This window comes from Streptomyces sp. NBC_01320, from assembly GCF_035974375.1.
GTDB classification, from domain to species: domain Bacteria; phylum Actinomycetota; class Actinomycetes; order Streptomycetales; family Streptomycetaceae; genus Streptomyces; species Streptomyces yanii.
In genome coordinates this window covers 11,334,067-11,390,722 of record NZ_CP108390.1, presented here as the reverse complement: position 1 = coordinate 11,390,722, position 56,656 = coordinate 11,334,067, and the positions used below count along the sequence as shown (strand labels likewise).

The window sequence follows — 56,656 nt, the reverse complement described above, 5'->3', positions numbered from 1 at the left end:
TCGACAAGCTCATGCGTCGCATGCGGCTGCCCTATATGCGTAAAGCGGCCCCGACGTTCTGGCCACCGCCCGTGCCCAACGCTGGGACCCCGCCGAGGTCCTACCGCTGCTGATAGCCGAGGAGGTCACCAGCCGCGCCGAGAACTTGGTGATCGCCGACCCGAGCGGCACAGGGAAAAGTCACTTCACCGAAGGACTCGCCCAGGCCGCGATTGCCGATCTGGCTGTGCCCGAGGATCTCCATCACGACACGGGGAGACACTCCGGCGGCGGTCAGCCCTAAGATCGGCTCGGGGCGATGGTACTCAGGTCCTGAGCGACGGTGTCCCATTCGCCTGCGTGCCCTGCCAATCCCTACACCAGGAGGACGGGCGGTCCTGCTCCCGGTGCGAGCCATTCTCGGCAGGAAATTCAGACGCCGTCACGTACCACGGTGCACTCGGTCCAGGTCAAGCCGGGTTCTCCAGTCGGTGGGCGCGATCGGTGAGATGGCGGTGCTCGGGGGCGCTGGTGGTGCGGCGAGCGGCCTCACGATAGGAACCTACAGCGGCCTCCCGTTCGCCCAGCAGCTCCAGCAGGTGGGCACGTGTGGCGAGCAGCCGGTGGTGACGAGACAGGCGTTTGTCGGTCTCCAGCTCCGCCAGCAGGTCGAGGCCGGCGGTCGGACCGTGGACCATGGCCACGGCGACGGCGCGGTTGAGGCTGACCATCGGGTTCGGCCCGAACTGCTGCAGGAGGTCGTACAGGGCAAGAATCTGGGGCCAGTCGGTGGCGTCGGTGTTCCCGGCCTCGTCGTGCACGGCCGCGATGGCCGCCTGCAGTTGGTAAGGGCCGACCTGGCCACAGGGCAAGGTCCGGCTGATCAGACCGACGCCCTCGGCGATGAGCTGGCGGTCCCACCGGCTCCGATCCTGTTCGGCAAGCGGCACCAGTTCCCCGGACAGGCCGGTGCAGGCTGGGCGGCGAGCGTCGGTCAGCAGCATCAGCGCGAGGAGGCCGGCAGTCTCTGTGTCGTTGGGCACCAGGCGGTGCAGCAGCCGGGTGATGCGGATTGCCTCGGTGGACAGTTCCGGCGCGGTCAGGTCGGCGCTGCCGGTGGTGGTGTAGCCCTCGTTGAAGACGAGGTAGAGCACATGCCGCACCTCCGCCAGCCGCTCGGCGAAGTCGGCCCCTTCCGGCATGGCCAGTAAGGTGCCGGACGCCTTGATGGTCTGCTTGGCGCGACTGATGCGTTGGGCCATGGTCGCCTCGGGGACCAGGAAGGCCACGGCGATCTGCGTTGTGGTCAGGCCGCCGACCGCGCGCAGAGTCAGCGCGATCCGGCTGGCCGGGGACAGCGCGGGGTGGCAGCACAGCAACAGCAGAGCCAGCGAGTCGTCCCGGTCCGTGGCGGGCACGGCGTTGGCGGCATGGCTCAGCAGCTCGGCTTGCGGGGTGGCCAGGGCGAGGGTGTCCTCGCGGCGGCGCCGCGCGCTCTCGCTGCGGATCTGGTCGACCAGCTTGCGGGCGGCGACGGTGACCAGCCAGCCCCGGGGGTTGTCCGGCACTCCCGTCTCCGGCCACTGCAGCACGGCGGCCAGCAGCGCTTCCTGGACCGCGTCCTCGCACGCGTCGAACATGCCGTAGCGGCGTACGAGCGTGCCGAGGACCTGCGGCGCATGCTCGCGCAGCAGGTCCTCGGCGGCATGGCGCACGGCGGTCACATGTCCGCCGCGGACTCGTGCAGCACCGGCCACAGCTCTACCGGCTCCACATCGGCGAACGGCATGTCCGCGGCGATCTCCTGCGCCCGCTCCAGACTGTCGCAGTCCAGCATGTAGAAGCTGGCGATGTACTCCTTGGTCTCCAGGTACGGGCCGTCGGTGACCGCCGGGGCGCCGTCCTTGCGGCGCACGAGCTGGGCGTTGGCCGCGTCCGCCAGGCCGTAGGCACCCAGCAGTTCACCGCTTTCCCGGTACTTCTTGTTGAACGCCTCCTGCTTGGCGATCGCCTCCGGCCACGCCTCGGCCGGGAAGGAGTCCCACTTGGCCTGGTTGCCGTAGATCATCGCGACGTACTTCATCTCGGGTGTCCTCCCCATACCGCGCGCCCCGCTGGCGCGCTGTCACCCCTCGGTCGGAGCGGGAAACGGGCCCTCGACATCCGACGACAACTTTCTTCGAGATTTTTCACGCCGCTGTTGACCAACCCATACACAGGAGCGACGCAAGCGATCAACCTACAACCTGGCTCTGCGCTGCCGCTGACCGTCCCGCCCGAAAGGCGCACGAAGCCAGCTCAGACCGTCGTGCCGGGACGGCTGGCGTCGGCGTCGGCCGCGCGCCGCGGACCAGACCGCGACACAGCGGTGTAGATGACGAGGCCCACCACGGCGTACGCAATGAGCCCGACCGCGACCGTCGGCACCCGGTACCACCTCGGCTCCCATGGCGTGCCGCCTGTTCCCCCCAGCTGATTCATGAACGGAGTATCCCAGCAGAGCTGGTGACCGCTGAAGGCCAGCTCTAGCCTCGCTGTTTCGCTTGGGGTGACGAGGTGATGCTGTGGGGTCGATCGAGGCGGTATCGGACGGTGGGCATGGTGGGGACCCGGCGCGTTGGTCGGGTTCTCCAAGGGTCTCTCGTGTCGTAGGTGGCCGAGGCGGTTGGTCAGTTGGCGGGGCGAGGTAGGGCGGCCAGACGGTGGAAGGAAGCGGCGAGTTGGTGTCGCCAGGGCCAGGTTGCTGCGATCCGCAGGTGGAGGCGACGGCCGCCACGGGTGAGACGGGCGGCGACGTGCAGGATCCGGTAGCGGAGTTTCTTGGGTTCGGCGGTAGCCAGCTCACCGTCCAGCAGCAGGACGCGGGTCCAGGTCAGAAGGTCGATGGCCGCGAGGCTGAGCTCGAGCCAGGCGGCGTTGACGGACAACAGGCGGGCTGGAAAGCGTCCGAAGCCGGTGGTCTTGCCGCACCGGATGTGGCCCTCGACGGTGGCGGACCTCCAGGAACTGGGCCGAGCCACCGCCGGAGTACGGGGTGTCGGTGAGGAAGACCTGGTGCCGCAGGCCCTCGTCACTGTCGAACAAGGAGAGCTGGGCGCCGGGGTGCGGGCGTTCGCGGCGCACGATGATGCGAGTGCCGGCCGGGTAGCCGTTCAGGTCGACCATGCCGGTCAGCTCGGCGACCTCGGCGGACTCACGCAGGATCCCGTCGGCGTCCAGGCCCGGGCTGCGGCGCGGGCCGACCGCAGGCGGTCCAGTATGCGTTCGTCGACGGCGGCCAGCAGCCGCCAAGCCGTCGGCGTGGAGGCCACCGGCCCGAACACCTCGCGCTGGTCCCGCAGAACGGCCAGATCCACGATCGCCTCGCCGCCGTCGGCGAGCATCACCGCGAAATCGGTGGCCATCCGGCCCGGGTCATGGCCGGTGCCGCGCGGCCGAAGCGGCCGGAGCAAGGTGGAATACGCCGCCGTCAGCCCGGTCGCTTCGGTGAGGTCCGCCGGCAAACGTGCTCCGGCGTGCCCGACCACCCCCGACCCGTCAGTGGACACCACAAGCCGGGACCGCGCACCGATATCCTTCACGCAGAAAGTGCCTTCCTCTGGCGACGACAGAACGCCTAGACAAGGTCCATCGTCCCAGCCCAGGAGGGCACTTTCGCGTTCCGGCCAGCATCCCGACCAGCCCCAACCGAAACGGCGAGGCTAGGCCTGGCCGATCCGGCCATGGTCGACGCCAGTCAATCCTTGCCGGGTCACACCCCGGTGAGAGCTTCCTGTGGCTGCAACTCCTCTGCGGCAAGCGCCTTGTTGCGCCGAAGCGATGACCAGAACGACCAGCCGATCAGCACCACGCCGACCAGGCCGGTGATGATCTCGTTGATCTGGTACTGGATGGTGACGAGCAGGATCACGGCGAGCGCGCCGATCGCGTAGTGCGCGCCGTGCTCCAGGTAGACGTAGTTGTCCAGAGTGCCTTGGCGGACGAGGTAGACCGTGAGAGAGCGGACGTACATGGCGCCGATGCCGAGACCGAGCGCCATCGGAACGATGTCGTTGGTGATGGCGAAGGCGCCGATGACGCCGTCGAAGGAGAAGGACGCGTCGAGGACCTCGAGGTAGAGGAACAGGAAGAACGCGGCCTTTCCGACCATCACGACGGCCGGGACGGGCTTGCCCGCCTTCTTCGCCTTTTCCTCGGCCTCGTGCTCTCGCTCCTCTTCCTCCTCGAGCCTGTTTTCGAAGAAGCCGGAGAGGCCCCCGACGACCAGATACGTGATCAGACCGGCGATACCGGAGATCAGCACGGTCTGTGCCTTGTCCGCGTGCCCGGCGTGCTGGTGCGCGTTGACCGCGAAGGTCATCGAGCTGATGAGCAGCACGATCAGGGCGATGCAGACCGACAGCATGTCGATCTTGCCGAGTTTGGCCAGCGGCCGCTCCAGCCAGGCCAGCCACCTGATGTCACGCTCCTCGAAGACGAAGTCGAGGAAGATCATAAACAGGAACATCCCGCCGAAGGCCGCGATCGACGGGTGCGCGTCGGTGACCAACTGCTCGTAGCGCTCGGCATCGTTCAATGCCAGATCGACCGCCTCGATGGGCCCCATCTTCGCGCTGACGGCGACGATCACGACGGGGAAGACCAGCCGCATGCCGAACACAGCGATGAGCACACCAACCGTGAGGAAGATCTTCTGCCAGAAGGCACTCATCTTCTTCAGGATTCCGGCGTTGACCACCGCGTTGTCGAAGGACAGCGAGATCTCGAGGATGGACAGGATCAAGACGACCCCGAACGCGGTCCACCCGCCGTAGAGCATCGCTGCGACCAGACCGAGTGCGGTGACGGCGAACGACCAGCCGAAGGTTTTCAGAACCACTGGTACCCAATCGTGTAAAAGGGGGCGCCGACGAACTCGTGCATGGTTGGCCAGGACGCACCCCGAGGCGACGGAATGTCAGGAATCTGCTTTCACCGCGAGGACCGGACACGGCGAATCCAGGAGGATCCGCTGCGCTGAGGATCCCAGGAGGAGCTTGCCGACCGCGCTGCGGTGCCTCAGCCCGATCACCACCAGGGAGACCTCGGACGACCCCGCCAGCTCGACGATCTCCTCGGCGGCATCGCGCCCGCCGACCACCTGGCGTATGTCGAAGTCGACACCCAGCTCGGTCAGGTCCCGTCGGACATGGTCGAGGTCTTTCTGCTGTGCGAAACCGCGATCGACGTACGCGTCGCCTCGCGAGGCATTCATCACCAGCAGGGTCTCGCCCCGGGTGCGGGCCTCGTCGGCTCCCGCGCGCAGGGCCGCCTCTCCTTCCGGCGAGGGCACATATCCAACCAGTACCGTCATGACTGCCCCTTTCAGGCCCGTTGCTCAACGAGCGGACGCACGATGTGCCGGCGGACCAGTGGCCACGCCAGTACGAGCACGATCACCGCGTAGATCACATAGGACACCGGTCCGCCCAGCAGACCGGACAGTTCGCCGCCCGACAGCTGAAGCGATCGCCGGCCCTGCAGTTCCGCGCGGGGGCCGAGGATGACGCCGACAATCAGCGGCAGCACCGGCAGCCCGAATCTCCGCATCCCGAAACCGATCAGCCCCAGCGTCAGGAGGAGGAACAGGTCCAAGGGCTGGGCGTTGACCGCGTAGGCACCCATCGACGCGAAGAACACAATCCCCGCGTACAGATAGGGGCGCGGTATCCGCAGCAGCCTGGCCCAGGCCGGCGCAAGCGGCAGATTCAGCAGGAGCAGCAGCAGATTGCCGATGAACAGGCTGGCAATCAGCGCCCAGACAAGCTCCGACTCGCGCTCGAACAGCAGAGGGCCGGGCTGGATGCCGTACGACTGGAATGCCGCGAGCATCACCGCGGCGGTCGCGTTCGTCGGCAGCCCGATGGCGAGCATCGGCACCAGGGTGCCCGCCGCGGAGGCGTTGTTCGCTGCCTCCGGGCCGGCAACTCCCTCGATCGCCCCCTTGCCGAACTGCTCTGGGTGCTTGGTCAGCTTTTTCTCTGTGGCGTACGACAGGAACGTCGGGATCTCCGCGCCACCGGCCGGCATGGCCCCGAAGGGAAAGCCGAAGGCCGTGCCGCGAAGCCATGGCTTCCAGGACCGTTTCCAGTCCTCCCGGCCCATCCACGGCACGCCGACGGGAATCACCCCTGCGGGCTTACGCCGCAGATGCGCCGCCACCCAGAGGGCTTCGCCGACGGCGAAGATGCCGACGGCGACCACCACCACATCAATGCCGTCGGCGAGCTGAGGGACGCCGAAGGTGAGCCGCTGCTGCCCGGAGACCGAGTCGATTCCGACAATCCCGATCACTAGGCCGACGAGCAGCGAGGCGAACCCGCGGATGCGCGACGAGCCGAGTACTGCGGTGACCGCGACGAAGGACAGCAGCATGATCGCGAAGTAGTCCGGTGCGCCGAGGCCGACCGCGAAATCCACCACGAGCGGGGCAACGAGCACCAGCAGCAGAGTGCCGATCGTTCCGGCGACGAAGGATCCGATCGCTGCGGTGGCGAGGGCCTGCGCCGCCCGGCCGGCCTTGGCCATCTTGTTGCCCTCGATGGCCGTGACGACCGAGGACGATTCGCCGGGCGTATTCAACAGGATCGAGGTGGTCGAACCGCCGTACATGCCGCCGTAGAAGATGCCGGCGAACATGATGAATGCCTGGGTCGGCTCCATTCCGTACGTCACTGGCAGCAGCAGGGCCACGGTCATGGCCGGGCCGATGCCGGGCAGGACGCCGACCGCCGTGCCGATCGTGACGCCGATCAGCGCCAGCAGAAGGTTCATCGGGGTGACGACGTGCGCGAACCCCTCGAGCAGATGATTCAGGTTGTCCATCAAAGGATTCCTTGCAGCACGCCGGCCGGGAGATTGACGCCGAGTCCGATCGCGAAGGCGTAGAAGGTGATCAGCGACAGCGCCACCGCGATCGCCAGGTTGCGCAGGTAGTGCCGGTTGCCCAGGGCGAAGGCTGTTCCCCAGAACAGGAGGGATCCGCTGATCACCCAGCCGAGGGGTTCGATCAACACCGCGTTGACGACGAACGCGCCGATCAACAGCAGCACGGTGCGCCAGTCGATCGGATTCGTCAGGTCGACGTCCTCGCCGGCCTCCGGTTCGGCGCGGCCGCCCCGCGCGACGTCGACGACGTACACCAGGGCGATCAGAAGGAGCAGTACGCCGAGGACGACCGGTACCGTGCGCGGCCCGATCGGGTCGGTGCTGCTCGTCGCGTGCGCGATCCCGGTGGCGTCGACGATCACCAGCACGCCCAACAGGGCGAGGAACGCGCACACACCGTACTGTGCGCGGTCCCCGCCCGGGGATGGGCGGGGGTCCGAGTCGGTGCGCTCAGTGGCGTCCAGGCTCATGCCAGGCCCAGCTCTGTGAGGATGTCGGCGACAGCCTTGTCCTGTTCCGTCAGGTAGGTGGCGAACTCGTCGCCTGTCGTGAACGCGTCGGTCCAGCCGTGCTTGGTCAGCTCGGCCTTCCACTCCTTGGAGTCGTGCATCGCGGTCAGCGAGTCGATCCAGACCTTCTTGTCGGCGTCTGTGATGCCGGGCGGGGCGACGATTCCGCGCCAGTTGGTGAAGACCAGGTCGATGCCCGAAGACTTCAGCGTCGGGGCATCCTTGAGGGCGTCGACCGGCTTCTCGCTGGTCACCGCGAGCACCCGCACCTGACCCGCCTCGATCTGGTCGAGGAACTCACCGAAACCGCTGGCACCGAAGGCGATCTTGTTGCCGAGGATTGCCGGGAGCAGCTCACCACCGCCGTCGTAGCCGATGTAGTTGACCTTCTTCGGGTCGATGCCGACCGTCTTGGCGAGCTGCATCGGAAGCAGGTGGTCCGGTCCGCCGAGCGACGAGCCGCCCCCGACTGCGATGCTCTTGGGGTTCTTCTTCCAGGCGGTGACGAGATCGTCGATCGTCTTGTACGGAGAGTTCTTGGGCACGACGATCGCGCCCGCCTCCTCCATCAGCTTGGCGATCGGTGTGGTCTGGGAGAGCGTCGCCTTCGACTTCGAGGCGTACGAAGCACCGACGACTCCCAGTCCCATCTGCATGGTGAGCTTGCCGTTGCCCTTTTCGTTCACGGTGCGCTGCAGTCCGACCGTGCCGCCGGCGCCCGGAAGATTGAACACCTGAATTCCGGACGCGATCTTGGTGTCCTCCATCACCTTGGCCGCCGTCCGCGCCGTGGTGTCGTACCCGCCGCCCGGGGTGTTGGGGACCATGATCCGCAGGCCGGTGACGGGCTCGTCGCTCTTGCCCGTCCCCTCCTTCTCCGCGGTGGCGCCGCAGGCGCCTACCGCGAGCACGGACATGGTGGCCAGGGCGCTGACGACAGCGGCTCTGCGAGTTCTCATGGCTTGTCTCTTTCACTTCCGGCAGTCGGACGCCATGATTGTGCGACTCAGCAGACGCCACGTCTGTGTTGTGTCAGCATTGAAGATTGAGTTAATTGTGGTCGTAACTTTTCGCCGCCATACCCTCGCGGGCGAGCTGTTGGTACTCCAGCTCGCCATCGTCGTGGTAGTGCTGCTGGCGGTCGCCGCCGTCTCGCTGGCCCAGTCGGAAGCGACCTTCAACCGGGTCGAAGGACGCCGGGTCACCGCGCTGGCCGAGCAGCTGGCCGGCAACCCCTTGATGTCCAGCCAGCTCGGCCGGCCGGCGCCGGGTGAGACGCTCGCCCCGCTCGTCCAGACCACGCTGACCCAGTCGGGCGTCACCTCCGTGACGGTCGCCGACAGCAGCGGCAGGATTGTCAGCTCCACGAATCCCACAGCGATCGGTACAAGGTTGCCGCTCGGCCCCGGCGTCGCCCAGGCCCGCGGCTGGTCAGGCAAGCTGGTCCTGGACGGTGCCCACGAGCTGGTGGCCCAGGTGCCGGTGCTCAATGCGGCTCAACCCAACCTCGGCCGACATCTCGGCACGGTGATGATCGGTGAGGCGTCACCGACGATCTGGCAGCGGCTGAATGGCGCGTCATCGTATCTGCTCGCCTACCTCGGCATTGCGAGCGGGCTCGGCCTGATCGGATCGTGGCTGCTGGCCCGGCGTACCAAACGCCAGACCCTCGGGTTGGAGCCACGCGAGATCGCGGGGCTCGCCGAGCACCGTGAGGCAATGCTGTATGGGATCGCGGAAGGCGTGATCGCCCTCGACCCGCAGTTGCGGCTCACACTGGTGAACGAGGTCGGCAGGCGGTTGCTCGATCTGCCCGAGCACTGTGTGGGGATGAGCCTGACCGACCTCCGGATTGAGGGCCGACTGCATGACGTACTCGCCGGATCCCCCAGTGACACGGCCGAGCGTCGCGACGAAGTCGTCATACGCCGGAGTCGGGTTCTGGTGATGAACCGGATGACCGTCACCAAGGACGGCCGCCAACTCGGCTCGGTCACGACCTTGCGAGACCGTACCGAACTGGCTCAGCTGGAACGCGAGATCGGATCGTTCCGCAGCTCCGCCGAACTGCTGCGCGCGCAGGCCCACGAGTTCGCCAATCAGCTCCACACGATTTCCGGGCTGATCCAGATCGGTAAGCACGACGAGGTGGTGCAGTACGTCCGCGCGCTGAACCGACACCGCCAGTCGCTGGACACGACCCTGACCAGACGGGTCCGCGACATGGCCGTCGGCGCTCTGCTGATGGCGAAGTCCTCGCTCGCGGCCGAACGGAAGGTAGTGCTGCGCGTGTCGGAGCATACGGCGCTCGACCGGCTGGCTCCGGAGGACTCGGTGGACGTGGCGACGGTGCTCGGCAACCTCGTCGACAACGCCGTCGACGCCGCGACGGCAGGCGACGACGGTCACGATGCCTGGGTGGAGGTCGAATTGCGGCAGGACGCATCCAGCGTGGAGATCGTGGTGCGCGACTCAGGCCCCGGCGTGGCGCCCGAACTCGCCCAGGAAGTCTTCTTGCACGGCTTCACCACGAAGGCCGCCCAAGAGGGGGATCGCGGCATCGGGCTGGCGCTCACCCGACTCGTCTGCGAGCGCCGCGGCGGCGAGGTCGCGGTGACCAACACGCCCGACGGCGCCATGTTCACCGCGAGAATGTCCGTCGGCAACCTGGCCGGCGCGGTACCGGAAGGAGCCTCCCGATGATCGACGTACTGGTCGTCGACGACGACTTCATGGTGGCAAGTGTCCACCAGAACTTCGTCGACCGCGTCGAGCCCTTCCGGGTCGTCGGCACGGCGAACACCGGCGAGCAGGCGATCACGGCCGTCGGCGAGCTGCGCCCTGACCTGGTCCTGCTCGACCTCTATCTTCCGGACATGTTCGGCCTGGACGTCATTCCACGCCTGCGGACCGCCGGGCATGACTGTGACGTCATGGTGATCAGCGCCTCGCGCGAGACCGACGTGGTCCGACGCTCCGTCCGCCAGGGTGTGGTCAACTACCTGCTGAAGCCGTTCGACTTCGAAGACCTGCGTCCCCGCCTCGTACGGTACGCTGCCCAGCGCAACAGCCTGCTCACCACAGTCGTCAGAGGTCAGGCCGACGTGGACCGGGTACTTACCGGGGCCGGCTTGTCGGCGTCGAGTGTCGCGCTGCCGAAGGGCATGAGCGTGGAGACCGCAGAGTTGATCGAACGCACACTGTGCGGTACCGACGGAACACTGTCCGCCGCCGAGTGCGCCGCCCGGACCGGCATTTCCCGCGTCAGCGCCCGCCGTTACCTCGAATACTTCCACGACACCGGCCGCGCCGAGGTGTCCTTGCGGTACGGAGCCGCCGGCAGACCCGAGCGCCGCTACGGTTGGCGCGCCTGAGTTCGCTCTTGCCGGTCCGGCCTCCATGGGGCCAGTCCCTCCCCACTCACACAGCAGCGAAGGCATGGGGAGCAATGACGGCAACGCGACGTGAGCCTGGGTCCTGCGCCGGAGATCCGTCGACAGAAGCGCGCGAGGGAGTCGAGGAGGTGTTGGAGGGGCACTGATGCCCCGCCCGACGAGAAGCAGGCGGCCACGGTCTTCCGCTGGCTGAAGCCCGACGAGCAGGCGGTCGCCGGCGCGTGGGCCGTGAGCGGGGCCGCCTCGTGGGAGGAGGCCGCGCAGAGCGCGGGTCTCCCGGACGCCTTCGGCGACCGGGTGCGGCGCAAGCTCAAGCGGCTCGGTGAGCGGTACGAGCAGCGACGTGCAAGCGCCGCCGTTTCCGGTCTGTGGCTGCCCGGACAGGCGGGGCCGAACCCGGCGGGGCCCCAGTGAGCCTGATCGGTGGCCTGGCGAATCTACTGCTGGCCGCTCCCGTATCCGCCGTAGTCGTGGTGGCCTTGATCCTGGCCGCCGCCTGGGCGACCTTCACAGTGTGCCGAGGGAAGGCGATGCTGCTGCCCCAGGACTCAGCTGACCGCCGTGAGCTGGCCATGCGCAGGATCGTGTCGCGGCACGAACGCTGGAAGGCACGTCGCAGGAGCCGCGAACGCTGAATGTCGCCTCGGATATCCACCACGGTGTCCGAGGCGATAGTCATGACGGCAACTGCCGCTCACGTTGGGTGGCTTTGTTTATGAGAACGGGGTTCTGGCACAGATCTTGGGGAGTGGTCGCGGAGGGTCACCACAGTGTTCGATTGCGGGGGTCCGGGTTCACGTGAGACCGAGTACGCCCCGCCGTCTGGCCAGCGAGAGTGACGCTCCGTCAGGTCTGTGGCTGTCTCTGCCACGGTCGGCTTCGCCGAGCCATTCGCTCAGCTGACCGCCCCGTACGCGCGTTTCACCAAGCGGCTCAACCACGTCCTGGAGCGCGTCGGGCTCGCGCTCGCCGGACGGGCCGGCGCCTGGCTGGCTGCCCAACTGGGCCTGCGAGCGGGGCGGATGACCTTGCTGCGCAGGGTCATGGCACTGCCCGACCTGCAGTCCAGCACGCCACGAGTGCTGGTGTGGACCACTTCGCAATTCGCCGGGGCCAGGCCTACCCCACCGTCTTGACCTGCGGAGAAACCCACCGTGTGGTCGACGTGCTCCCGACACGCGACGCCAGGCCGCTGACCGCGTGGCTGACCACCCACTCCGGCGTGGAGATCATCTGCCGGGACCGGGCAGGCGCCTACGCCGAGAGAGCCCGGCTCGGCGCACTCTACGCGCTCCAGGTCGCCGACCGGTTCCACCCGTAGCAGGGCCTTGGCCGGGCCGTGGAGACCTGCGTCACCGCCCACCGCGAGTGCCTGCGCACTCAGGCACCGCCCAAGCAACCGAACGCTGACACGCCGCCGGGCGACTCGAGACTTCCCGCCCAGGACCCTGCCGGCCGACGGGCCCAGCGCAAGAAGGCCGCACACGCCCTGGTCCACGAGCTGCTCACACGGAGCCATTCGCGCCGGGCGATCGCCCGCCACCTGGGATGGGGCCTCAACACCGTGGTTCGATACGCACGCGCCGCACACTGGCAGGACACCCTTCGCGAAAACCGGGCCCGGCCCAGCAAACTGGACCCCCACAAGCCCTACTGGGCATCGAGGCGGCCGCAGAGCCGAGGTCTATACAAGCCCACGGCTCCGAGCCGCATGGGTAGGCGGACCCGGTTCTGTGTACGGCAGTTGCTCCACGACTACCGCCGCGGGCACGGGACCGAGGTCTTCGCAGCACCGAGGCGCGAAGCTCCGAGTCCCAGGCGGACCCGGTCCTGTGCCGGGGAATTGATCAATGCAATACCCGCTGCGGTGGTGGTCGGTGCCAGGGCATTCGCCAAGGCACCCCCAGGACTCGATTCATGTCACAGCGGTCGACGGCCACAGCATTCTCAAAGAGCGCGCAGACCCCGGTCGGCGAAGGCGATCAGCCACTCGAAGCTCTCGTCGATGTCGGCGCTCCACTGGAAGCCTCCTGCCGCCTGCAACGTGGCGAAGCCGTGGCAGAGGGTGCGGAGCATGCGCAGGGCGTGGTCCACGTCGGACTCTGCGATCTCGTAGCCGCGCAGGACTGCCGTGAACGAGTCGAGCAGCCGCTGGCCCGCGGTGGCCAGGGGATCGTCCGGGCCGGACGGTTCCATGCCGATCGTCGCGGCGTACCGGCCGGGGTGCTCCAGGACGAAGGCGCGGAAGGCGCGTGCCGCGGCCGCCAGGGCGTCGCGGCCCGCGTACCCCTGGACCGCGCCGCCGACGGCGTCGGCGGCCTCGCGCAACGCCAGGGCCGCGATGCGCCGGTTGAGGTCTTCCTGGCCGCCCACGTGCTTGTACAGGGACGGGGTACGCACGCCCACCCGCTCGGCCAGCAAACCCATCGTCAGGTTGCCCAGGCCCACCTCGTCGGCGAGGGCGGCACCGGCCGCGACCACGGCCGCCGGGTCCAGGCCGGCCCTAGGCACGAGCGGCGTCCGATCGGAGGAAGGCGAGCATGAGCGAAACCACCTGGTCGGGGAACTGGTCGTGCGGGTAGTGCCCGGCGCCCTCGATCATCTCAAGGCGACCGAGGCCGGACGGCAGGGCATCGATGATCGCCGACCCCTCGGAGTGCGGGTCGGCCCAGTCGGGGTCGAGCGTTCCCATCACGACCAGGACCGGGCAGCGGACCTTGCCGAGCTGCGCGCCGGCGTCGGTCGGGGCGCTGCGGCCCATTCCCTGCAGGGCCTTCATCCGGCCCGGCTCGCGCAGCAGGGAGTCGATGCGGCCGAGCCGCTCGGCCCAGTCGGTCGGCTTCACACCGGGGTAGGCCACATCGAGGTACGAGCGCCAGAGCGGCACGCTGCCGAACATGCCCGTGCCGAGCAGCCGCAGCATGCCCTGCCGGAAACGCTTTACCCGCAGGTCGCCGAGGCGGATCGACTGCTTGCGGGTGAACGGCGCCAACTCGACAACCGCGGTTATCAGCGAGGGCTCCTGCGCCGCGGCAATGGTGGCAGCGCCGCCGGAGATCGAGTGGCCGACGAGCACGGCCGGGCCGCCCAGGTGGCGGATCACGGCGAGTAGGTCGCCGGCGATGGCGGCGCGGCTCCAGGCCGGCCAGCCGACGCTGGACTCGCCGCAGCCGCGCAGATCGACCGTGGCGACCCGATAGCCCGCCGCCACCAGCGGCGGGATCACAGCACGGTACGCGGTGCGGCTGTCGCCCATGCCGTGCGCGAGAACGATCAGCGGGCCGGACCCCGCCACCTCGTAAGCGATCGTGCCGCCGTCGACGGCAAGGTACTCAGTCACGACATCTCCCAGGTGTGACTAACGTGATTAGCTAAAAGCTAATCCCAATAGCCAAACCTGTCAATGCGGCCGCCGCTACGGCCCCCGGTACCGGCTCCAGGCCAGTGACCAGCGACAACGCCCCGTTGATCAAGTCCCCGACCACCTTGGCGGGCTGACGCACGTTGCCTCTCGGCGACCATGATCGACCTCACCGGCCTTTCCTGCACCTCGACTACTCACGCCCGGGACAGCATCCCTCCGTGGGTCTCGACCGACCAGCAGTCCACCGTCCGCCAGAACCTCGTCCTGGCCGAAGCCGGGATCGAGGACCCCATGACGTTCAAGAAGGACGGCGGTACATCCAGCCGCCTCCACCCGCTCCAGCGCCCGAAGTTCGGCAAACTGCTCACCTACGCGCGGCCGGGCGACACCGTGCACAGCCGGCGCAAGGTGGCCTGCTGCGAGGAGAACGACCAGCGGCCCTGACGCTCAGGATCGAACGCCCTAATGTCCTTCAACTGCCCGGACTGCATCCCGTACCGGACAGCGGTCCTCAATACATGCCGGTAGGCATCCCGTCGTTCCTGTAACGCCCCGTTGTAGAGCGAGCAGTGATCGGCCAGCATCTCGCCAAGCACGATCGTCTGACCCACGGTGGGCCGCAGGAGAAACTTGTACGCACGAATCATCCAGCCCACCCCCTTCGGCAAGTGCGATCAACCTAGCTGGCGCCACTGACAACGCAGAGCACTCCGGCACTCCGCGCCTCCGAGCCAAGGGTCGCATTCCCACCCGTCCTGAAGGTCGGAATTCCCCGCGAAGATCAGGGATGGTGGCCTCACCGGTGGTCTTGATGCTGCTCGCCTGGGCCGTGATCGCGGAACGCCCCCGCGGCCTCCCGCTGCTGGGCGGCGGCATCGGTATCGCAGGCGTATGCCTGATGCTGCTCACCGGCACCGTGACCCTGAACGCACTCGGCGTCCTCGCATCGGCCACAGCGATGGTGACGTCCTCCTTCGGCTACGTGCTCGCGAAGCGGTGAAGCACCGAGGTCGACGTCCTCGCCTAGACATCGTGGCAGCTCATTGCCGGAGGCCTGGTCGTGCTGCCGTTGGCCGTCGTCCGCGAAGGAGCACCGCCCGCCCTCAATGCGGGCGCGGTCCTCGGATTCGCCTACGTCACCGTCGTCGCGACCGCGGTCGCCTTCGTTGCCTGGTTTGCCGGCCTGCGTCATCTGTCGGCAGCCACCGTCGGCCTGGTCGGACTCCTGAACCCGGTCACCGGCGTGCTGCTCGGCACCGTCATCGCCAAAGAGACCCTCACTCTGCAGCAGATATGCGGACTGATCCTTGTCCTGCTCGGGATCGTGCTCGGGCAACCCATCGCCGTCACGGCCGCCGCCTGCATCCGGTCCCGGGCAACCGGAGCAGACTCCCGTCGCGACACATCTGCCAGCCGAACCAGCTGCCTCGGCCGACGAGAAACCAACTGCGCCACACAACAGGACTGTTGACCGAGCCCAATGCTCACTTGGCTCCTCCTGCGCCCGCCGCAGAGCGGCATGGCCAGCCTGATGCGCGTGGTGCTGGTCGAGGGTGCAGTGGCCAGCGCATCGGTCTCGAATGCTCCAGCACCTCCACCGAGCCCGAGATCCCGGTAGTGACGCAGATCCCGGACCACCGCCAATGCCGACGACCCGCGCTTCCCCACCTTCGGCCAGACCTCCGATCCGTCAGACAGACCGAGAACGCTTCACGAATCCCGAAGTTGCCTCACAAACCAGCGGAGGACCTGCACGATGAAGAACCCCCTGGCCACCCGCTCGAGGCCTCGGCGGAGCTCAGGGGAACTCACGGGATATCCCTAATACTGCAACCGCATGTGGCGTGACGGGTCGTCGTTTTGGTCGTTGGGCTGACTGTGTGATGAATCGCTGACGGTCGCGCAGATCGAGGACTGGTCCGATGGGATAGCCGGGCTTCATGCCCGGTTTGCGGGACGTTTTGGCCGGTCGGAGCCACGTGAGCGGGCGTTGGACTACCTGTCCACGTTGCTCGCGCCGCTGGAAAGGAAGAATGGGTGGACGCTGGCTGAGCAGGCCGGCCAGCGTCGCCCGGACGGTTTCCAGCGGCTGCTGAACTTCGCCGACTGGGACGAGCACGCGGTCCGCGACGATGTGCGCGACTTCATCGTCGAGACGATCGGCAGCAAGGACGCGGTACTGATCGGGGACGACACCGGCTTCCTGAAGAAGGGCATCAAGTCGGCCGGGGTCCAGCGGCAGTACTCCGGAACGGCCGGGCGCACGGAGAACTGCCAGATCGGCACGTTCCTGGCCTACGCCTCCGCCGCAGGCCGGGCCTTGATCGACCGCGAGCTGTATATCCCTGTCTCCTGGACGGATGACAGGGAACGGTGCCGGGCGGCCGGGATCGGTGACGAGGTGCCCTTCGCCACGAAGATCGAGCACTTCAAGTGGATGCTGCAACGCGCGATCGACGCACGCGTCCCTTTCGCCTGGGTCACCGCGGATGAGGCATACGGCCAGGTCAAACACATGCGGGCCTGGCTGGAGGAACGACACGTCGCCTACGTCCTGGCCACCAAGGTCAACGACACCGTGCCCACCACCGGCGGCACGGACGCCGAGGTCCGCGACCTGGTCACCGCCGTGCCCCGGCAGGCATGGAAACGGATCTCCGCTGGTGCGGGCGCGCACGGCCAGCGGTTCTACGACTGGGCCCGGATCGCAATCCGCCCGGCATGGGAGGACGGCTTCGGGCACTGGGTCCTGGCCCGCCGCAGCATCAGCGACCCCACCGAGATCGCCTACTACGTCTGCTACGGCCCCGTCACCTCCCGGCTGAAAGACCTGGTCAGGACCGCTGGCGCACGTTGGCAGGTGGAGGAATGCTTCCAGATCGCCAAGGGCGAATGCGGCCTGGACCACTACCAGGTCCGTCTCTACCGGGCCTGGTACCGGCACATCACCCTGGCAATGGCCGCCCTCGCCTACCTGACCGCCATCCGCGCCGCAGAAGCCGCAAAAGGGGCAGCGGAAACGACGAGCAAGACCTCATACCCCTCAGCGTCCCGGAGATCCGCCGACTGATCGGGCACGTCGTCATCACGCCCCACTGCCATTCCAACGAGCACCGTCTGCACTGGTCACACTTCCGACGCCGCAGCCAAGCCCGAGCCCGCCGCTGCCACTACCAACGCCGAGGCCATGACCCCCACATGCGGTTGCAGTACTAAGACGCAGACCGGATGTAGCTCCAGTCCGGAGGCGGCTGCCGCCTCACGGTCTTCAGTCCCGTCGGCGACAAGACCGCCGAGAAATTGGAGCGTCTGCTTGCCCTCGCGGCCTGACCCGCGCCGAACGGCCGCGATCACGCCGAGAGGAACGGCTCCGTCAAATGCGGCGTCGCCAGGTGCAGCGTGGTGGCGGTTTCGCGGCCGAGCATGCGCTTCCTTGAGTGCCTGGCCGCCTCAGGGTCGGCCTCGTGCGCGTAGGCGAGCTCGGGGTGGAGCAGTTGGAGCGCGTGCACCAGGAGGTCGCCGGTGACGAGCGCCAGCTCGCGCCCGTCGGCGACCAGCACGCTCTGGTGTCCGGGCGTATGACCGGGCGTGGCGACCGCGCGCCCGGCGCGCAGCGGCGTGTCCCCGTCGAGGAGCCGGAGCCGACCGGCAGCCGCGAGCGGGGCGGTGAGGGTCTCGCGAAGTTGCGGGTTGAGCGCGTCGAGGGCGTCGAACTCGGCCTGCTGGAGCAGGTATTCGGCGTTCGGGAAATAAGGGCGGCGGCCGCTGGTCGCACCGCCGGTCGAAGCGTTACCGTCCACCGCGCCGCCCGCTGATGGGACGGCCGCCTCGGTCACGACCGCCCACCCGACGTGGTCGGTGTGCAGATGTGTGAGCACCACGGTGTCGACTTCGGCTGGGTCTATGCCCGCGGCGGCGAGCGACTCGGGGAGCGCACCGGGTACGGGCGCCCACGAGCCGGCCGGGCTGTCCGCCGGACCGATCCCGGCGTCCACGACGGTGAGGCCCTTGTCGCCGCGGATTGCGTACGCGCGGAACTGGAGCCGCCAGCGGCCCTCGGCGTCGACCGCGCCCGGGTCGTAGCGGTCGGCCTCGGCCCACTGAGCGGCCGTGGCTTCGGGGAATGCCTCGGCGCGCGGGGAGAAGAACGGGCCCTCGCCGTCGGCGAGGGCGATGATCTCGGTCGAGCCGATCCAGAGGTGGGGAACGCTGAGGGACATGGCCGCGATCCTGCCATGCCTTCCACGCGGGTGGTGACTCAGACCAGCGCGCTGGCGGCACCGGCCGTGAGACGCAAGCCGAACCAGGCGGCGCCGTCGTGCGTGACCGGCATGAGCGCCAGCGTCAGCACCAGCACCAGCACCAGCACGACGAGCGAACACCGCAGTGCCGCGGCCGACCGTACGACGGCGGGGGTGGCGATGCTGACCAGGGCGCCTGCGAGGTAGCCAATGAAGTTCGCCGTGGACGAGCTGAGGGCGATCGCCGACGCGACGCACCGCGCGCTGGTGGACGTGCTGGGTATCTCGAGCGGGACAGATTCCAGCTCATCACCGAGCACGACGCCGACCATGTCATCGCCCTCGACGCCGGCCTCGGCTTCGCACGCACCGACCGGCTCGTGCTGATCCAGATCTTCACCCAGGCGGGACGCACGACCGAGCCCGCGTCACCAGCACCACGTCATCAGCCCCGGCATAGTCCCCGGCCGCGAGCTGACGCGTCGCCAGCTCGTAGCGTTCGATCTCGATGTGGTGGTGCAGCGACCGCAGGGTCCGCAGCCACCGTACGGGCCTTGTTCCGCTTGGTGACCGCCTTCGACAGATGTACGTCCTCGGTCAGCCGCCGTCCCGATACCAACGGCGGGATTTCCGGCACCAGCAGCGACGATGCCTCTCCCAGCCGTATCCCGGTGTGCACCACCACGTCCGCGAACATCGTGTTTCGCTCGCCGTTGCGTGATCGCGAAGCGGCAATCCGCTGCGGCTCCTGCCGAAACCTCCGTGAGCGCAAGCTGGCCGACGAGTCGGCAGCGTCGCTGTGCCGCCCGCCGCGATGCCCCCGTAGGGGCCCGGTCTGCGGAGCGGGCGGCTCGGCCCCCTGTGTCCAGGCGTAGACGCGCATGAGAGGGCGGACTACGGTTGCGTGCTGATCATCCACTGCCCAGGGGAGACATCCATGCAGGAGTCGTTGGCCTCCGCCGAGCCGGGCGGCTCCGGCACGCGCGATTCGCCAGACCCGCGACAGCACCTCGCGCGGGCCCGCAGCGTACTGCGCGCGGTGACGACGGTGCACGCCGCGACCCTGTTCACCCAGGCCGTCCTCGCCGGGCGGTTCCTGTCCGGCGACTACGACATGCTCACCGCGCACGCGGTCAACGCCAACGTCATCGTCGCCGTCGGCCTCGTGCAGGTCGTGGTGGCGGTGCTGTACTGGCGCCCGGGCCGCGGCCCGGGCTGGCCGGCCGCGGTCAGCGCAGTGCTGCTCGTGGCCGAGGCCGGGCAGGCCGTCCTCGGCTACCAGCGGGCCCTGGGGGTGCACGTCCCGCTGGGCGTGACGCTCATTGCCGCCGGGCTGCTGCTCCTGGTCCAGGTGTGGCGCCCCCTGCCCCCGGGTCCCGTCCCGGCCGCGCCCGGTGACGCCGGGTCAGTGTCCGGGAGGGGGCCGCGGCCCGGCACGTCCCCGGAGGCGTCGCGGCCCGCGCAGGAGGTCTCGTGAGGTCGGCGATACCGCGCCGCCGCCTCCTCGGCGCCCTGGGCGGGGCGGCCGCCCTGGCGGCGGTGGGCACACAGATCCCGCGGCTGGCCGCCGGTGTCCAGACCGGGGAACTGCTGCGCAGCCTGTTGCAGCTGCCCGCCCCGTACCGGGTGCCGCTGCCGGTACCGCCGGTGCTGACCCCGCGTCAGGACGCCACCACCGACTACTACGAGGTGACGCAGAAGGCCGCCACCCAGGAGATCCTGCCCGGCCACACCACCGCGATCTGGGGGTACGAGGGGATCTTCCCCGGGCCCACCCTCGTCTCCCGCAGCGGCCGGCGGACCGTCGTCCGTCACCGCAACGCGCTTCCTGTGCCCACCGTCGTGCACCTGCACGGAGGCCGCACCCCGTCGGCCAGCGACGGCTACCCCACCGACCTGATCGTGCCGGACGGGTTCACCGGCCCGCTCCCGCACCACGACCACCGGGCCAGCCTGGCCCACGGCTCACGCGTCTACGAGTACCCCCTCCAGCAGCGGGCCGCCACGCTCTGGTATCACGACCACCGCATGGACTTCACCGGCGCGTCCGTCTGGCGCGGACTGGCCGGATTTCATCTCGTACACGACGACGAGGAGGAGGCCCTGCCCCTGCCGCGCGGGGACCGGGACATCCCTCTCATGATCACCGACCGGGCCTTCGACGCCGACGGCTCCTTCCGCTACCCCGCGACCGACCCGACCCTGCTGCACACCCCGGGCGTGCAGCCGGACTACGTCGAAGGGGTTCTGGGCGACGTGATCCTGGTCAACGGTGCGCCGTGGCCCGTCCTGGAAGTCGACGCCGCCCGCTACCGGCTGCGCATCCTCAATGCCTCCAACGCACGCCGCTACCAGCTGGAGCTGGACCCCCAGCCCGCGGGCGGCGGCGCTCTGGTGCAGATCGGCTCCGACGGCGGCCTGCTGGAGGCCCCGAGAGCGCACGACGCGATCGTACTGGCGCCCGCGGAACGCTTCGACGTCGTCGTCGACTTCTCCCGCTACCGGGTCGGCGAGGAGGTCACCCTGGCCAACCGGCTCGGCAGCGGCACCACCGCCGCGGTCATGCGCTTCCGGATCGCCCGGCGCGCCACCGACGACAGCACCGTGCCCGCGCGGCTGTCGCGCATCGAGCGTCTGGACCCGGCGCGCGCGACGGCGACCCGTACCTTCGCCTTCCGCGACCAGGGCGACGAGGGCTGGACGATCAACGGCCGGCCCTTCGACCCGATGCGGGCCGACGCCACCCCCCGGCTGGGCGCGCTGGAGGTCTGGAGGTTCACCAGCGACTTCCACCACCCGGTCCACCTTCACCTGGCGCACTTCCAGGTACTCTCCCGCAACGACGAGGCCCCCGGCCCCTACGACGCGGGCTGGAAGGACACCATCGACCTGAGCCCGGGCGAGGCGGTCGCCATCATCACCAGATTCGCCGGCTACCGGGGACGTTTCGTCTTCCACTGCCACAACCTGGAGCACGAGGACATGGCGATGATGGCCAACTTCGAAGTCCTCTAGTGTTTTGACCGATTAGGTTCGCCGGGTTCTTCAGGCCGCGACTGCGGGTGGGCGTCCGCCCCAGCGGATGCCCTTTTCGCTTCGGATGCGGGCGCGGTGTCTTCGTTCGGCGGCCAGGACACGCGGTGGCGTGCGTGGGCGTTGCGCCAGCGGGGGCAGGCGTGGCAGGGCCCGGATCTGCACGGTGTGGTTGGGGTAGTTCGGACTGGCGATGGTGAACTGCCCCAGCGGGCAGAAGTGCGCCTCGATCGGGCCCGCCCACGCGGCGTAGGTCGGGGTGAAGATCGACTTCAGCGTGGCCAGCGTGTTCGCAGCGCCCTTCTTGCGTCGGTTGACACTCCACGGGCGGTCGTCCCGATCCGGCAGCCGGTCGGGGTGTCCCCGTCGGGCCCCGATAGATCAAGAACGCGGGCGAGGACGGCAGTGACGGGGGCAGACTGGTCGGGCAGGTACCTGGAGCCCCAGTCGGCTGCCATTGCGAGAAAGTTGACGAGGTCGCGCTCAACCACGTCCATCAGGTCGCAAAGCTCGCCGACGGGCAACTCGAAGGACTCGGCGAGCGCGTTGTCCGCCGAGCTGCCGACGGCGCTCATTCCCCATGCGCCGGCACGTGATCCAACGAGACCGGCGGCACCCGCTCGGTGAACACACAGCCGCGCACCGTGCCGCGCACTCTCACACGGCCGCCGACAACTGTCACCACGGCACCGGCCCCGCAGTCCCTGCCAGACACCCAAGACCGCCACAAAACACGGACAGCCTCCCCCCGCAGCGCGGGGAAAGGCCATCAGTACCGCTGGACACGAATGCTACGTCACCGGGACGGGAACTCGCCCTGCCGGCCGCCGGCACCGCGACCCGGCCCGTCCCCGCCCGCACCCCCGCCCTCCTTCAATGACTGCTCCTGCATACGCCGCGCCTCGTCATGCAACCTGCGGCGCTCCTTGGGATCACTCGTCCGCTCAGCGCGCTCATTCAGCTCACGAACCCTGTCCTGCAACTGCTGCGCGCGACTGGCGGACTCACCTGCAACACTCATCATCACTCCTGGGAGAGGAAGGGTGGGACACCACGCAGCCAACCAGCGCTCCACCACCTACGCACCCCGGAACATCACCGAACGCAATCACCACAGGCCACCAACCTCAACAAGACACATCACATCAACACCCCATCCCCCGCATTGCCTCCCACAGCAGTACAACTTGAACCGCCCCGGCACGGGCCGCCCCTCCCCCACCCGACGGCGCGGCCGCGGACCGCCGTGCGGCGCCCCGCGGCCGGCCTCGCGCTGCCGCTCGCGGCGAGCGCCGTGACGGGGCCGGCGCCATCCTGCCCGCTCGGCCACGGTCCCCCAGGCCGTTGTGTTCGCCGGTAACGACGGCCGGCCGCACTCTGGCTCGTGGGGTCGGGTCGGTGCACGGCGGGAAATCACCGCTTACTCCGGGACCAAGGCGGCGCTGGAGATGTTGGTTCGATCTGCCGCTCGTGAGTTCGCCCCACCGGGCATCCGGGTCAACGTTATTGATCCGCCCGGAATCATCAAGGCCGGGCTCACCAGGCATCATTTCGAAACCGAGTCGTGCTATGCCTGCCGGGTCGCGGGGCAGAGCCCAAGTCCCTTTAGCCGTGACGAGGATTTCCCGCCCGATGTAGGTCCATCGATGGAGTAACGGGAGCAGCCATGACACACCTGGCCCCGCGACTGTCACGGGGAATTATCCCGCTCATCCGAATCTACGCAGTCGTCGCGTTTGCTTGTGGTGGGCGCGTCCACCGGCGTGCTACCCGCGGCGCCGGCCCGGGCCGACGCATAGCCGGTGATCGTCGTGGGTTCGTCCGCGCCTCGGCTTGAGCAGTACGCGGCCGCAGGGAGCCAGAGCACGGCGTTACCGCGATGTCTCCAGGATGCTACTGACGGTCGGCGCGTCGCAGCTCCTGGGCGGTGAGTTCTTCCGCGAGGACCGGAACCCCGACGTTGCAGGCGTGGATACCGACCACGGTGGTCAGCTTCAGAACCTCGAGGATCTCGTCCCGAGTCACGCCCAGCTCCAGCGCGGCTCGTATGTGGCGACGGACCCCAGGAAAATACATATGGGTGCAGGCGGCGTCCACCGCAATGCAGAGCATTTCGATGACCTTTGGCTCGAGAATACCGTTTTCCCAGGGCGCCGTAGCTGTCTTCATGAACTGCTCAGTCCATACCGGATCCCATTCGTGCAACTGGTCCCACAGTGGATTCCAGCTGCCACGCTCACGCATCTGGTCAACTGTTGAAGAATTCGTCATGGTGTGCCGGGTATCCTTCCGTGAGGTGGACCGTCCAGGGTTAACACCTTCGCTCTGACAATCCGCGAGGCAGACGGCTACGTCCGATGCAGTATTCCGAGTGACCGACGCAACACTAAGCCATTAACCGTCCTTACGTTTGACGTTGGGGGACAGGTGATTTATCGCTTCGGGACGGCTCGGGTCCGGGCTCGCGAAAGAGGTTCCGTCATAGCCTTCGATTACGGCCTTGTCGTAATTCAGGGGCTACAGGTGAGGCCGGAGACGGGCAACAGTCAGGCTTATGCAGAAAGACGCAGACGCCGAGACGCCCCACTCCCCCTCCAAGCCCAGCGCCGCTTCCGCTCGACATGCCCAGCCGCGGCCTGCCACCGCAAAACTGTCGACCCTGGCGTCCGGGATTCCCGGATTGGCCCTGCCGCTGGCGATTGCCGCTCTGGCCATGGCGGTGGGCGAACTGCTGCACGTCCTCGGTGGCCCCGTGACCGGCATGGTCATCGGCGCGGCGAGCACCGAAGTCACAGGTCTGCGAAGAACAAGTTCCAGGCACCGAGAGGCTTCACGCGTTGACCGGTATCACCTGCACCGGCGTGCTCGATGTCGGCACAGCCACTGCCGAGACCCTCGCGAAGCTGCTGGCCGAACACCGTGAACAGCTCGGCACCCGCCGGCTCGGTTGCTCCAGGGAACCGTTCCACCCGGGTGTGTCCGCCAGGCCCAGATCCAGGGCCAGTTGTTCGGCGGAAGTTGCGGTGACGAGGTCGAGTGCGGTGGCGAAGTCCCGGGCCGTCGGCTGTTGAAGGAAGTCCGGCAGAAATCCGTTGCGGGGAACCAGGTCGAGCAGGACACCGGGCCGGGGGCGGGTCTCCTGCATCGCTTTGTGCCACTGGCTGAGGGCAGGGCGCGTGGGGCCCCCGGTGGCCGTCCCGCCCCGCAGACGACGCACGCTGAGCGCCGTTTCCAGCAGGGCGTCGGGAGCCTGGGCCACCGTGACCCGGCGCAGGTCGGCGTCGGTGAAGTGTAAGCGGATCACGCCGCCCGATTATCGGCCCGGCCACGCCTTTCCGCGAGAGCCGAAAGGCGATGCTGCGACACTCGCTCCGCAGGGCTCAGGATCGGATTCCCTCCCCGCCTGAAGGCGGGGATTCCCTCCGAAGAGGTGGGATGGAGACCGCGAAGGTGGTCGAGACGATGTGGGCCCGGATCGAGGCCCGAAACCGGGCCCGCTACGTCGAGCCGGGTGTGACGGCGCCGGTCGCGGCCCGGTGGCACCGGGCCGCGGCCGGAACAGGCGAGCGGGGTCAGCGGGTGGCGATGGCCGGGTCGCTGGTGCTCGTGCGGCCGCTCTCCACGTGGGCGGCCAGGCGGCGCACAAAGGTGCCGTCGTGGTCGGCGGTCACGGTCAGGTCGTACCAGCCATGGGTGCGCTCGGTCTCGGCCGCATGCACCACGTGGGCGCCGGGGCGGAGCCGGTAAGTGGCCGGCTTGTGCTGGCCGTACTCGTCCTTGACCGTGAGCGTGACCGTGCTGTGGCCGTCGTTGGTCAGGACCATACGCACGGCGCCGCCGTTGCCGTCGTGGCGGGCGCTGACCTCGGGGCCCGTGGCGGCGACGCGGCCGGCGAACTGGCGCAGGAAGCCGTTGGGGCCGTGCACAGTGAAGTCGTAGGCGCCGTGGGAGTCCGCGGAGACATTCCAGTCGTCGGAGAGCGAGTGCCCCGAACCGACGGTGTACGTCCACGGGCCGGAGGCGTCCGTCGCCGAGGTGACCAGGAAGCCTGCGCCGGCCTTGCCGTGGGAGGCGAACTCGATCCGCAGCGAGCCTGCGGTGCCGACCTTGCCGTCGGCCACGAGGTCGTACGGGATGGGCCTGGCGGGGCGCAGGCCGTGCTCCTGGCGGGGCAGCGCGCCCTTCGTCGGCGGCGTCGGTACGTAGTCGGGGTGCCGGTCGCCGTCCGGCGGCAGGTAGCCGGTGGTGTCGGGCAGGTGCGGCGTGCGGCTGTCCTTGTGCCGGAAGTCGAACGCCGTGGTCAGGTCACCGCAGACCGCGCGGCGCCAGGGAGAGATGTTGGGCTCCGCCACGCCGAAGCGGCGCTCCATGAACTGGATGATCGAGGTGTGGTCGAAGGTCTGGGAGCAGACGTAGCCGCCCTTGCTCCACGGCGACACCACGAACATCGGGACGCGCTGGCCGAGGCCGTACGCCCCCGCCGGGCGACCGCTGTCGCCGGCGTACAGGTCGCCGCTGACGTCGACGGTGGACTTGCCCTGCGCGGCCGAGCCGGCTGGGAAGGGCGGCACGACGTGGTCGAAGAAGCCGTCGTTCTCGTCGTAGGTGATGAACAGAGCTGTCTTGCTCCACACCTCAGGGTTGGAGGTGAGTGCGTCCAGAACCTGCGAGATGTACCAGGCGCCGTAGTTGGCGGGCCAGTTCGGGTGCTCGGTGAAGGCCTCGGGCGCGGCGATCCACGAAACCTTGGGCAGCTTGCCGGCCTTCACGTCGGCACGGAGGATGTCGAAGAATCCCTCGCCCTTGCGCGCGTCGGTGCCGGTGCGGGCCTTGTCGTACAGCGGGTCGCCGGGCTTGGCATTGCGGTACTGGTCGAAGTACAGCAGCGAGTTGTCGCCGTAGTTGCCCCGGTAGGCGTCCCCGATCCAGCCCCAGCCGCCGTCCGCGTCCAAGCCGTCGCCGATGTCCTGGTAGATCTTCCAGGAGACGCCGGCGTTCTCCAGGCGCTCCGGGTACGTGGTCCAGGAGTAGCCGGCCTCGTCGTTGCCGAGGACCGGGCCACCGCCCTTGCCGTCGTTGCCGGTGTAACCCGTCCACATGTAGTAGCGGTTCGGGTCGGTGGATCCCATGAAGGAGCAGTGGTAGGCGTCGCAGACCGTGAAGGTGTCGGCGAGCGCGTAGTGGAACGGGATGTCCTCACGGGTCAGGTGCGCCATCGTCGTAGCGGACTTGGCCGGGATCCATTTGTCGTACTTGCCCTTGTTGAAGGCGGCGTGGGTGTCGTTCCAGCCGTGCGGCAGGTCCTCGAGGAAGGCCAGGCCCAGATCGTCGGCGTCCGGGTGGAAGGGCAGGATCTCCTTGGTACCGTCCGACTGGTACCAGACCGGCTTGCCGCTCGGCAGCGTGACCGGGTGCGGGTCCCCGAAGCCCCGGACACCGCGCAGGGCGCCGAGGTAGTGGTCGAAGGAACGGTTCTCCTGCATCAGGACGACGACGTGCTCGATGTCCTTGATGGAGCCCGTCCTGCGGTGCGCGGGTATCTCCGCGGCGCGAGCGATGCTGGTGGACAGAGCGGACAGAGCTGCAGTGCCGCCCGCAAGTTGCATGAACCGTCTGCGGTCAATGGCATTCATGAAGGGCTGTCTCCCGGAAAATCCGTGGGCCGTAGAGTGTGCAGCGCCCAGCCTTGCCCAACTTGTTCAAACAAGTGGCGGCGGAGAAGCGAATCATTCGCAAAACCTGTCCCAACCCGGTCTGTGACCGGCGACAGGGCGGAGCGAATCCATGAACCGGCTCGACCGCAGCGAACACCTCATCAGGGCAAGGCTGTTCTCCCCTACCACGGCGTTCGGCGCGGCATTCGCGCTGCCGATCCTGCTGCCGGGCGCCGATACCGCGCTCATCACCAGCGCCCAATGGGCGGAGCACACTTCACCCGTGTCCGGCTGCACGCCGCGAAGGCCGGAGGAAGGCCCGCAGCACGACACTGCGAGTTCGTGCGCACTCTTCAGGAGGCCACGGACGAGCCGGAGTTCACCTGGCGTCCCTCTGCGTGAAGCCTTCCTCCTGCCGCTACCGGGCCGGGGCCGCTGGGCCGCGGACGCCGGCAGACCTTCCGCCGAAGGCACCGCCGGCGCATGAATCCGGGCAGCACTTGCGCGTGCCAGGCGTCTCAGGGCAGGCGGGACGTCACGGCGACGCCTGGGCCCGGTGGTCGAGATCCGGTGCGGCTCCGGTCCCGCTGCCACCGTCTGCCGTCGCCGGACTCACCGAAGCCGCCCCCGGGCCCGTCTGACGTGCCAGCGCGTTGTTGCCTATCGAGTTGTGGACGCTGAAGCTCACCGCGTCGGAGCGGTACCGGTCGTCGGACCACTCGACCGGGCGGCCCTCGCGGGTGGTCGTGACGCGGCGCACCCGCAGCAGGGGACTTGTCCGGCGCACACCCAGCAGTTCGGCGTCCTGCGCGCCCGCCGCCACCGCGTCGATCAGATGCTCGCCGTACGCGAAGACCAACCCCGCGTCCGCGAAGAGCCGTTGCGTCACTGACGGACAGTCCGCCTCGATGCGCTCCACAGCCGGGGCGATCCAGTCCGCGTACACCGTCCGTTCCAGCAGCACCGGCTCTCCGTCCAGGCCGCGCAGCCGAAGGACGTGGAGCGCCGGCACGCCCAGAGGCATCTGGAGGCGCACCGAGTCCTGGGCGGTCGCGGGGCGGTACTCCGAGGACACCACCCGGCCCGTCGCCGTACGGCCCATCGCGCGCGCCCACTGGGCGAAGCTGCGCAGCTCGGCGAAGCTCTGACTGCGGCGGCTGGCGAGCACCACGCGTCGCGCGCCCTGCCGGGACCCGATCAGCCCCTCCGACGTCAGGGCGGCGACGGCCTGGCGGACGGTGCCGCGCGAGACGCCGAAGCGGGCGGCGAGTTCCGTCTCCGGGAGCAGCCGGCTGCCCACCGCGTACTCCTCGCGATCGATCGCCCGGCGCAACTCCTCAGCAATCTCCTCGTGTCGGGCTGCCATGGTCCCCTCTCGTGCTGTGCGCAGTGTGCAGATGAACCAGCCTAGACGAGACGGGAAGGGGACCGCTCCCCCGGAAGGCCTCCGCGAGTGTCCAGAAGAATGGGGGTCGGATTTGCCTCCCTGTTCACCGGTGCGACATGAAGGGCGTGCCTACTGAGGTCGACTTGTTCAAACAAGTTCTCTGTCGAGCCCCCGCGGGAACCGCCGTCCGGGGCGCCACCTCAGGAGAGATCGTGACCGTGTCCCTGCCCAGGATCGCCGTCCTCACCGGCGGCCTCGCCGTCGCCGCGCTCAGCCTCAGCGCCTGTGGCGCAGCCACCAGCCAGTCCGCTGCCACCCCCGACAGCAAGAAGGCCGCCACCGCAACCTCCGCGACGGACTTCGGCGGCATGGACGGCCTCGTCGCTGCGGCGAAGAAGGAGGGCACGCTGCACGCGATGGCTCTGCCCCGCGACTGGGCCAACTATGGCGCGCTGATCGACGGCTTCACCAAGAAATACGGCATCAAGATCGAGGTCGAGAACCCCGACGGCAGCAGCCAGGACGAGATCAACGCGGTCACCTCGCGCAAGGGCCAGGACCGTGCCCCCGACGTGTTGGACCTGGGCAGCTCGTTCGCGCTGAGCGGGGCCCAGCAGGGACTGTTCGCGCCCTACAAGGTCGCCTCGTACGACGACATCCCGGCCGCGCAGAAGGACCCGCAGGCGCGCTGGTACAACGACTACGGCGGCTACGTCTCCATCGGCTGCGACGCCAAGCGCGTCAAGCACTGCCCCACCACCTTCAAGGACCTCCTCAAGCCCGAGTACAAGGGCCAGGTCGCGCTCAACGGCAACCCGACCAAGTCCGGCTCCGCGTTCGGCGGCGTCTACGCGGCGGCCCTGGCGAACGGCGGTTCCCTCGACGAGGTCCAGCCGGGACTGGACTTCTTCGCCAAGCTGAAGAAGAACGGCAACTACACGCCGGTCGAGTCGACCCCCGCAACCGTCGAGAAGGGCGAGACGCCCATCAGCATCGACTGGGACTACCTCAACGCCGGTTACTCCGACGAGTTCAAGGGCAAGGGGATCGACTGGAGGGTCTCCGTCCCGTCCGACGGCCAGTACGCGCAGTACTACTCGCAGGCCATCACCAAGGACGCCCCGCACCCCGCCGCCGCCCGCCTCTGGCAGGAGTACCTGTACAGCGTCGAGGGTCAGAACCTCTGGCTCAAGGGCTACGCCCGCCCGGTACTGATGCCCGCCATGGAGCAGGCCGGGACGGTCGACAAGAACGCCGCCGCCAAGCTGCCCGAAGTCTCCGGAACGGTCACGTTCCCGACCGAGGCACAGCAGAACAAGGCCAAGGGCGACATCGCCCAGGGCTGGGGCAAGGCCGTCTCGGGATGACTTCCGGCATGCCTGTAACCTCTGCGCCGACTCGCGCCGACGCCGCGCCCGCCGCCCCCTCCGGGCGGCGGCGCCGGCGCGCCGGGTGGCTCGCCGTCGTTCCGTTGCTCGTCTTCGTGGCGATCGCCTTCGGGATCCCGGCCCTGGCCATGCTGAACGGCGCCTTCACCGTCAAGGACCCGGCAACCGGCGCCACGTCCTACACCACCGCCAATCTGACGGCGTCGCTGCACGGCGCCTATCTGACGGCGCTCCTGGGCAGCGTCAAGCTGTCCGCCGTCTCGGCCGCCATCGGTGTACTCCTCGGGCTGCTGCTCGCCCAGGCCGTGGTGGTCTCCCGCTTCCGCGCACTGCGCGAGGCCGTACTCACGGCCTCCGGGGTGCTCGCGAACTTCGGCGGTGTCCCGCTCGCCTTCGCCTTCGTCGCGACGCTCGGCAACTCCGGCGTCCTCACACGCCACCTGGGCCTCGCCGACACGGGCTGGACGCTGTACAGCTTCTGGGGTCTGACCCTCACGTACCTCTACTTCCTGATCCCGCTGATGGTCCTCACCATCACACCCGCCCTCGACGGACTGCGCTCCCAGTGGCGCGAAGCCGCACAGAACAACGGCGCCACGCATGCCCAGTACTGGCGACACGTCGCCCTGCCGGTGCTCGCGCCGTCGCTGCTCGGCGGCCTGGTGCTGCTGTTCGGCAGCGCATTCGCCGCCTACGCCACCGCCGCGGCGATGGTGGGCAGCTCGGTCCCGCTGGTCACCCTGCAGATCGCCGACGCCATCTCCGGCAACGTCCTGGTCGGCCAGGAGAACGTGGCGCTGGCACTCAGCCTCGACATGGTCCTCGTCGCGGGCCTGGTGATGGCCGTGTACCTGCCCCTGCAACGACGGAGCGCGCGATGGCTCGCCTGAACACCACCTTCCGCCCTTGGCGGGCCGCGGTTCTCGCCGTCGCCGCGCTGTACTTCCTGGTTCCGCTGGCAGCCTCCGTCATCTTCACGGTCGACGTGCCGGGTCAGGGCCTGAACGTCGAGGCGTATACGCGGATCCTCGGCACCCACGGCTTCCTGCCGAGCCTGCTGCTCTCCCTCGAGCTGGCCGCCGCCACGATCGCCGTCGTTCTCCTGCTGATGGTGCCCGCCATGGTCGCCCTGCGGTTGGGCGCTCCCCGGCTGCGGCCCGTCGTCGAGGTCGTCTGCTCACTGCCGCTGATCGTCCCGCCGATCGCGTTCGTCGCCGGAATCGGAACGGTCCTCAAGTGGGGTCCCGAGTACCTCTCGACGACGCCGCTCTTCCAGACGTTCGTCGCACTCCAGAACCCGGGCTTCCCGATCGTGCTCGTCCTCGCCTACGTCGTGATGGCACTGCCGTTCGTCCACCGTGCCCTCGACGCGGGGCTGCGCGCGGTTGACGTGCGCACGCTCGTCGAGGCCGCCCGCAGCTGTGGCGCGGGCTGGCCGCAGGCCCTCGTCCGCGCGGTGCTGCCGAATCTCCGCGGCGCGCTGCTGAACGCGGCGTTCCTCACGCTGGCACTGGTCCTGGGCGAGTTCACCGTCGCCCAACTCCTCGGCTTCCAGCCATTCGCCGTCTGGATCTACAGCATCGGCGGCTCGCAGGCCCAGATGTCCGTCGCCGTGTCCGTGCTCAGCTTGTTCATGACCTGGGCACTCCTCCTGGCGGTCGCCACCCTCGGCGGCCGCCGCACCCCCTCCCGTACCGCCTCCCAGGGATGACCCCCACCATGACGATCACCATGCTGGAGAAGGCCGCCACGACCGGCGCCGCAACCGTCGAATTCCGCGGCATGCGCCGCACGTTCGGCGCGACCGTCGCCCTCGACGGCCTCGACCTGACTGCGCGGCCTGGTGAACTCCTCGCCCTGCTCGGCCCGTCCGGTTGTGGCAAAACCACCGCGCTGCGCATGCTCGCCGGGTTCGAGCACCCGGACTCCGGCGAAGTCCTCGTCGACGGCGAGGACGTGACCCGGGTGCCGGCCCACCGCCGCGACGCCGGGATGGTCTTCCAGTCGTACAGCCTCTTCCCGCACCTCAGCGCGCTCGACAACGTCGCGTTCGGCATGCGCATGCGCAAGGTGCGAACAGCCGAGCGACGGGCCCGCGCCGCCGAGCTGCTGGAGCTGGTCGGCCTCGGGGACAAAGGCGCGCGCTTCCCGCACCAGCTCTCGGGCGGACAGCAGCAGCGCATCGCGCTCGCCCGCGCGCTCGCGCTGCGCCCGCGAGTCCTACTGCTCGACGAACCGCTGTCCGCGCTCGACGCCAAGGTACGGCTGACACTCCGCGAGGAGATCCGCCGCCTGCAGCAGGAACTCGCGATCACCACCCTCTTTGTGACGCACGATCAGGAAGAGGCCCTCTCGATGGCCGACCGGGTCGCCGTGATGCGCGCGGGGCGGCTGGAGCAGTGCGCGGCCCCCGCCGAGCTGTACGCGCGGCCCGCCACTGCGTTCGTCGCCGAGTTCGTCGGCACCATGAGCCGGATCCCAGGCGTCCTCGACGCCGGGCGCACGACGGTGGCGGTACTGGGGCGACGGCTGCCCGTGGACGGCGAGCCGTGCGAGGACAACGACGTGGACGTCCTCCTTCGCCCCGAGGCCGTCCGGCTCGCCGCGGACGACACCGGCGACGCCCAGGTCGTCGCCACCGCCTTCCTCGGCGCCGTCACCCGCGTCACCGTCCGCCTCGCCGACGGCACCGAGGTCAAGGCCGACCTGCAGACACACGAGGCGGCGGCACTCGCCCCGGGCTCCGCCGTGACCGTGACCCTCCCCGACCGGCCGGTGCTGGTCGCGGCGCGGCGCGGCTGAGACCCGGCGCTCGCCGCATCCGGAATGCCCGCCGGACGGCTACGGGCGTTCTGCCCTGCCATACGCCACCACCCCGCACTACGCCGAACCTCTGAAAGAGACCTCTGTGAAGCACTCCCGCACCACCCCCGTCCAGTCACCCGCGCTGGGGGCCGTGCTCTTCGACATGGACGGCACCCTCGTGGACACCGAGCAGCTGTGGTGGGGGGCCGTCGACGAGGTGGCTGCCGGGCTGGGGTACGTGCTCACGGCAGTCGACCAGCCGGATGTGCTGGGTCGCCCCGTGGAGCACACAGCGATGGTGCTGGGCCGGGCCGCCGGCGCGCCGGTCGGCGCGGTCGCCGCCGAGCTCCACCGGAAGTTCGCGGCCCGGGTGCGTGCCGACGTCGTGCCGCGCCCCGGCGCAGTCGAACTGCTTGTGGCACTGCGCGGCGAGGGCATTCCCACCGCCCTTGTCACGGCCTCGCCGCGGCACGTCGCCGACACTGTCGTGAAGGCCCTGGAGTCGCTGGGCGCAGGCCGGTTCACCACCACGGTCACCGCCGACGACACGTTCCGCACGAAACCCGACCCCGAGCCGTACCTCGCTGCCTGCCAAGCCCTGGGTGTGGCCCCGGCCGCCTGTGTAGCCGTGGAGGACACTCCCACGGGCGTCGCTTCGGCAGAGGCGGCGGGCTGCCACGTCCTCGCGGTCCCGTCCGTCGCACCGATCGAGCCGACGGCCCGGCGCACGGTTCTCGGGAGCCTCAAAGAGGTGTCCCCGGGGCTGCTGAGTGCGCTGGTGCGCGCCGGGGTGCCGGGGCCGCGTGCGCTCAGCGAGCCGACGCCGGCTCAGGGGGCGTGTGTCCCGGGCGGGCCCGACGACGGATCCGCCCCTGCCCCTGCCGCAAGGCGTCGCCAGGCCCCGCCACCGCACCCTCGGCCGCGCGTGTGACCCGGCCTTCGACGCCGCCCTCCCCCAGTGCCCGCGCTTCCTCGACGACGAGCTCACCACCCGCCGGCATGGGCGACCTCTTCCACGCCTCGCCGGCGAACGCTTCGAAGATGCCGACGGCCTTCCACGCCTCGCCGATGCCCTGGTAGAAGGTGGGGTCGCCACCCCAGGAGTTGGTGCCCCCATACCCACGAACAGTCAATCGTGGACTATGTAGCGGGTTCACGGTCGAAGTCCTCGCCAGGGGCACCGCGTTGCCACTCCGCATCACCGCCGGGCACTGCTTGCGCCCCCCCGTCGGGCCACGGTCACCCTGCCCTGAACGATCAGCGGGTGGCCGGGATCCGGTACAGGGGAGGACGGTCATGGGCGGTGGCAGAGGGCTGGTCTGGCGGGACGGCGAACATCCGCTCGATGCGTGGATCGGGCGGATGCGCACGTGTCTCGTCGGTGACGGCGGCTTCCAGGTCATCGGGGATGTGTGGTGGCCCGACGTGAGCGCCCGGAACGTGACTTTCCCCCGCGAGATCTCCGCGCCCTGCAAGTCCGCGTCCGCGCCGAGCAGCAGACGCCCGACTGGGCGGCCGATCCGCCGCCCCCTCCGGCGTCGCCGTCGGTGGCGTCCCGCCAGTGCGTGTTCGTCCATTCCGCCGCCCACGCCGGTCCCGTCGAGCTGAGCGCGGCCCCCAACGCCGGCGCTTGGCAGTGGCGGCAGCGACGTTCATCGTGGCTTTCGCCCGGCCCGACGCCCTTCGAAGCGCTGTTCCAGCCCTGCGATGATGACCTCCGACCCGGTGCCGTAGGAGTCGAGGTGGTGCAGCCGGGCGAGCTGATCGTGCCGGTGCGGAGCGGCCCGCTCGGCCGAGGCGACGGTCGGCCGGTTCCGGACGGCTATGACGAGGAATCCGGACGCGTAGGCGTCGATCACGCTCAGCGCGGTCAAGGCGTCCTCCTCGGTCAGCCCCGCCGTGACGAGCAGGTCGACCAGCCGCTCCATGTGTGGGGCGACCGGCCACTGGTCGGCGTCGGCCAGGGCCAGCAGCTCGAACGAGCGGGGGAACGAGGCGGCCAGGTCCGCGTAGGTGCTCAGCATCCCGCGCGTCGCGTCCTGCCAGGATTCCCCTCCGTGCGGGCGCAGGTCCATGCGGTCGATGAGCTGCCCGACCACGACGCCGCGCAGGTCGTCGGCATCGGTCACGTGGGAGTAGAGGCTCATCACCCCGCAGGAGAGCTCACTTGCGACTCGGCGCATGGTCAGGGAGTCAAGTCCGTCGCGCTCGATCACGCGCAGCGCCGCGGCGCCGATGCTCTGACGGGACAGCGATCCGCGCGGTCGCCGCTGGGCCTCTTGACGTGTGGTCACCCGGTCAGGATACTCCGTACACCCTACCGTACTAAGTACGTTTCCAGTGTCTCTCAGGAGCCGCTCATGACTGTGCCGATCACTGATGACCGCCCCGCTCCCGACGCTCCCGCCGGGCGGCTCGCCGGCGGGAAGCTCCGCACCTTTGACATCGTCTTCTTCGTCGTCGGCGCCGCCGCGCCGCTGACCGTGGTCGCCGGCAGCGCACCCCTGGCGTTCCGGCTGGGCGGCATCGGCGCGCCCGCGGCCTACCTGTTCGCCGGCGTCGTCTACATCGTGTTCGCGGTCGGATTCACCGCCATGTCCGAGCGCATGGCGAACGCCGGAGCGTTCTACGCCTACATCTCCCGCGGCCTGGCCAAGCCCGTCGGCGTCGGGGGAGCGCTGGTCGCGCTGCTCTCGTACTGCGCGATCTGCACCGGGTTCTACGGGGCGTTCGGCTACTTCGCGCGGAACACCCTGGCCGACCTCACCGGTGTGACAGTTCCCTGGCCGGTGTGGGCGCTGGCCGCGGTGGCCGTCGTCGGATTCCTTGGCTACCGCCAGATCGACGTGGGCGCCCGAGTGCTCGGGGTGTTCATGGCGGCCGAGGTCCTCATCCTGATCGTCGTGGCGGTGGCCGTGCTGGTGACCGGAGGCCCGGATGGCATGTCAGCCCGCTCCTTCCAGCCCGGCCAGGTGTTCGGCGCCGGCGCCGGCGGGATGTTCGTGCTCGTCCTCGGCGCGTTCATCGGCTTCGAGGGCACCGCGATCTACTCGGAGGAGGCGCGGGAGCCCAAGCGGACGATCCCTCGCGCGACCTACCTGGCCGTCGCCTTCCTAGCCATGTTCTACACGTTCGCCACCTGGGCCGCGACCGTCGGTTTCGGAGCCGACGGCGTCGTGAGCCTGGCCCGGTCCGACGACTTCGGGAACATGTACTTCGACCTCGCCGACAAGTTCGTCGGACACACAGCGAAATCCGTGATGGAAGTGCTCATCGTCACGAGCATCTTCGCGGCGCTCATCGCGTTCCACAACGCCAGCACCCGCTACCTGTTCGCCCTGGGCCGGGAACGGCTCCTGCCCCGCCGGCTCGCCCGCACCCACGCGAAGCACAGCTCGCCGCACGTGGCCAGCGTCGTCATGACTGCGGTCTCGGTGGTCGTCGTGGTGTTCGCAGCGCTCGTCCACGCCGACCCGTACATGCAGCTGCTGTTGTGGACGAACGGCGTCGGGATCATCGGGATCGTCGCCCTCCAGGTGCTGTGCGCGCTCGCGGTCATCCGGTTCTTCTGGAAGGACGACCGCGGGCACCACTTCGCACGGGTCAAGGCCGCTCCTGCGCTCGCCGCCGTCGGCCTCGCCGCCGGCCTGTACCTGATGCTCACCAATTTCGAGCTGCTCACCGGCCGCACCGGCTGGATCAACGGCGCTCTGCTCAGCCCGGTGGTGCTGCTCGGCCTCGGCGGGGCCGGGTACGCGCTCCGCCTCCGGGCCCGTCGGCCCGACCTCTACGCCGTGCTCGCCAGCACTGATGCGACACAGAACACGAAGGAAAGCTCATGACAGATCTGCACTACCTCAGCGCGCACGAGCTGCTGGAGGCCTACCGGACCAAGACGCTGTCGCCTGTGGAGGTCCTTGACGCGGTCGAGGCCCGGGCGGACGCCGTCGAGCCGGTCGTCAACGCTCTGAGCGACCGGCTCCAGGAGCGGGCCCGCGCTGCCGCGGTCGAGGCCGAGGCCCGCTACGCCGGCCGGGGCGGCGGCGAGCCGCGTCCGCTGGAGGGGATCCCCGTCGCGGTCAAGGAGGAGCAGCCCATAGCTGGGCTTCCGCTCCGCCTCGGATCCCTGCTCACGGACGACACTCCCTCGCCGATCACCCACCCGGTGGTGGAGCGTGTCCTTGCGGCCGGCGGCGTGGTCCACGCCCGGGCGACGACACCGGAGTACTCGTGTGCGGCGTTCACCCAGTCCGCGCTGTGGGGAGTCACGCGGAACCCGTGGAATCTCGGCTACGGGCCGGGCGGTTCGTCCGGCGGCTCCGGCGCCGCGCTCGCCGCGGGCACCACGATCCTGGCCACCGGATCCGACATCGGCGGCTCCATCCGGCTGCCCGCCTCGCTGTGCGGAGTGGTGGGGTTCAAACCCCCATACGCCCGGGTCCCGGGTATGCCCCCGTTCAACCTGGACACCTACTGCCACGACGGACCGATGGCCCGCACCGTCGCCGATACCGCGCTGCTGCAGAACCTGATCGCCGGCGCGCACCCGGTGGATCCCGTGTCACTCCCGGCGACCCGGCCGGTGGTCCCGGACGCGGCGAAGGCCCGCGGCTTGAAGGTCGCCTTCGCGGTCACCATCGGCGACTTCCCCATCGATCCGGACGTCGCCGCGAACACCTGCGCCCTGGCCGACTCCCTGCGTGGCGCCGGGATCAAGGTCGAGGAAGTCGCGATACCCATCACCCAGGAGACCGTGTTCACCGCGGCCCTGATCCACTACGGCGCCATCTTCGGGCCGATGATCACCGAGCTCGGCGACGACGACCGGCTGAGCCGCTACGCCCGCCGCTTCGCCGACCGGGCCGGACAAGCCCTCGTCGCCCACGGCTTCTTCACGGGCCTGGGCATGGAGGCCGACGTCCAGCAGGCTCTGGCCGACGTGTTCGCGAACTACGACGCCATTATCTGCCCCACCCTTGGCAGCACCGGCTTCCTCGCCGACGACGACTACGTCGACCACGGCGTCACAGTCGACGGAACCTACCTCGACTTCTACCTCGGCGCCGCCCTCACACCGGTCTTCAACGTCGCAAGCCGCCACCCCGTCCTGAACATCCCCACCGGCCGTGCCGCCAACGGCGTCCCCACCGGCGCGCAGATCGTCGGCCGCGCCTACGACGACGCCACTCCCTTCCACATCGGCGCCACCGCGGAAGAAATCCACCGCTGGTGGGCCGATCCCGTCTGGCGTCCGGATCTGACCGGGGAGAGTATCTGATATGTGCCGATAGTCCCTCTCGGCATCGCGACCGCGCGCACGGCTACCCGTTGCGACATTCGCGGTGAGATAGCTCCCCACCACGTGACCGCGAGTGGGGAGTCTCAACTGACCACCAACAGGTCTGGTCGTACGCCTCGACAGTCCGGAAGGCCCAGTGGCCGGGGATGACGTTGCGGGCCAGGATCTTCCGCTCAACGAGGTCGGCTTCCTGGTCGTGGCCGGCCTCGCGCAGAAGGTGGTCGGCGTCGCCCCCGGTCGCCGCCCTGCGCGAGCACGACGTCGGCTTCACCTCGCTGGACGAGAAGCTCGACAGCACCACCCCCTGCGGCCGCCCTGCCCGCAGGGGCTACGTCGTCGTCACCGTCGGGCTCCCCACCGGGCTTCGCCGGTTCCGGAAACCTCATCCGCGTCCACCGCGTCGGCGTGGACGACAGCTCCACCGTTCCTGGGCAGTGAGCAGGAGTGAGTCCTGGCTCACCGGCACGCCCCGAACGGTCTTGGGCGCACTGGTCCTCCGCTTTCGCATCCCGGGCGGCGACGCATATCCTGTATGCGCTCCGTTCCAGGCGGGCGGAATCCCTACGACCTGGCCATATGGGTGTGGCCAGAGGCGACGGGGAGGCCCCGAACCATCTCGCTGGTGACACGGGGGCCCCGACTGCTGACACCACACCCGGCGTCCCCGATCGCACCGAGAACGTGACCCACACCCCGCCGGGCATACCCGCAGCTCATCGCGCCGATCACCCCATCGTGCCCATGCTCGCCAAAACGATGTGCCGGCCCAACAGTTGTGAACCTCTTCGGGAATGCCCAGTCCGCATCGCCGAGTCCCTCTCCGGGGAGCCCACGCGTCCCTCAGCGCATGGCGACACCGCACACCCTCCCGACCCGCATCTATGGCTGTCAGCCCCATGGGGGAGGTCTCCCGCACCGCCCTACTGTGGCAGATCTGGACCACCGAGCCCGCCCCGGACGGGAGAGTCGCGATGCGCAGAGTAACGAGCACCCTGCTCGGCCTGCTTCTCACACTGCTGAGCCTCGGAGCAGCCACCACACCGGCTCACGCCGCCCCACCCACCTACCTCACCCTCGAAGCCACCTACACCACCGTTGCCAACGGCTGGGATCGCGTCGACCGCTACCTCGACACCACCAGCGGTTTTCATTCCGAGCAGTACCCTCCGGACGGCCGTGGCGATCAGGACGGCCAGCGACGCACCTTCTTCAGCGGCGTCAAACAGCCCTACTCCGGCCGATTTCTCCTCTACTCCGCCCCCGGCTGGAATAGAGGCTCTCCTGTCGCTTCCGTGGGTAGGTTCATGCAGCTTGACGCCCTGGTAGGTGGGGTCGGTGGCCGCCGAGGCTGAGCATGGCCAGTGCGATGAGCGCTGCGGGGTCCTTGAAGCCGAAGGCCATGCGGGTGATCAGGCGGATCTTGGTGTTGATGCTCTCCACGATCCCGTTGCTCATGGAGTGCTCGGCTGCCGCCGTGATGGCGTCCCAGTGCTTGACGATGGCCCGTTGCAGCTTGACGAAGGGCTCCAGTCGGGAGCGGCGGGCCCAAGACACCCAGTCGAGGAGGGCCTCGGGGGTGTCGGGGCCGGACTTCAACGCCAGGCGAAGGGCCTCCTTGAGCAGGTATGCGCGGTGCAGGACGGGGTGGGCTTTCGCGATGAACTCCAGTTGCGCGCGCTGGTGTTCGGTGAGGTCCTCAGGGCGTTTCCACAGGGCCCAGCGGGCCTTCTTCAGTGACTTCGAGCCCGGGGTGGCGCGGCCCTTGCCGCCGCGCTCGGCGTTCCAGACCTCGCGGCGCACGGTGTCCAGGGCGTCGGTGGCCCACTGCACGACGTGGAACGGGTCCATCACCCGCACCGCCTGCGGGCAGCGCTCGGCGACTACCTTCGCTATCCAGTCGGCGGCATCCGCGGACACGTGGGTGATCTTCGCGGAGCGTTCAGGTCCGAGCAGGTCGAAGAAGGACCGCAGTGTCTCCTTGTCCCGGCCGGCCGCCGCCCACACGAGCCGGCCGCTGTCGTGGTCGACCACCACGGTCAGGTACTTGTGGTGCCGCTTGTAGGAGATCTCGTCGATGCCGACCCGGGTAAGGCCCGCGAGCAGGTCCACGCGCTGTTCGACGTCCGACCACACGCGGGCGCAGATGCCGCCGACCGTGCGCCAGCCGATCCTCAGCAGTTGGACCACCGTGGTCTTCGAGCAGTGCGTGGCCAGCCAGGCCACCGTGTCGTCGAAGGCCAGGGTGTGCCCGGCACCGTGGCGGGCCCAGGGCACGTGGGCGACGACCACACCGTGCTGGGGACAGGATACCCGCGGCGCGTCGGCCTCGATGAACGCCCGGACCACCCCCAGGTCCAGGGCACGCCAGCGCCGGCGGCCCTCGCCGTTGTCGAACCGGGCGCACCGGCGACCGCAGACCCCGCACCGCTGCCGCCGCCTCTTCGCCGGGCGGGCATGGGCCACGATCACCACATCCCAGGGGCCCGCCTCCGCGCCGTTGCCCTCCTCGGCCTCGACCGACGCGACCACCGTGTGTTCGACTCCGAGCAGCCGAGTCCATATGCTTGCAGATCGCACGCCGTATCCAGGTTCTTCCGTTTCGTACTGTCGCAAGTCGAAACGTAGCCGGGCTACGGCGTGTTCTGCGTATCAGCCCTGGTCAGCGACCCACGGAAGCGACAGGAGAGCCGGAATAGAGGCAGTCACCCGACCCCCGTCCTCCTCGTCCACGGCGCCAACGACAACGCCGACCGTGCCTGGGCCAACCCCGGCGAAGCCGGTGGCTACGGCTGCGGCACCATCTCCTGCCCCAGCACCGGACTCATGCAGTACCTCACCGACCGCGGCTACCGCGTCTTCGCGATCAACTTCGCCCATAAGCAGGGCGACAACCTGATGCAGGCCCAGCAGGTCGGCGACGCCATCGCCGTCATCAAGGACCGGCTCGGCGTCAGCCAGGTAGACCTCGTCGGCTGGAGCAAGGGGGAGATGTCCACCCGAGCCTACGTCTCCTCACTGCACCCCACTTGGGGACGTCCCTACGCCGGAGACGTACGCCGCCTCATCACTCTCGGCGGCCCCAACGGCGGCTACGACTACCCCTACGCCCACGGCTGGGCCCACGACTTCAGCGTCTGGCCCCAATGCGGTGGCAGCGTCAACGCCCCCTCGCCCCACCTCTACATGACCTGCTACGGCACCTACACCGCCCACCCCGAATTCGCCTTCACTCCCACCAACGGCTACGACGCCTTTCCCGGACAGCGCCAGATGCTCGCCCGCTGGGACACCGCCTACGGCATCGACATGACCCAACAAGACTGGTACACCACCTACTACGGTGGCCAGGGCTTCTACACCTCCGGCAGTGGCATCCAGACCGCCATCGATGCCGGCTCCCTGATCACCCCCCTCCACAAGGCAGGCATCCCCGGCACCGTCGCCACCTATCTCCTCGCCGGCGGATCCCCCAACGTCCTCGGCATCTACAACGAGAACCGCGGCCCCAGCGACGGCGTGGTCTTCGTCAACAGTGCCCTCGACCGCACCGGCATCGCCAACGTTGCCGGCACATCCCTCATCACCACCGCCAACCACCTCCAACTCGGCTGGCACTCCTCCGCCTGCGCCCAGATCGCCGCCTGGCTCGGCTGACCTGCCACTCCTCAAGGACGGACCATGACCGCGCCCGCACTTCTCCCCGGCATCCACGCTCGACTCATCACCACCCCCCGGCTCACCGTCAACCTTCTCGAACTCCCCGACCGGACCGGCGAACCCGTCCTCTTCGTCCACGGCAACGTCTCCGCCGCCACCTTCTGGCAGCAGGCCATGCTCGACCTGCCCCACGCCTACCGCCCCCTCGCCATCGACCTCCGCGGCTTCGGCGGCACCGACCCCCTGCCCATCGACGCCACCCACGGCCTCCGGGAGTACAGCGACGACCTCACCGCCCTGCGTGACACCCTCGCCCTCGACCGCGTCCACCTCGTCGGCTGGAGCATGGGCGGCGGCATCGCCCTCCAGCACCTCCGCGATCACCCCACTGCCGTCCGCAGCCTCACCCTCGTCAACCCCGTCTCCCCCTACGGCTTCGGCGGTACCCACGGCCCCGACGGCCGGCTCAACCACCGCGACGGCGCCGGCTCCGGCGCAGGCACCGTCAACCCTGAATTCGTCCAGCGCCTCACCGAAGGCGACCGCAGCGAGGACTCACCGCTCTCCCCCCGCGCCGTCCTTGCCTCCAGCTACGTAAAGCCGCCGCTCCGCCCCGCACTCGAGGACGCCTTCGTCGACGCCATGCTCTCCACCCGCACCGGAGACGACCACTACCCCGGCGACACCCGTCCCAGCGACCACTGGCCCGGCACCGCCCCCGGCCCCCGAGGTGTCCTCAACGCCATGGCCCCCACCCACTTCCGTATTGACGACCTGCACCGGATTGACCCCAAACCGCCCATCGGCTGGATCCGCGGCACCGACGATCTCATCGTCTCCGACACCTCGCTCTTCGACCTCGCCCACCTCGGTGCACTCGGTGTCGTACCCGGCTGGCCCGGCGCCTACCACTGCCCTGCCCAACCCATGCTCGCCCAGACCCGCCACGCACTCGATCACTACGCCGCCGCAGGCGGCCACGTCCGCGAAACTGCCATCCCCGACGCCGGCCACGCCGTACACATCGACAAACCCAAGGAGTTCACCGCCGCCCTCCTGGACACCCTCACCGCGGGCCGGTGAAGCCCTGCAGACGGATGGCAGTACGGCCGGCCTGGGCACCGTCACGGGCCTGAAGCAGTCCGCGAATGGCGACGGGCGCGGCACCACCTGGACCCTCGACGCGGGCCTCGGCAAGCTCGTCTGGGTCGGCGCGGACGACACCGTTCACGTCACCGCGCCGCAACACTCGGTTTCTCCGCTGCGCGTCGCCCGCACCGCCGCACCCCGAACGACGGCCGGTGAGTGGGCTGCCGCGTGGTGGCTCTCCAAGCCCGCAGCGTCCTGGCAGGTGACGCTCACCCACCGCGCGACTGGCGAGATCGTCCGCACCTGGACGGGCGAGGACACGCTCAGCGCAGTACGGGTCACCTGGGACGGTACTTCCGAGTCGGGCACCCCGGTGGCGACTGGCGGCTACACCTGGCAGCTGACCGCCACCCCGGCGGACGGCGTGGGCCCGGAAGCGACGGTTTCGGGCGTCGTGAAGGTCACTGGCTGAGCACAGCGCCGCATGGGAGCCGGTTCCTTCCCCGAGGCCGCCTCGGGGAAGGAACCGGAGCCCTGTACACCGTCAACCTCCGCGCCGGCGGGTGGTGGCGGTGCTCATCTTTCCGGCGGGCTGCTCTCCTGACCTGAGTGGGCGATGAGTCTGCGTCGCGCCGCACCGGCACGCGAGGGCCGGTGACCTGTGCGGCGGACAGCGCGGGCGCGAAGTCCCCGGAGGAAAGCCCGTGCAGGTAGAGCAGCGGCAGGACCTCGGGGACCTGCGGGGACTTGTAGCACCAGGGCGGCAGGATCGTGTCCGTCACCCGCAACCCGTGCGCCGCACCCGCTTTCGCGGGGTGCTGGGGCTGAGCCGGCCAGGGTGGAGACCCACCGGTGAATCGCCCTCCGCTCGCACTTCAATACCGGCACAAGTGTGAGCCCCAGATGGGTGGACAAAGACGTTCACCTATCCCCGACCCCGCGCGGCCATCATCGACCGCCTGACGTTCAACGGCACGATCATCAAGACCGGCACCGACTCCTACCGGCTCCCCTCCACTCGGGCACGAGCTGGGGACTCGCCAAGGTCGGCTGACCGCCCGAGACGCGATTCCAGGGCCCGCCTCAGGGCAGCCCCGAGAGGCAAGACAGCCGGCCAGGGCCAGCCCTGAGGGCCGGTCACTTTCGCCAGAACAGGTGGTGTGTCATCCCGCTCGGGCTGGGAACAACCTCCAGTTGGAACCGGTCGAGCAGCTCATCGGGTGACTCCCAGAGTTTTAGGCCGGACCCGAGCTTCACCGGAGAGACCGCCACATGCATGGTGTCGACGAGGTCGGCGTCGAGGAACTGCCGGATGGTGGTAACCCCGCCGCCGAGTCTGACGTCCTTGCCCTGCGCCGCCTCCCGGGCCTGCTCGAGGACCGTGGCCGGGTCGTCGTCGACGAAGTGGAACGTGGTGTCGGACAGCGCGAGCGAAGGACGCTTGTGGTGGGTCAGGACGAATACCGGGGTACGGAACGGCGGCTCGTCACCCCACCAGCCCTGCCACTCATGGTCGTGCCAGGGACCGCGCTGGGGCCCGAACTTGTTGCGGCCCATGATCTCGGCGCCGATGTTGCGCGCGAAGTCCCGCGTGAGGTAGTCGTCCAGGCCCCGGCTCCCACCGGGGTCGGTGCGCATGGGCCAGCTCGCCGTGGCACCGGCCCAGGCGAACAGCCTCTCGGGATCGACATGACCGAACGGCCTCTCGAGGGTCTGGTCCTCACCGGCACCGATTCCGTCACTCGAGACGGTGAAGTTCTGGACTCTCAGTAGCTGAGCCACGTGTTCCTCCTGTGATGGGACGATGACAGAGGTGAGACTTGCCGGGCCGGGCAAACTCGTCGCTGCGGCCGTGAACGGTCAGAAACTGGGCTTTGGCGGAATGACGACGGGCGCAACAGGAACAGTAACGTCCGATCAGCTGCTAGTTGCTCGACTTTGCCTGAGGACAACGCCAGACCGTCTGGACGCAGCCCATCCGCAGAGCCTAGGGTCGGTCTGTTTGTACACCTCTCGAGAGACCTTTGCCCGGTGATGGAGTCGGCGTGGGGTGCGCGTCCCTGCTCCACGCCAGCACTGGACGATTCCAGGCGATGACCACGGGTCGGCACATCAGGACGCCGACGACCCCGTGTGGTCCGCCCCGCCGGGCAGCGAAAGGGACGCGCCGTGTCGTCGGCGACCTACCACACCCTGCTCCGTACCCCCGGTGCCGCAGCCTTTTTCCTCACCGCCACCGTCGGCCGCATCGGCATCGCCATGACCAGCCTCGGCATCATCTGGCTGGTACACGGCCAAACCGGCTCCTACGCCGCGGCCGGCCTGGTGACCGGCGGTTTCGCTGTCGCCGAGGCACTGGTCGGGCCTCAACTCGCCCGGCTGATCGACCGCTTCGGCCAGACCCGCGTGCTGCCACCTGCCCTCCTCGCCCACACCACCGCGGTGGGTTCGCTGCTGGCCCTGGTCGAAAACGGCAGTCCGAATTGGCTGATGACGGCGGCCGGATCGCTAGTGGGCGCCACGATCCCGCAGCTCGGCGCGCTGTCGGCCGCCCGCTGGTCGGCACTGCTACGAGGCGAGCGGGCCGCAGTGCTGCCCACCGCCTTCGCCCTGGAGTCGCTCAGCAACGGGCTGTGCTACCTGGCCGGACCGGCCCTGGTCACCGCAGTCGGAGCGAACAGCGACCCGGCACATGGCATGGTGCTGGCCACGACTTTGGTGGTTGGTGGCGGACTGGCCTTCGCAGCACAGCGCCGCACAGCGCCTGCGACGGCGGGCGCTGCTGAGCGCAAGCGCGCAGGACGCTCGCTGCTGCAGTCGGGTTTCGCGGCGCAGGTCGGTGTCAACCTCACCCTGGGCCTGCACTTCGGCGCCATGCAGGTCTCGGTGACGGCCTTCGCGGTAGAGCACGGCGCGGCGGACACGGCCGCGCCGCTTTACGCGGTGTCGAACTGCGCCAGCCTGCTGGCTGGGTGGCTCTACGGTCTGCGCCGGTGGCGCGGCGCGCCGCAGATGCAACTGGCGCTCGTGACAGCCGGGTTGGCACTCAGTTGCCTGCCGCTGCTCGCTGCCGACTCATTTCCAGGGCTGGGGCTCGCGCTCGCTGTCACCGGCCGGGCCGTCCCCCCGATCCTGGTGCTCTCCTCAGTGCTCACAGCAGCATCTGTAAACCGGGCGGCTCTCACCCAGGCGTTTACCTGGCTGAACTCGGCGAGCGCCGCAGGTTCGGCCGGTGCGGCAGCGATGTCCGGACGCGCGGTGGACGCATACGGCGCACACGGCGGCTTCGCGATCGCTGCGGCGGCAACCTCCGCAATGGCAGTGCTGGCCGCAGCCCAGGCGCGTGCTGCGTGGGGCCGCCGAATCAACTCTGAGATCCCGCCTCACATTCCAACGAGATGATCAGCTCACCCATCGGGACAGCGACTACGGACAGATGCTTGGACTCGTTCAACGTCGGGAGGACAGTGCGCGGACGACTCATCCCGTCCAGTACGGGCTGACCAGCGGTAGCGATCAGGTGGCCTCGGCTCGTTCGTCGGGGTCGTGCGCCCCGTCCACACCCGCGCCCGAGAGGTGCGCCGGACCGCCGGTCGCGTACGCACCCGCGAGCCCACCGCCACCCCTGACGACCAGTACCCGTGACACTCAGACTTCGATGACACTCGCTATTGCATACAGTATTCAAACTGGCTAACGTCTACTCATGCGACTGACGAAGTCCACAGACCTGGCGCTCCCCGTGATCACGCGGTTGGCGGTAACTGGTGCGGAACTCACCACCGGACGGTGGTGCCGGGCATGACGCTTTATGGCGATGACGCGACAATAAGGCAGATTCTCACCGCTGCCGGAGACACCTGGGCCGTGGTGGGCCTGTCCGACAACCCCGAACGGGCCGCTTACCGCGTGGCCGAGAAGCTGCAGCGCATCGGCAAGAGGGTGGTGCCCGTGCACCCAAAGGCCGACACGGTGCACGGCGAACAGGGCTACGCTTCCCTTGCGGAGATCCCCTTCCCGGTGGATGTGGTGGACGTGTTCGTCAACTCCGCCCTCGCCGGAGGCATCGCCGACCAGGCTCTGGCGATCGGCGCCAAGGCAATCTGGTTCCAGCTGGACGTCATAGACGAGGCCGCCTACGACAGGACGCGCGAGGCCGGCCTGCTGATGGTGATGGACCGCTCCCCGGGACGGGAGATACCCCGGCTGGGACTAGGCTGACGCTCCCCAGCCAGCCACTGCGCGATCACACATCACTCACAGCCGATGGGCTTGGTGGCGTACCGCTCCGGCGACGGCCGCCCGGCGGCGTCGTAGTCATACCAGACGCCGTTGCCGGTGCCGGAGCCCAAGGCCCAGTCGAGGCGCCCGGTGCTGTCGTAGAAGTAGTCGGCTGAGCCGACCGTGGCCGGGCGGTGCGCCATACGACCGTCGTCGTACGTGCAGCTCGACGTGCCGGCCGGGCTGTCCACGGTCAGGAGCTGGCCGCGGTCGTTGCAGGTGTTCCGGGCGAGGGGCTGTTGGATGCGACTGCCGTCAGGGCGCCTGTCAGGTCATACTCCAGCGTGCAGTCCGTCGTGGCCGCCTCCACACCCGCGCCCGGCATAGGTCGAGTGCGGCGGCGGCCCATCCCTGACCAACGTCGCCCCCGCTTCTGCCGTGGCAAGCCGGCCCACTACAAGATCCCGCGCCGCCTGAGTCTCATGGATACCTTCCCGGCAACCGTCAACGGTAAGGCAGTCCGACTCCGGGTAGCGGTGGCGCGGGAACTCGCGGCCGGCTGATGAACCGGATCAGCGGATCTCGGTGACCCGGCGTTCCTTGAGCGCTGCACAGTTGGAGTTTTCCACCGACACGTACACGTTGGCGATGTTGCCGCCCCAACTCACGCAGTGGGCCTTGCCGTAGACGTAGCCCGGCCCCGCGTAGGACGTGTAGTTCCCGGAGTCCCCGGCCCACTGGTCGGTGTCGGGGACGTAGATGTACGTGGACATGGCCTTGGCCGTGCCCGGGTTGGAGCGGATGGTCGCGACGCAGTTCTTGCCGTTCGAAGAGTTGTACGTCAGATAGACGGTGCCCAGCGAACCGACGGGCACCGAGTTCACGGTCCTGTAGGCACCGCCGCAGACGCCCTGCGGTGTGACGTTGGGTGCGGCCGAGGCGGTCGTGCCGAACACGGCCGTGGCGCCCGCCACCAGTGTGGTTAACGCCCCAACAACCGCGACATTACGCGCGTTTCCCATATTTCCCCCATGTGGCTCTGGGAGCGGTTTACTCCCACTTGATGTGACCCCCGAGGGGCAAGGATGGTTGTACCGGGTGCACACAGATCTGCTGGGCGAACCGGATCGAGGGATCAGGGCAGGATCCCGTGGCGCCGGAGTGCGATCTCTCGCAACCACGACAGCAGTTACACCTGCTCGGTAACGCCTCACGACAGTCGCCCCGAGCCAGATCTCTCACTCCACGTCAGCAACACGGCTGCCACCGTCATCTCGGTGACCGGGGCAAAGAGCCCGAGACCGGCCGCCCTCACCGCTGCTGTCGCTGCCACTGACACGAACGTGAGAGATGGCAAACTGCACGAGCTGGACGGGGGCCGCCGCGTCCCGCCGGACCGGGTGCGGTCGGCGTGGCTGCGCGGCGACCACCTCGTCAGCAGGGTGGACGAGGCGTCACCCATTCGGCCCGCAGTGGTTGCTGGTGCGCGTAGTTGGAGGTGGGCTGTCAGTACGCCTGGCGATAGTCGCGGGCGCCAAGAGGGCGAGGCCCCTGCCGAACGTGCAGGGGCAGCCCCCCACCGACCCACACGAGACTTGGAGATTCCCATGCCTTACCGCAAGGGTCAGCACGTGGAGTACCGGGACCAGAAGGACGAGCTTCAGCGGGGCGAGATCCGCAGCGCCGAGGGCAGCGGGGCGCAAGCTCGCTACGCCGTCCAGAACGAGGCGACCATGCGCGAAGACAAGGTCAGCGAGAGCCAGATCGAGCGCGAGCTGTAGTAACGGCCCTGCCGAAGCCGCCGTTGCACCGAACCAAAGTGCAGCGGCGGCTGCTGGATGTCAGCCCCGGACCGGGACGCCGCAGCCGTGCCCGCGCCGCCGGCTGAGCCCTGCGCACGGCCAGTGCACCTGCGCTACGCGACCAACACTCCGGACTGCAGTTGATCGCAGTGGTCCTGGCCGCTCATGCCTCCCCCGGCGTGGCCCGCGCCACCGCGGACGCCGGACAGGCGAACCACCGGCCCGCTACCTGGCCGGCCCTCGCCCCGCCCGCGCGATCGGCTTCCGCCAAGACGAGCGCGCCGCGGAAGTCACCGATCAGCTGCAGGCCGGCGATCGGCGCTGGTTCATGGGCCACCTACCCGACATACGCGCGCACTCCGGCTGGCGGCGCCGAGTTCCCATCCGGTGAGGCATGTTCGTCGCGGCGAACTCCGCGAACAACGGGGCCACGTCGGTGCCGGCGCCGCTCACCATATGGGCGACGATCAGTGTGCCGCGCCTGCTCAGCCTTTCCGATGCTCGATTGCTCATGACATAGCTGATGCGGGCGCACGTACGGGCGTTGGGCGAGCGAGCTGTCGGATCCAGACTTTCGAGCCAAGGGACTCGTTCAAGGCCCCCAGGTTCCCGGATCGGTCGGTTCGTCAACTGCACGACAGCAACTCTTCACTACTTCCCAGATCACCTCTCGACCGGGAGATTGTATCCAGTATACTCGCGATCGTCGTACACCCGCGTCGCGCCACCCGGAGGAGCCATGACAGTCCCTCACCCCGAACTGCTCGCGCACATGACCATCCACGCGCCCGACGGCATCGTCATCGTCGACAGCGAGGGGCTCATCCAGTTCTGGAACAGCGGCTCGGAGCGGATCTTCGGGTGGAAGGAGAGCGAGGTGCTCGGACAGAGTCTCGACCTGATCATCCCCGAGCGGCACCGGCGCCCGCACTGGGACGGCTTCCACGCGGCAATGGCCAAGGGCACGACCCGCTACGGCGCGAGCGACCTGCTGACCGTGCCCGCGCTCAAGGCCGACGGGGCGAGCCTGTCGATCGAGTTCAGCGTGTGCCTCCTGCCGGATCCGCAGGGCGGCGCCGGACATGTGGGCGCGGTCATCCGTGATGTCACCGCGCGCCGCGCCCAGGAGAAGGAGCTGCGCCGCCGCCTCGCCGACGCGAACGTTCGCGCCACGACCGTGTGAAACGCGCGGAAGAGCGAGGAGGGCAGGGAACCCCGGGTTCCCTGCCCTCCTCGCTCTTCCGGGTCCGCACACGCGGGTGTCCCGCACGCTGGTCGCGCGCGGGACACCTCCCCCTGTGTCCCCCTGTCACCAGGCGGACACGACGTCAGGCGACGACGGAACCCTCGTGCAGTTTACGGATGGCGTCCGCGTCGTAGCCCAGGTCCGCGAGGACCTCGTCGGTGTGCTCGCCAAGCAGCGGCGCGCCCTTGATGTCCGGCTTGAACCCGGAGAACTTCACCGGGCTGCCCACCGTCAGGTAAGTGCCGCGCTCCTTCTGCTCCACCTCGACGATGGTGCCGCTCTTGCGCATGTCGGGGTCCTCGGCGAGCTCCTTCATCGACAGGACCGGGGCGCACGGCACCTCCCACTCGCGCAGGATGTCGACGGCCTCGTACTTCGTCTTGTCGGCGAGCCACTTCTCGATCTCGCCGAAGATCTCCATGATGTGTGGCTGGCGGGCCCTGGCGGTGCTGTACTCCGGGTCCTCGGCCCACTCCGGGCGGCCGATGGCCTCGGCCGTGCGCTTCCAGTTCTGCTCCTGGACCGTGAAGTAGATGTAGGCGTTGGGGTCGGTCTCCCAGCCCTTGCACTTGAGGATCCAGCCGGGCTGGCCGCCGCCTCCCGCGTTGCCGCCGCGCGGCACGGCGTCGCCGAACTCGCCGTGCGGGTACTGCGGGTACTCCTCCAGGTAGCCGATCTTCTCCAGGCGCTGCTGGTCGCGGAGCTTGACCCGCGTGAGGTTGAGGCAGGCGTCCTGCATCGAGACCGAGACCTTCTGGCCGAGCCCCGTCTGGTCGCGCTGGATGATCGCCGTGAGCAGGCCGATCATCAGGTGCATCCCGGTGTTGGAGTCACCGAGGGCAGCGCCGGAGATGGTGGGAGGGCCGTCCCAGAATCCGGTGGTGGAGGCCGCGCCGCCGGCGGCCTGGGCCACATTCTCGTAGACCTTGAGGTCGTTCCACTTCGAGTCTTCGTTGAAGCCCTTGACCGAGCCGAAGATGAGGCGCGGGTTCAACTCGTGGATGTAGTCCCAGCCGAGACCCATGCGATCCATGGCGCCGGGCGCGAAGTTCTCGACGAGGATGTCCGACTCGCGGATCAGTTTCTCCATGACCTCCTTGCCCTCGGGCGTCTTGGTGTTGATCGCCAGGGAGCGCTTGTTGGAGTTGAGCATGGTGAAGTACAGGGCGTCGAGGTCCGGGATGTCCCGCAGCTGCTGGCGGGTCACGTCGCCGCCGTTGATGCGCTCGACCTTGATGACGTCGGCGCCGAACCAGGCGAGCATCTGCGTACAGGCGGGTCCGGCCTGGACCCCGGTGAAGTCGATCACCTTGATGCCTGCGAGCGGCTGTTCACTCATGTCTGAGTCCTTCTCGTGATGGGTTGCGTGGAGAACAGTGGTTGTCCGTACGCACGTTGAGAGGTTGCTTTGTCAGGAGTTGCCAACGGTCACTTCTTCGACGGCACGATGTTGCCGACGGTGATGCCCTTGGGGTTGAGGTGCGAGATGTGACCGCTCTCCGTGCCCGCGCCGGGGTCGATGGCGCAGTCGATCAGGGCGGGGCCGCCCGCGGCGAGCGACTCGGTGAGAGCCGCGGTGACCTCGGCGGGGGTGGTGGCGCGGTAGCCCTTGCCGCCGAACGCCTCGATCATGAGGTCGTGCCGGGCGGACAGCATCAGGGTGGTGGGAGACGGGGCGTCGTCCAGGGGGTTGACGTCGTTTCCGCGGTACACACCGCCGTTGTTCATGATCACGGTGGTGACGGGGAGCCGGTACCGGCAGATCGTCTCCAGCTCCATACCGCTGAACCCGAAGGCGCTGTCGCCCTCGACGGCGATCACTGGCTGGCCGGTCTCCACGGCGGCGGCGATCGCGTAGCCCATGCCGATCCCCATCACACCCCAGGTGCCGACGTCCAGGCGGTGGCGCGGGACGTGCATGTCGATGACGTTGCGCGCCATGTCAAGGGCGTTGGCACCCTCGTTGACGAGGTACGCGTGGCGGTTGTCGCGCAGCACGTCGCGCACGGCGCGCAGTGCGCCCATGAACTGCATCGGGTGCGGGTCGGCCGCCAGACGCCCGGCCATCTTCTCGACATTCTGCGCGGAGCGTGCCGCGAGCTCCTCGCGCCAGGCGGTGGGCGCGGAGATCTGACCCGGCTTGGCGCGCTCGGCCAGGGCCTCGAGCACGGATTCGACGTCGCCGACGAGCGGCGCCGCGATCGGCTGGTTACTGTCCAGCTCCCTGGGCTCGATGTCGACCTGGATGAACTTCGCGTCGGGGTTCCACTGCGGCGCCTCCCCGTGCCCCAGCAGCCAGTTGAGGCGGGCTCCGACGAGCATCACGACGTCGGCCTTGCGCAGCGCGAGGGAGCGGGCGGTCGCCACCGACTGCGGGTGGTCGTCGGGCAGCAGGCCCTTGGCCATCGACATCGGTACGTACGGGATGCCGGTCGACTCGACGAACTCCCGGATCCTGTCGTCGGCCTGGGCGTAGGCGGCGCCCTTTCCGAGCACCACCAGCGGCCGCTCGGCGCCGGCGAGGAGTTCGATGGCACGGTCCACCGCCTCGGGCGCGGGCAGCTGGCGCGGGGCCGGGTCGACCAGCCGGCTGAGCGTCTTGGCGCCCTCCGCCTTGTCCATGATGGAGCCGAGCACGGCGGCCGGGATGTCGAGGTAGACGCCCCCCGGCCGGCCGGAGACGGCGGTGCGCAGCGCACGGGCGATTCCGCGGCCGATGTCCTCGACCCGGCTGATGCGGTACGCGGCCTTGCAGAACTGCTGCGCGGCGGCGAGCTGGTCCATCTCCTCGTAGTCGCCCTGCTTGAGGTCGACGAGGTGGCGCTCGCTGGACCCCGAGATCTGCACCATCGGGAAGCAGTTGGTGGTGGCGTTGGCCAGGCCGACGAGTCCATTGAGGAACCCCGGCGCGGACACCGTGAGAGCGATGCCCGGCCTCTTGGTGAGATAGCCGGCCGCGGCCGCGGCGTGGGCCGCGTTGCTCTCGTGGCGGAAGCCGATGTAGCGGATGCCCTCGGCCTGGGCAAGCCGGGCCAGATCCGTGATCGGGATGCCGACCACGCCGTAGATGGTCTCGATGTCGTTCAGCTTCAGAGCGTCGACGACCAGGTGGTACCCGTCGGTGAGCTCGGCCGGTGCATCGGCGTTCGCCGCTGTCTCCTGTGGTGACGGGGCTGTCATGGTCCGAGGTCCTCCTTGGGCAAGTGATGCTGTGCGGCTTGTGGATCCACCTTCCGCACCAAACCCTCGCCCCGTCCAAGACCTGGCGGCGACCAGCCGATAACCAGCGTTTATCAACAGCGGGAACGGGCCCTGTCACCTGCGGTGATAGTCGGCCACTATCAGCCGTTCACAGTTACGCATTGGACGCTCACGCGCCATGGCCCGCAGGCTCGCAGTCGACCGTTTCAGCTCTGTCGGCTGTTCGCCTCAACTGGCGTGAGGAGGTGCGGTGATGGTCACAGTGGCCGCGACGTCCGTGCGTGAACCGGACCGCTACCACCCGCCCGCGCTCACCGGTCTCGTCGATCTGCTGTCCCGGCCCGTGCGGGCGCGTCCGCACGCGCGGGCCCTCGTCGTCGGTGCGGAGCGCACCGCGCTGTCGTACGTCGGCCTCGCCTCGCTCGCCGACGACCTGGCCCGCCGGCTGACGGCCGCCGGGGTGCGGCCCGGGGACCCGGTGGGACTGGTCGCCGCGAACACCGTCGAGTTCGTCGTATCTCTCTTGGGTGCGGCCCGGGCCGGCGCGGTTGTCGCCCCGTTGGATCCGGCCCTGCCTCCCGGTCAGCTGGGCTCGCGGCTCGGGGTGTTCGGGGCGCAGGTGGTGCTGTGCGGGCCCGAGGCACCCGCGGGCGTGCCGGCCTGGCCCGTGCGGGTACGGGTCAGGCCCGGCGCCCCCTGCGTGGTCACGCTCGACACGACGCACGCGCCGCTCGGGCTGTACGGGGCACCCACGCCGGGCCTCTCCCCGGACGACGCCCTGATCCTGTCGACGGCGGGCACTATGGACCAGGCCCGCCTGGTGCCGCTGACCCACGAGAACGTGGCCGCGGCGGTGCGTGTGCTGTGCGCGACGTACGAACTGGGGCCGCGGGACGCGACGGTGGCGGTCATGCCGCTCTTCCACACGCACGGGCTGGTCGCGGCGCTCCTCGCCACGCTCGCCGGCGGCGGCTGCGTGCTGCTCCCGGCCGGGGGGCGCTTTTCGGCCGACACGTTCTGGGACGACATGCGCGCGGTGGGGGCCACCTGGTTCACCGCGGTGCCCGCCATCCACGAGATCCTCCTCGACCGTTCGGCCGGTGAACATCCCCCGCCACTCGCACCGCCCCTGCGCTTCGCCCGCAGTTCCAGCGCTCCGCTCAACACCGCGACCCAGCGGGCCCTGGAGCGCACCCTCGGGGTACCACTGCTGTCGGCCTACGGCATGACGGAGGCAGCCCATCAGGCGAGCAGTGAACCCCTGCCGCCGCCCGGTACGTCCAAGCACGGCTCGGTGGGCCGGCCGACCGGGACACGGATCCAGGTCGTCGACCCGTCGGGGCAGGCGTGCCCGCCCGGCGTGCAGGGCGAGGTCTGGGTACGCGGCCCCAGCGTGGCCAGGGGCTATCTCGCCGATCCGGCGGCGACGGTGCACGGTTTCGGTGAGGGCTGGCTGCGCACCGGGGACCTGGGGCATCTGGACGCCGACGGCGCCCTGTTCCTCACCGGCCGGATCAGGAACCTGATCACGCGGGCGGGCGACCAGGTCTCCCCAGAGCACGTCGAGGACGTACTGTGCGGTTGTCCCGCCGTCGCCGAGGCCGCCGTGTTCGGCGTGCCGGACGAGCGGCACGGGCATCGGGTGGGGGCGGCGGTGGTGCTGCGCGAGGAGGAGGACGCGGAGCCCGCGGAGATCGTCAGGTACTGCCGGGGCCGGCTGGCCCCTTTCGAGGTGCCCGAGCGGATCCAGGTCGTCCCGGCGCTGCCGCGCACGGCCAAAGGAGCGTTGGACCGGCAGGCGGTCCAGCTGCGTTTCGCCCGGTGACGTCGCGGCCGGGCGGGCCGGCCGGAGCCGCCTCGGCTCAGCGGACCAGGGGTTCGGGCACGGGCACCGGCCGGTCGAAGAACTCGTCCAGGCGCAGTGAGGCCGCCGCCGTGATGAACGCGCGGGCCGCGAGCGAGCCCGGCGTCGCGTCGTGGATCGCGACCGAGATGAGCGCCCGCGCGTCCGGCTCGACAAGCCGCAGCACGCGCATACGGCCGGTGACGGGCAGGGCCCGCAGCCAGGTGTGCGGCACGATGCTGGTGCAGGCGCCCGCGCCCACGTTCGCGTACAGGGTGGCCACGGAGTCGGTCTCCACCTGCGGGATGACGGTCACTCCGCTGCGGGTGAACGCGGCGTCGATGACCTGACGGATCCGCATGTCGGGGGTGAGCAGCGCAAGCGGCAGCTGGGACGCCTCGGCCCAGGTCAGGGTGTCGGACTGGGGCAGCAGCTGATCGGCCGCGGCGAGCAGCATGTACCGCTCCTCGTAAAGCGGCGTCACCTGCAGCCCGTCCCGGTCCTCGGGGCCGAAGTGGGCGATGGCCGCATCGAGTTCGAAGGCGCGGAGCTGCCGAATGAGTTCCGTGGTGGACAGACGGGACCGCACCTGGACCTTGGCCAGCGGGTGCGCGGTGCAGAACGCCGTCACCGGCAGCGCGAGCGTCGTCGAGGCCGTGGGCTCCGCGCCCAGTCGCAGCGTCCCGGTGATGCCCGACTGGACCGCAGCCACCTCGGCCTTGAACGCCTCCTGCTCGGCGAGGATCCGCTTGGCCCAGACAACCAGACGCTCTCCTTCGGGCGTCAGACCCTGGTAATTGTGGCCGCGATTGATCAGTGTGACGTTGAGCTCGCGCTCCAGTTTGGCGATCGACACAGACAGTGCGGGCTGCGAGACGAAGCAGGCGTCCGCGGCCCGCGCGAAGTGCCTCTCCCGGGCCACCGCCACGAAGTACTCCAGCTGACGGAAGAGCATGCTCGCCTCCTACTTCGTCCCCCGCACCCCATACGTCTCCGCCCCGACCAGGTCGAACACGCCTGCGGTGGCTGCGCTGCCCGAGCTTACCCGGCGGCCCGGGCGGCGCCTCGCCCACACCGAAGCCCGGCTCCCCCAGCGTCATTGCGGGAGCCGGGCCGGCTCTCATCCCGTGTCGGTGCGGCGCGCCAGCAGGTCCGTGGCCGCGTGGACCGCTCGGAGCCTGGGTGCCTCGGCACCCGTGATATCGGCCATCTCCACCACCGCGGTCACGATGGCGTCGAGTTCCAACTGCTTGCCCGCCTCCAGGTCCTGGAGCATCGACGTCTTGTGGTCGCCGACCCCCTCCGCACCCCTCAGCCGTTTCTCGATGGAGATGTCCGGTGTGCTGCCGACCCGGGCGGCGATGTCCAGCGTCTCCTCCATGAGCTGGGCCACCAGGCGTCGCGTCGGCGGATGTTGGCAGATCTCGACCATCGTGGCCCGGGTGAGCGCACTGATCGGGTTGAACGCGACGTTACCCATCAGCTTGATCCAGATGTCGTCCCGCAGGTTCGGCTCCACGGGGCACTTCAGTCCACCCGCGATCATCGCCTCGCTCAGCGCGGTGCACCGCGCCGAAATCCCGCCGCCGGGTTCACCGATGGAGAAGCGGGTGCCT

General features: G+C 69.1%; 56 protein-coding genes and 7 pseudogenes (1 of these 63 cut by a window edge). 31 read left to right on the top strand and 32 right to left on the bottom strand.

The features are described from left to right. Positions 1-100: 100 nt before the first annotated feature. The 10 genes and pseudogenes from OG395_RS52530 to OG395_RS52485 form a co-directional block, all read right to left on the bottom strand. Complete coding sequence (locus tag OG395_RS52530) at positions 101-247, bottom strand: hypothetical protein (RefSeq protein ID WP_327249190.1); 147 nt, start codon at positions 245-247, stop codon at positions 101-103. A 202-nt stretch (positions 248-449) separates the two neighbouring features. Beyond that, positions 450-1,694 carry an RNA polymerase sigma factor gene (locus OG395_RS52525; RefSeq protein WP_442818811.1) on the bottom strand — a complete coding sequence of 415 codons (1,245 nt, stop codon included), beginning with the start codon at positions 1,692-1,694 and terminating at the stop codon, positions 450-452. Between the two features lie 5 nt (positions 1,695-1,699). Continuing rightward, the gene (locus OG395_RS52520; RefSeq protein WP_327249188.1) at positions 1,700-2,062 is read right to left on the bottom strand and encodes a YciI family protein; all 363 of its coding nucleotides are present in this window, start codon (positions 2,060-2,062) and stop codon (positions 1,700-1,702) included. A 215-nt stretch (positions 2,063-2,277) separates the two neighbouring features. Next, on the bottom strand, positions 2,278-2,460 hold the full coding sequence (locus OG395_RS52515; RefSeq protein WP_327249187.1) for a hypothetical protein: 183 nt from the start codon (positions 2,458-2,460) through the stop codon (positions 2,278-2,280). 188 nt (positions 2,461-2,648) lie between these two features. Further along, a pseudogene (locus tag OG395_RS52510) lies at positions 2,649-3,590 on the bottom strand (transposase). A gap of 140 nt (positions 3,591-3,730) precedes the next feature. Beyond that, complete coding sequence (locus OG395_RS52505; protein WP_327249186.1) at positions 3,731-4,858, bottom strand: DUF475 domain-containing protein; 1,128 nt, start codon at positions 4,856-4,858, stop codon at positions 3,731-3,733. 78 nt (positions 4,859-4,936) lie between these two features. Then, complete coding sequence (locus OG395_RS52500) at positions 4,937-5,332, bottom strand: universal stress protein (protein ID WP_327249185.1); 396 nt, start codon at positions 5,330-5,332, stop codon at positions 4,937-4,939. Between the two features lie 11 nt (positions 5,333-5,343). Further along, positions 5,344-6,843 (bottom strand): tripartite tricarboxylate transporter permease, encoded by a 1,500-nt coding sequence (locus OG395_RS52495; protein WP_327249184.1) that lies wholly within the window; start codon positions 6,841-6,843, stop codon positions 5,344-5,346. Beyond that, the gene (locus tag OG395_RS52490; protein ID WP_327249183.1) at positions 6,843-7,376 is read right to left on the bottom strand and encodes a tripartite tricarboxylate transporter TctB family protein; all 534 of its coding nucleotides are present in this window, start codon (positions 7,374-7,376) and stop codon (positions 6,843-6,845) included. Before OG395_RS52490 ends, OG395_RS52495 begins: the two co-directional genes overlap by 1 nt. Further along, positions 7,373-8,374, bottom strand: coding sequence for a Bug family tripartite tricarboxylate transporter substrate binding protein (locus OG395_RS52485; RefSeq protein ID WP_327249182.1), 1,002 nt, complete (start codon positions 8,372-8,374; stop codon positions 7,373-7,375). Before OG395_RS52485 ends, OG395_RS52490 begins: the two co-directional genes overlap by 4 nt. A gap of 97 nt (positions 8,375-8,471) precedes the next feature. Here OG395_RS52485 and OG395_RS52480 point away from each other — a divergent pair, with 97 nt between their 5' ends. From OG395_RS52480 to OG395_RS52455, 6 genes are all read left to right on the top strand, one after another. Continuing rightward, a complete protein-coding gene (locus tag OG395_RS52480; protein WP_327249735.1) occupies positions 8,472-10,118 on the top strand; it encodes a sensor histidine kinase in 1,647 nt (548 codons plus the stop codon). Continuing rightward, positions 10,115-10,789, top strand: coding sequence for a response regulator (locus OG395_RS52475; RefSeq protein ID WP_266989831.1), 675 nt, complete (start codon positions 10,115-10,117; stop codon positions 10,787-10,789). Before OG395_RS52480 ends, OG395_RS52475 begins: the two co-directional genes overlap by 4 nt. A 90-nt stretch (positions 10,790-10,879) precedes the next feature. Beyond that, positions 10,880-11,224 (top strand): hypothetical protein, encoded by a 345-nt coding sequence (locus OG395_RS52470; protein ID WP_327249181.1) that lies wholly within the window; start codon positions 10,880-10,882, stop codon positions 11,222-11,224. Beyond that, a complete protein-coding gene (locus tag OG395_RS52465; protein ID WP_327249180.1) occupies positions 11,221-11,445 on the top strand; it encodes a hypothetical protein in 225 nt (74 codons plus the stop codon). The genes OG395_RS52470 and OG395_RS52465 overlap by 4 nt, the downstream gene beginning before the upstream one ends. A gap of 219 nt (positions 11,446-11,664) precedes the next feature. Then, positions 11,665-11,946, top strand: coding sequence for a hypothetical protein (locus OG395_RS52460; protein ID WP_327249179.1), 282 nt, complete (start codon positions 11,665-11,667; stop codon positions 11,944-11,946). Further along, positions 11,943-12,131 (top strand): transposase, encoded by a 189-nt coding sequence (locus tag OG395_RS52455; protein WP_327249178.1) that lies wholly within the window; start codon positions 11,943-11,945, stop codon positions 12,129-12,131. The genes OG395_RS52460 and OG395_RS52455 overlap by 4 nt, the downstream gene beginning before the upstream one ends. A gap of 626 nt (positions 12,132-12,757) precedes the next feature. On the opposite strand, the gene OG395_RS52450 is transcribed toward OG395_RS52455, so the two are convergent. Together OG395_RS52450 and OG395_RS52445 are read right to left on the bottom strand one after the other, a co-directional pair. Then, positions 12,758-13,291: a TetR/AcrR family transcriptional regulator gene (locus OG395_RS52450; RefSeq protein WP_327249734.1), complete on the bottom strand. Its 534-nt coding sequence runs from the start codon at positions 13,289-13,291 to the stop codon at positions 12,758-12,760. A gap of 22 nt (positions 13,292-13,313) precedes the next feature. Then, a complete protein-coding gene (locus OG395_RS52445) occupies positions 13,314-14,150 on the bottom strand; it encodes an alpha/beta fold hydrolase (protein ID WP_327249177.1) in 837 nt (278 codons plus the stop codon). 180 nt (positions 14,151-14,330) lie between these two features. Here OG395_RS52445 and OG395_RS52440 point away from each other — a divergent pair, with 180 nt between their 5' ends. Then, positions 14,331-14,618 carry a hypothetical protein gene (locus tag OG395_RS52440; protein ID WP_327249792.1) on the top strand — a complete coding sequence of 96 codons (288 nt, stop codon included), beginning with the start codon at positions 14,331-14,333 and terminating at the stop codon, positions 14,616-14,618. Here OG395_RS52440 and OG395_RS52435 read toward each other — a convergent pair. Next, positions 14,570-14,821, bottom strand: a pseudogene (locus OG395_RS52435) (helix-turn-helix domain-containing protein); the annotation flags it as partial. The gene OG395_RS52440 and the pseudogene OG395_RS52435 sit on opposite strands and share 49 nt — an antisense overlap. A gap of 155 nt (positions 14,822-14,976) precedes the next feature. Here OG395_RS52435 and OG395_RS52430 point away from each other — a divergent pair. The 3 genes and pseudogenes from OG395_RS52430 (at position 14,977) to OG395_RS52420 (ending at position 17,244) form a co-directional block, all read left to right on the top strand. Then, complete coding sequence (locus OG395_RS52430; protein ID WP_327249176.1) at positions 14,977-15,174, top strand: hypothetical protein; 198 nt, start codon at positions 14,977-14,979, stop codon at positions 15,172-15,174. Between the two features lie 39 nt (positions 15,175-15,213). Then, positions 15,214-15,645: pseudogene (locus OG395_RS52425) on the top strand (EamA family transporter); the annotation flags it as partial. Between the two features lie 435 nt (positions 15,646-16,080). Then, entirely contained in the window at positions 16,081-17,244 is a 1,164-nt protein-coding gene (locus OG395_RS52420; protein ID WP_327249288.1) for an IS701 family transposase, read from the top strand. 280 nt (positions 17,245-17,524) lie between these two features. Here OG395_RS52420 and OG395_RS52415 read toward each other — a convergent pair whose 3' ends face one another. Both OG395_RS52415 and OG395_RS52410 read right to left on the bottom strand, forming a co-directional pair. Continuing rightward, positions 17,525-18,394 (bottom strand): MBL fold metallo-hydrolase, encoded by an 870-nt coding sequence (locus OG395_RS52415; RefSeq protein ID WP_327249175.1) that lies wholly within the window; start codon positions 18,392-18,394, stop codon positions 17,525-17,527. Positions 18,395-18,432: 38 nt separating this feature from the next. Then, a complete protein-coding gene (locus OG395_RS52410; RefSeq protein WP_327249174.1) occupies positions 18,433-18,747 on the bottom strand; it encodes a YbfB/YjiJ family MFS transporter in 315 nt (104 codons plus the stop codon). Between OG395_RS52410 and OG395_RS52405 the strand changes: the two genes are divergently transcribed. From OG395_RS52405 to OG395_RS52395, 3 genes are all read left to right on the top strand, one after another. Continuing rightward, positions 18,724-19,290, top strand: a complete 567-nt coding sequence (locus tag OG395_RS52405) for a tautomerase family protein (protein ID WP_327249733.1) — start codon at positions 18,724-18,726, stop codon at positions 19,288-19,290. The genes OG395_RS52410 and OG395_RS52405 overlap by 24 nt on opposite strands. Positions 19,291-19,352: 62 nt before the next feature. Beyond that, complete coding sequence (locus OG395_RS52400) at positions 19,353-19,892, top strand: hypothetical protein (protein ID WP_327249173.1); 540 nt, start codon at positions 19,353-19,355, stop codon at positions 19,890-19,892. Further along, positions 19,889-21,430 carry a multicopper oxidase family protein gene (locus OG395_RS52395; protein WP_327249172.1) on the top strand — a complete coding sequence of 514 codons (1,542 nt, stop codon included), beginning with the start codon at positions 19,889-19,891 and terminating at the stop codon, positions 21,428-21,430. Before OG395_RS52400 ends, OG395_RS52395 begins: the two co-directional genes overlap by 4 nt. Positions 21,431-21,460: 30 nt before the next feature. Here the strand turns inward: OG395_RS52395 and OG395_RS52390 are convergent. Continuing rightward, positions 21,461-21,820: pseudogene (locus OG395_RS52390) on the bottom strand (IS630 family transposase); the annotation flags it as partial. Between the two features lie 424 nt (positions 21,821-22,244). Beyond that, complete coding sequence (locus OG395_RS52385; RefSeq protein WP_327249171.1) at positions 22,245-22,469, bottom strand: DUF6381 family protein; 225 nt, start codon at positions 22,467-22,469, stop codon at positions 22,245-22,247. Positions 22,470-22,794: 325 nt separating this feature from the next. Between OG395_RS52385 and OG395_RS52380 the strand changes: the two genes are divergently transcribed. Further along, positions 22,795-23,103, top strand: coding sequence for an SDR family oxidoreductase (locus tag OG395_RS52380; RefSeq protein ID WP_327249170.1), 309 nt, complete (start codon positions 22,795-22,797; stop codon positions 23,101-23,103). Positions 23,104-23,341: 238 nt separating this feature from the next. Here OG395_RS52380 and OG395_RS52375 read toward each other — a convergent pair whose 3' ends face one another. The 4 genes from OG395_RS52375 to OG395_RS52360 all read right to left on the bottom strand — a co-directional run bounded on the left by OG395_RS52375 (position 23,342) and on the right by OG395_RS52360 (position 28,468). Next, positions 23,342-23,719: a carboxymuconolactone decarboxylase family protein gene (locus OG395_RS52375; protein WP_327249169.1), complete on the bottom strand. Its 378-nt coding sequence runs from the start codon at positions 23,717-23,719 to the stop codon at positions 23,342-23,344. A gap of 559 nt (positions 23,720-24,278) precedes the next feature. Then, complete coding sequence (locus tag OG395_RS52370) at positions 24,279-24,752, bottom strand: hypothetical protein (RefSeq protein ID WP_327249168.1); 474 nt, start codon at positions 24,750-24,752, stop codon at positions 24,279-24,281. 268 nt (positions 24,753-25,020) lie between these two features. Next, positions 25,021-27,081: a phosphocholine-specific phospholipase C gene (locus tag OG395_RS52365; protein WP_327249167.1), complete on the bottom strand. Its 2,061-nt coding sequence runs from the start codon at positions 27,079-27,081 to the stop codon at positions 25,021-25,023. Between the two features lie 556 nt (positions 27,082-27,637). Further along, positions 27,638-28,468 carry a GntR family transcriptional regulator gene (locus OG395_RS52360; RefSeq protein ID WP_327249166.1) on the bottom strand — a complete coding sequence of 277 codons (831 nt, stop codon included), beginning with the start codon at positions 28,466-28,468 and terminating at the stop codon, positions 27,638-27,640. Positions 28,469-28,701: 233 nt separating this feature from the next. Between OG395_RS52360 and OG395_RS52355 the strand changes: the two genes are divergently transcribed. The 5 genes and pseudogenes from OG395_RS52355 to OG395_RS52335 form a co-directional block, all read left to right on the top strand. Beyond that, on the top strand, positions 28,702-29,856 hold the full coding sequence (locus OG395_RS52355; RefSeq protein ID WP_327249165.1) for an ABC transporter substrate-binding protein: 1,155 nt from the start codon (positions 28,702-28,704) through the stop codon (positions 29,854-29,856). Positions 29,857-29,864: 8 nt separating this feature from the next. Next, positions 29,865-30,767, top strand: a complete 903-nt coding sequence (locus OG395_RS52350; protein WP_327249164.1) for an ABC transporter permease — start codon at positions 29,865-29,867, stop codon at positions 30,765-30,767. Then, complete coding sequence (locus tag OG395_RS52345) at positions 30,755-31,588, top strand: ABC transporter permease (RefSeq protein ID WP_327249163.1); 834 nt, start codon at positions 30,755-30,757, stop codon at positions 31,586-31,588. The genes OG395_RS52350 and OG395_RS52345 overlap by 13 nt, the downstream gene beginning before the upstream one ends. An 8-nt stretch (positions 31,589-31,596) precedes the next feature. Then, a complete protein-coding gene (locus OG395_RS52340) occupies positions 31,597-32,679 on the top strand; it encodes an ABC transporter ATP-binding protein (protein WP_327249162.1) in 1,083 nt (360 codons plus the stop codon). A gap of 91 nt (positions 32,680-32,770) precedes the next feature. Beyond that, positions 32,771-33,463, top strand: a pseudogene (locus OG395_RS52335) (HAD family hydrolase); the annotation flags it as partial. An 871-nt stretch (positions 33,464-34,334) separates the two neighbouring features. Here the strand turns inward: OG395_RS52335 and OG395_RS52330 are convergent. Further along, on the bottom strand, positions 34,335-34,976 hold the full coding sequence (locus OG395_RS52330) for a TetR/AcrR family transcriptional regulator (RefSeq protein ID WP_327249161.1): 642 nt from the start codon (positions 34,974-34,976) through the stop codon (positions 34,335-34,337). Positions 34,977-35,042: 66 nt separating this feature from the next. On the opposite strand from OG395_RS52330, the gene OG395_RS52325 reads away from it, so the two are divergent. The 3 genes from OG395_RS52325 (at position 35,043) to OG395_RS52315 (ending at position 39,333) form a co-directional block, all read left to right on the top strand. Then, positions 35,043-36,524, top strand: a complete 1,482-nt coding sequence (locus OG395_RS52325) for an APC family permease (protein ID WP_327249160.1) — start codon at positions 35,043-35,045, stop codon at positions 36,522-36,524. Then, positions 36,521-37,960, top strand: coding sequence for an amidase (locus tag OG395_RS52320; protein WP_327249159.1), 1,440 nt, complete (start codon positions 36,521-36,523; stop codon positions 37,958-37,960). Before OG395_RS52325 ends, OG395_RS52320 begins: the two co-directional genes overlap by 4 nt. Before the next feature lie 902 nt (positions 37,961-38,862). Beyond that, complete coding sequence (locus tag OG395_RS52315; protein WP_327249158.1) at positions 38,863-39,333, top strand: hypothetical protein; 471 nt, start codon at positions 38,863-38,865, stop codon at positions 39,331-39,333. Here the strand turns inward: OG395_RS52315 and OG395_RS52310 are convergent. Further along, positions 39,284-40,558 (bottom strand): ISL3 family transposase, encoded by a 1,275-nt coding sequence (locus OG395_RS52310; protein ID WP_327241761.1) that lies wholly within the window; start codon positions 40,556-40,558, stop codon positions 39,284-39,286. The genes OG395_RS52315 and OG395_RS52310 overlap by 50 nt on opposite strands. 60 nt (positions 40,559-40,618) lie before the next feature. Between OG395_RS52310 and OG395_RS52305 the strand changes: the two genes are divergently transcribed. The 4 genes and pseudogenes from OG395_RS52305 to OG395_RS52290 form a co-directional block, all read left to right on the top strand. Further along, the gene (locus OG395_RS52305; protein ID WP_327249157.1) at positions 40,619-41,635 is read left to right on the top strand and encodes an esterase/lipase family protein; all 1,017 of its coding nucleotides are present in this window, start codon (positions 40,619-40,621) and stop codon (positions 41,633-41,635) included. A 24-nt stretch (positions 41,636-41,659) separates the two neighbouring features. After that, positions 41,660-42,721: an alpha/beta hydrolase gene (locus OG395_RS52300; protein WP_327249156.1), complete on the top strand. Its 1,062-nt coding sequence runs from the start codon at positions 41,660-41,662 to the stop codon at positions 42,719-42,721. Then, positions 42,630-43,199 (top strand): FlgD immunoglobulin-like domain containing protein, encoded by a 570-nt coding sequence (locus OG395_RS52295; protein WP_327249732.1) that lies wholly within the window; start codon positions 42,630-42,632, stop codon positions 43,197-43,199. The genes OG395_RS52300 and OG395_RS52295 overlap by 92 nt, the downstream gene beginning before the upstream one ends. Before the next feature lie 433 nt (positions 43,200-43,632). Further along, positions 43,633-43,758, top strand: a pseudogene (locus OG395_RS52290) (IS21-like element helper ATPase IstB); the annotation flags it as partial. 106 nt (positions 43,759-43,864) lie between these two features. Here OG395_RS52290 and OG395_RS52285 read toward each other — a convergent pair. After that, positions 43,865-44,509, bottom strand: coding sequence for a dihydrofolate reductase family protein (locus OG395_RS52285; protein ID WP_327249155.1), 645 nt, complete (start codon positions 44,507-44,509; stop codon positions 43,865-43,867). 387 nt (positions 44,510-44,896) lie between these two features. Here OG395_RS52285 and OG395_RS52280 point away from each other — a divergent pair, with 387 nt between their 5' ends. Further along, a complete protein-coding gene (locus OG395_RS52280) occupies positions 44,897-46,129 on the top strand; it encodes an MFS transporter (RefSeq protein WP_327249154.1) in 1,233 nt (410 codons plus the stop codon). Between the two features lie 114 nt (positions 46,130-46,243). Here OG395_RS52280 and OG395_RS52275 read toward each other — a convergent pair whose 3' ends face one another. Beyond that, on the bottom strand, positions 46,244-46,375 hold the full coding sequence (locus OG395_RS52275) for a hypothetical protein (protein WP_327249153.1): 132 nt from the start codon (positions 46,373-46,375) through the stop codon (positions 46,244-46,246). A gap of 153 nt (positions 46,376-46,528) precedes the next feature. Between OG395_RS52275 and OG395_RS52270 the strand changes: the two genes are divergently transcribed. Beyond that, on the top strand, positions 46,529-46,948 hold the full coding sequence (locus OG395_RS52270) for a CoA-binding protein (protein ID WP_327249731.1): 420 nt from the start codon (positions 46,529-46,531) through the stop codon (positions 46,946-46,948). A 32-nt stretch (positions 46,949-46,980) separates the two neighbouring features. Here OG395_RS52270 and OG395_RS52265 read toward each other — a convergent pair whose 3' ends face one another. After that, complete coding sequence (locus OG395_RS52265; protein WP_327249152.1) at positions 46,981-47,199, bottom strand: hypothetical protein; 219 nt, start codon at positions 47,197-47,199, stop codon at positions 46,981-46,983. 321 nt (positions 47,200-47,520) lie between these two features. Then, positions 47,521-47,970, bottom strand: a complete 450-nt coding sequence (locus OG395_RS52260; protein ID WP_327249151.1) for a spore-associated protein — start codon at positions 47,968-47,970, stop codon at positions 47,521-47,523. A gap of 585 nt (positions 47,971-48,555) precedes the next feature. On the opposite strand from OG395_RS52260, the gene OG395_RS52255 reads away from it, so the two are divergent. After that, positions 48,556-48,729: a hypothetical protein gene (locus OG395_RS52255; protein WP_327249150.1), complete on the top strand. Its 174-nt coding sequence runs from the start codon at positions 48,556-48,558 to the stop codon at positions 48,727-48,729. 384 nt (positions 48,730-49,113) lie between these two features. On the opposite strand, the pseudogene OG395_RS52250 reads toward OG395_RS52255, so the two are convergent. Further along, positions 49,114-49,263, bottom strand: a pseudogene (locus OG395_RS52250) (TcmI family type II polyketide cyclase); the annotation flags it as partial. Between the two features lie 226 nt (positions 49,264-49,489). Between OG395_RS52250 and OG395_RS52245 the strand changes: the two are divergent. Beyond that, a complete protein-coding gene (locus OG395_RS52245) occupies positions 49,490-49,933 on the top strand; it encodes a PAS domain-containing protein (protein WP_327249149.1) in 444 nt (147 codons plus the stop codon). Positions 49,934-50,078: 145 nt separating this feature from the next. Here the strand turns inward: OG395_RS52245 and frc are convergent, their stop codons facing one another. Then, positions 50,079-51,335 carry a formyl-CoA transferase gene (gene frc / locus OG395_RS52240; RefSeq protein ID WP_327249148.1) on the bottom strand — a complete coding sequence of 419 codons (1,257 nt, stop codon included), beginning with the start codon at positions 51,333-51,335 and terminating at the stop codon, positions 50,079-50,081. A gap of 89 nt (positions 51,336-51,424) precedes the next feature. After that, on the bottom strand, positions 51,425-53,176 hold the full coding sequence (gene oxc, locus OG395_RS52235; RefSeq protein WP_327249147.1) for an oxalyl-CoA decarboxylase: 1,752 nt from the start codon (positions 53,174-53,176) through the stop codon (positions 51,425-51,427). Between the two features lie 274 nt (positions 53,177-53,450). Here oxc and OG395_RS52230 point away from each other — a divergent pair, with 274 nt between their 5' ends. Then, on the top strand, positions 53,451-55,022 hold the full coding sequence (locus OG395_RS52230; RefSeq protein WP_327249730.1) for a FadD7 family fatty acid--CoA ligase: 1,572 nt from the start codon (positions 53,451-53,453) through the stop codon (positions 55,020-55,022). A gap of 37 nt (positions 55,023-55,059) precedes the next feature. On the opposite strand, the gene OG395_RS52225 is transcribed toward OG395_RS52230, so the two are convergent. Beyond that, the gene (locus OG395_RS52225; RefSeq protein ID WP_327249146.1) at positions 55,060-55,995 is read right to left on the bottom strand and encodes a LysR family transcriptional regulator; all 936 of its coding nucleotides are present in this window, start codon (positions 55,993-55,995) and stop codon (positions 55,060-55,062) included. A gap of 165 nt (positions 55,996-56,160) precedes the next feature. Further along, on the bottom strand, positions 56,161-56,656 hold the 3' portion of the coding sequence (locus OG395_RS52220; protein ID WP_327249145.1) for a 2-dehydropantoate 2-reductase. It continues 479 nt past the right edge of the window; the window shows 496 of its 975 coding nt (coding positions 480-975); its start codon lies beyond the right edge, outside the window — the gene reads right to left on this strand; the stop codon is at positions 56,161-56,163.

Bases quoted from the DNA above. Each gene is read 5' to 3' on its own strand.
- OG395_RS52245 (WP_327249149.1), top strand. From the start codon at position 49,490: ATGACAGTCCCTCACCCCGAACTGCTCGCGCACATGACCATCCACGCG.
- OG395_RS52520 (WP_327249188.1), bottom strand. From the start codon at position 2,062: ATGAAGTACGTCGCGATGATCTACGGCAACCAGGCCAAGTGGGACTCC.
- OG395_RS52345 (WP_327249163.1), top strand. From the start codon at position 30,755: ATGGCTCGCCTGAACACCACCTTCCGCCCTTGGCGGGCCGCGGTTCTC.
- OG395_RS52365 (WP_327249167.1), bottom strand. From the start codon at position 27,081: ATGAATGCCATTGACCGCAGACGGTTCATGCAACTTGCGGGCGGCACT.
- OG395_RS52320 (WP_327249159.1), top strand. From the start codon at position 36,521: ATGACAGATCTGCACTACCTCAGCGCGCACGAGCTGCTGGAGGCCTAC.
- OG395_RS52495 (WP_327249184.1), bottom strand. From the start codon at position 6,843: ATGGACAACCTGAATCATCTGCTCGAGGGGTTCGCGCACGTCGTCACC.
- frc (WP_327249148.1), bottom strand. From the start codon at position 51,335: ATGAGTGAACAGCCGCTCGCAGGCATCAAGGTGATCGACTTCACCGGG.
- OG395_RS52385 (WP_327249171.1), bottom strand. From the start codon at position 22,469: ATGAGTGTTGCAGGTGAGTCCGCCAGTCGCGCGCAGCAGTTGCAGGAC.
- OG395_RS52225 (WP_327249146.1), bottom strand. From the start codon at position 55,995: ATGCTCTTCCGTCAGCTGGAGTACTTCGTGGCGGTGGCCCGGGAGAGG.
- OG395_RS52475 (WP_266989831.1), top strand. From the start codon at position 10,115: ATGATCGACGTACTGGTCGTCGACGACGACTTCATGGTGGCAAGTGTC.
- OG395_RS52400 (WP_327249173.1), top strand. From the start codon at position 19,353: ATGCAGGAGTCGTTGGCCTCCGCCGAGCCGGGCGGCTCCGGCACGCGC.
- OG395_RS52255 (WP_327249150.1), top strand. From the start codon at position 48,556: ATGCCTTACCGCAAGGGTCAGCACGTGGAGTACCGGGACCAGAAGGAC.
- OG395_RS52315 (WP_327249158.1), top strand. From the start codon at position 38,863: ATGGCTGTCAGCCCCATGGGGGAGGTCTCCCGCACCGCCCTACTGTGG.
- oxc (WP_327249147.1), bottom strand. From the start codon at position 53,176: ATGACAGCCCCGTCACCACAGGAGACAGCGGCGAACGCCGATGCACCG.
- OG395_RS52515 (WP_327249187.1), bottom strand. From the start codon at position 2,460: ATGAATCAGCTGGGGGGAACAGGCGGCACGCCATGGGAGCCGAGGTGG.
- OG395_RS52500 (WP_327249185.1), bottom strand. From the start codon at position 5,332: ATGACGGTACTGGTTGGATATGTGCCCTCGCCGGAAGGAGAGGCGGCC.
- OG395_RS52260 (WP_327249151.1), bottom strand. From the start codon at position 47,970: ATGGGAAACGCGCGTAATGTCGCGGTTGTTGGGGCGTTAACCACACTG.
- OG395_RS52300 (WP_327249156.1), top strand. From the start codon at position 41,660: ATGACCGCGCCCGCACTTCTCCCCGGCATCCACGCTCGACTCATCACC.
- OG395_RS52360 (WP_327249166.1), bottom strand. From the start codon at position 28,468: ATGGCAGCCCGACACGAGGAGATTGCTGAGGAGTTGCGCCGGGCGATC.
- OG395_RS52340 (WP_327249162.1), top strand. From the start codon at position 31,597: ATGACGATCACCATGCTGGAGAAGGCCGCCACGACCGGCGCCGCAACC.
- OG395_RS52440 (WP_327249792.1), top strand. From the start codon at position 14,331: ATGATCGACCTCACCGGCCTTTCCTGCACCTCGACTACTCACGCCCGG.
- OG395_RS52485 (WP_327249182.1), bottom strand. From the start codon at position 8,374: ATGAGAACTCGCAGAGCCGCTGTCGTCAGCGCCCTGGCCACCATGTCC.
- OG395_RS52230 (WP_327249730.1), top strand. From the start codon at position 53,451: ATGGTCACAGTGGCCGCGACGTCCGTGCGTGAACCGGACCGCTACCAC.
- OG395_RS52375 (WP_327249169.1), bottom strand. From the start codon at position 23,719: ATGACGAATTCTTCAACAGTTGACCAGATGCGTGAGCGTGGCAGCTGG.
- OG395_RS52350 (WP_327249164.1), top strand. From the start codon at position 29,865: ATGCCTGTAACCTCTGCGCCGACTCGCGCCGACGCCGCGCCCGCCGCC.
- OG395_RS52410 (WP_327249174.1), bottom strand. From the start codon at position 18,747: ATGGTCGGCGTCGTGCTCGGTGATGAGCTGGAATCTGTCCCGCTCGAG.
- OG395_RS52490 (WP_327249183.1), bottom strand. From the start codon at position 7,376: ATGAGCCTGGACGCCACTGAGCGCACCGACTCGGACCCCCGCCCATCC.
- OG395_RS52270 (WP_327249731.1), top strand. From the start codon at position 46,529: ATGACGCTTTATGGCGATGACGCGACAATAAGGCAGATTCTCACCGCT.
- OG395_RS52325 (WP_327249160.1), top strand. From the start codon at position 35,043: ATGACTGTGCCGATCACTGATGACCGCCCCGCTCCCGACGCTCCCGCC.
- OG395_RS52415 (WP_327249175.1), bottom strand. From the start codon at position 18,394: ATGTCCCTCAGCGTTCCCCACCTCTGGATCGGCTCGACCGAGATCATC.